Origin of the sequence: Pseudomonas sp. P9_31, from assembly GCF_034008235.1 — a bacterium.
GTDB lineage: Bacteria > Pseudomonadota > Gammaproteobacteria > Pseudomonadales > Pseudomonadaceae > Aquipseudomonas.
The window spans coordinates 2,011,049-2,068,719 of the sequence record NZ_CP125375.1; the positions used below are offsets into that span (position 1 = coordinate 2,011,049).

General features: G+C 60.7%; 49 protein-coding genes (2 of these 49 running past the window's edge). 20 read left to right on the forward strand and 29 right to left on the reverse strand.

Annotated features, from left to right (window positions below; all coding sequences use genetic code 11):
- The 5 genes from QMK51_RS09160 to QMK51_RS09180 form a co-directional block, all read right to left on the reverse strand.
- Nucleotides 1–309 carry the 5' portion of a deoxyguanosinetriphosphate triphosphohydrolase gene (locus tag QMK51_RS09160; RefSeq protein WP_258699824.1) on the reverse strand. The gene continues 1,023 nt to the left of window position 1, outside the view, so only the first 309 of its 1,332 coding nucleotides appear in the window; the start codon lies at nucleotides 307–309; the stop codon falls past the left edge of the window.
- Between the two features lie 113 nt (nucleotides 310–422).
- Nucleotides 423–1,586, reverse strand: a complete 1,164-nt coding sequence (locus QMK51_RS09165) for an EAL domain-containing protein (RefSeq protein WP_320393810.1) — start codon at nucleotides 1,584–1,586, stop codon at nucleotides 423–425.
- A 124-nt stretch (nucleotides 1,587–1,710) separates the two neighbouring features.
- Nucleotides 1,711–2,052: a hypothetical protein gene (locus QMK51_RS09170; protein WP_258699826.1), complete on the reverse strand. Its 342-nt coding sequence runs from the start codon at nucleotides 2,050–2,052 to the stop codon at nucleotides 1,711–1,713.
- Nucleotides 2,049–2,438, reverse strand: a complete 390-nt coding sequence (locus tag QMK51_RS09175) for a phage holin family protein (RefSeq protein WP_258699827.1) — start codon at nucleotides 2,436–2,438, stop codon at nucleotides 2,049–2,051. Before QMK51_RS09175 ends, QMK51_RS09170 begins: the two co-directional genes overlap by 4 nt.
- 1 nt (nucleotide 2,439) lies before the next feature.
- Nucleotides 2,440–2,754, reverse strand: a complete 315-nt coding sequence (locus tag QMK51_RS09180) for a DUF883 family protein (protein WP_258699828.1) — start codon at nucleotides 2,752–2,754, stop codon at nucleotides 2,440–2,442.
- A gap of 305 nt (nucleotides 2,755–3,059) precedes the next feature.
- On the opposite strand from QMK51_RS09180, the gene QMK51_RS09185 reads away from it, so the two are divergent.
- Complete coding sequence (locus QMK51_RS09185) at nucleotides 3,060–4,268, forward strand: ammonium transporter (RefSeq protein WP_320393811.1); 1,209 nt, start codon at nucleotides 3,060–3,062, stop codon at nucleotides 4,266–4,268.
- A 1-nt stretch (nucleotide 4,269) separates the two neighbouring features.
- On the opposite strand, the gene QMK51_RS09190 is transcribed toward QMK51_RS09185, so the two are convergent.
- On the reverse strand, nucleotides 4,270–5,982 hold the full coding sequence (locus QMK51_RS09190; RefSeq protein WP_320393812.1) for a monovalent cation:proton antiporter-2 (CPA2) family protein: 1,713 nt from the start codon (nucleotides 5,980–5,982) through the stop codon (nucleotides 4,270–4,272).
- Between the two features lie 209 nt (nucleotides 5,983–6,191).
- Between QMK51_RS09190 and QMK51_RS09195 the strand changes: the two genes are divergently transcribed.
- The 3 genes from QMK51_RS09195 to QMK51_RS09205 all read left to right on the forward strand — a co-directional run bounded on the left by QMK51_RS09195 (nucleotide 6,192) and on the right by QMK51_RS09205 (nucleotide 7,877).
- On the forward strand, nucleotides 6,192–6,428 hold the full coding sequence (locus QMK51_RS09195) for a glutaredoxin family protein (protein WP_320393813.1): 237 nt from the start codon (nucleotides 6,192–6,194) through the stop codon (nucleotides 6,426–6,428).
- Nucleotides 6,429–6,593: 165 nt separating this feature from the next.
- Nucleotides 6,594–6,914 carry a hypothetical protein gene (locus QMK51_RS09200; protein WP_007895054.1) on the forward strand — a complete coding sequence of 107 codons (321 nt, stop codon included), beginning with the start codon at nucleotides 6,594–6,596 and terminating at the stop codon, nucleotides 6,912–6,914.
- Nucleotides 6,915–6,986: 72 nt separating this feature from the next.
- Nucleotides 6,987–7,877 (forward strand): pseudouridine synthase, encoded by an 891-nt coding sequence (locus QMK51_RS09205; RefSeq protein ID WP_258699832.1) that lies wholly within the window; start codon nucleotides 6,987–6,989, stop codon nucleotides 7,875–7,877.
- Nucleotides 7,878–7,975: 98 nt separating this feature from the next.
- Here the strand turns inward: QMK51_RS09205 and QMK51_RS09210 are convergent, their stop codons facing one another.
- Together QMK51_RS09210 and mobA are read right to left on the reverse strand one after the other, a co-directional pair.
- Complete coding sequence (locus tag QMK51_RS09210) at nucleotides 7,976–8,197, reverse strand: YgdI/YgdR family lipoprotein (protein ID WP_258699833.1); 222 nt, start codon at nucleotides 8,195–8,197, stop codon at nucleotides 7,976–7,978.
- Between the two features lie 76 nt (nucleotides 8,198–8,273).
- Entirely contained in the window at nucleotides 8,274–8,876 is a 603-nt protein-coding gene (mobA, locus tag QMK51_RS09215) for a molybdenum cofactor guanylyltransferase MobA (protein ID WP_320393814.1), read from the reverse strand.
- A gap of 81 nt (nucleotides 8,877–8,957) precedes the next feature.
- Here mobA and moaB point away from each other — a divergent pair, with 81 nt between their 5' ends.
- A complete protein-coding gene (gene moaB, locus QMK51_RS09220) occupies nucleotides 8,958–9,497 on the forward strand; it encodes a molybdenum cofactor biosynthesis protein B (RefSeq protein WP_258699835.1) in 540 nt (179 codons plus the stop codon).
- Entirely contained in the window at nucleotides 9,481–10,707 is a 1,227-nt protein-coding gene (gene glp, locus QMK51_RS09225; protein WP_320393815.1) for a gephyrin-like molybdotransferase Glp, read from the forward strand. Before moaB ends, glp begins: the two co-directional genes overlap by 17 nt.
- A gap of 65 nt (nucleotides 10,708–10,772) precedes the next feature.
- Here glp and QMK51_RS09230 read toward each other — a convergent pair whose 3' ends face one another.
- Nucleotides 10,773–11,081, reverse strand: a complete 309-nt coding sequence (locus QMK51_RS09230) for a hypothetical protein (protein WP_258699837.1) — start codon at nucleotides 11,079–11,081, stop codon at nucleotides 10,773–10,775.
- Between the two features lie 325 nt (nucleotides 11,082–11,406).
- On the opposite strand from QMK51_RS09230, the gene yegS reads away from it, so the two are divergent.
- Nucleotides 11,407–12,324, forward strand: a complete 918-nt coding sequence (gene yegS / locus QMK51_RS09235) for a lipid kinase YegS (protein WP_320393816.1) — start codon at nucleotides 11,407–11,409, stop codon at nucleotides 12,322–12,324.
- Here the strand turns inward: yegS and QMK51_RS09240 are convergent.
- The 3 genes from QMK51_RS09240 to QMK51_RS09250 form a co-directional block, all read right to left on the reverse strand.
- Complete coding sequence (locus QMK51_RS09240; protein ID WP_258699839.1) at nucleotides 12,308–12,967, reverse strand: response regulator transcription factor; 660 nt, start codon at nucleotides 12,965–12,967, stop codon at nucleotides 12,308–12,310. The two genes, yegS and QMK51_RS09240, sit on opposite strands and share 17 nt — an antisense overlap.
- The gene (locus QMK51_RS09245; protein ID WP_320394494.1) at nucleotides 12,964–13,857 is read right to left on the reverse strand and encodes a sensor histidine kinase; all 894 of its coding nucleotides are present in this window, start codon (nucleotides 13,855–13,857) and stop codon (nucleotides 12,964–12,966) included. Before QMK51_RS09245 ends, QMK51_RS09240 begins: the two co-directional genes overlap by 4 nt.
- 486 nt (nucleotides 13,858–14,343) lie before the next feature.
- Entirely contained in the window at nucleotides 14,344–14,814 is a 471-nt protein-coding gene (locus tag QMK51_RS09250) for a hypothetical protein (RefSeq protein ID WP_320393817.1), read from the reverse strand.
- Between the two features lie 461 nt (nucleotides 14,815–15,275).
- Between QMK51_RS09250 and QMK51_RS09255 the strand changes: the two genes are divergently transcribed.
- The gene (locus QMK51_RS09255) at nucleotides 15,276–16,211 is read left to right on the forward strand and encodes a chemotaxis protein CheV (protein WP_018929995.1); all 936 of its coding nucleotides are present in this window, start codon (nucleotides 15,276–15,278) and stop codon (nucleotides 16,209–16,211) included.
- Nucleotides 16,212–16,348: 137 nt separating this feature from the next.
- A complete protein-coding gene (locus QMK51_RS09260) occupies nucleotides 16,349–17,152 on the forward strand; it encodes an MOSC domain-containing protein (RefSeq protein ID WP_258699841.1) in 804 nt (267 codons plus the stop codon).
- A 73-nt stretch (nucleotides 17,153–17,225) separates the two neighbouring features.
- On the opposite strand, the gene QMK51_RS09265 is transcribed toward QMK51_RS09260, so the two are convergent.
- From QMK51_RS09265 to QMK51_RS09300, 8 genes are all read right to left on the reverse strand, one after another.
- Nucleotides 17,226–17,510 (reverse strand): pyrimidine/purine nucleoside phosphorylase, encoded by a 285-nt coding sequence (locus QMK51_RS09265; protein WP_258699842.1) that lies wholly within the window; start codon nucleotides 17,508–17,510, stop codon nucleotides 17,226–17,228.
- 84 nt (nucleotides 17,511–17,594) lie between these two features.
- Nucleotides 17,595–18,143, reverse strand: coding sequence for an exonuclease domain-containing protein (locus QMK51_RS09270; RefSeq protein ID WP_258699843.1), 549 nt, complete (start codon nucleotides 18,141–18,143; stop codon nucleotides 17,595–17,597).
- Between the two features lie 71 nt (nucleotides 18,144–18,214).
- Nucleotides 18,215–20,176 (reverse strand): acetyl/propionyl/methylcrotonyl-CoA carboxylase subunit alpha, encoded by a 1,962-nt coding sequence (locus QMK51_RS09275; RefSeq protein ID WP_320393818.1) that lies wholly within the window; start codon nucleotides 20,174–20,176, stop codon nucleotides 18,215–18,217.
- A gap of 108 nt (nucleotides 20,177–20,284) precedes the next feature.
- The gene (locus QMK51_RS09280; RefSeq protein ID WP_320393819.1) at nucleotides 20,285–21,082 is read right to left on the reverse strand and encodes an enoyl-CoA hydratase/isomerase family protein; all 798 of its coding nucleotides are present in this window, start codon (nucleotides 21,080–21,082) and stop codon (nucleotides 20,285–20,287) included.
- A complete protein-coding gene (atuD, locus tag QMK51_RS09285) occupies nucleotides 21,079–22,236 on the reverse strand; it encodes a citronellyl-CoA dehydrogenase (protein ID WP_320393820.1) in 1,158 nt (385 codons plus the stop codon). Before atuD ends, QMK51_RS09280 begins: the two co-directional genes overlap by 4 nt.
- Before the next feature lie 23 nt (nucleotides 22,237–22,259).
- The gene (gene atuC / locus QMK51_RS09290; protein WP_320393821.1) at nucleotides 22,260–23,876 is read right to left on the reverse strand and encodes a geranyl-CoA carboxylase subunit beta; all 1,617 of its coding nucleotides are present in this window, start codon (nucleotides 23,874–23,876) and stop codon (nucleotides 22,260–22,262) included.
- A 3-nt stretch (nucleotides 23,877–23,879) separates the two neighbouring features.
- Nucleotides 23,880–24,794, reverse strand: a complete 915-nt coding sequence (locus QMK51_RS09295; RefSeq protein ID WP_320393822.1) for an SDR family oxidoreductase — start codon at nucleotides 24,792–24,794, stop codon at nucleotides 23,880–23,882.
- Nucleotides 24,784–26,592, reverse strand: a complete 1,809-nt coding sequence (locus tag QMK51_RS09300) for an acyclic terpene utilization AtuA family protein (protein ID WP_320393823.1) — start codon at nucleotides 26,590–26,592, stop codon at nucleotides 24,784–24,786. The genes QMK51_RS09295 and QMK51_RS09300 overlap by 11 nt, the downstream gene beginning before the upstream one ends.
- A 189-nt stretch (nucleotides 26,593–26,781) precedes the next feature.
- On the opposite strand from QMK51_RS09300, the gene QMK51_RS09305 reads away from it, so the two are divergent.
- The 4 genes from QMK51_RS09305 (at nucleotide 26,782) to QMK51_RS09320 (ending at nucleotide 30,466) form a co-directional block, all read left to right on the forward strand.
- The gene (locus QMK51_RS09305; RefSeq protein WP_320393824.1) at nucleotides 26,782–27,408 is read left to right on the forward strand and encodes a TetR/AcrR family transcriptional regulator; all 627 of its coding nucleotides are present in this window, start codon (nucleotides 26,782–26,784) and stop codon (nucleotides 27,406–27,408) included.
- Between the two features lie 91 nt (nucleotides 27,409–27,499).
- Nucleotides 27,500–28,294: a transporter substrate-binding domain-containing protein gene (locus tag QMK51_RS09310; protein ID WP_320393825.1), complete on the forward strand. Its 795-nt coding sequence runs from the start codon at nucleotides 27,500–27,502 to the stop codon at nucleotides 28,292–28,294.
- Between the two features lie 169 nt (nucleotides 28,295–28,463).
- Nucleotides 28,464–29,303 carry a sugar-binding protein gene (locus QMK51_RS09315; protein ID WP_320393826.1) on the forward strand — a complete coding sequence of 280 codons (840 nt, stop codon included), beginning with the start codon at nucleotides 28,464–28,466 and terminating at the stop codon, nucleotides 29,301–29,303.
- Between the two features lie 149 nt (nucleotides 29,304–29,452).
- The gene (locus QMK51_RS09320; protein WP_320393827.1) at nucleotides 29,453–30,466 is read left to right on the forward strand and encodes a GNAT family N-acetyltransferase; all 1,014 of its coding nucleotides are present in this window, start codon (nucleotides 29,453–29,455) and stop codon (nucleotides 30,464–30,466) included.
- A 154-nt stretch (nucleotides 30,467–30,620) separates the two neighbouring features.
- Here QMK51_RS09320 and QMK51_RS09325 read toward each other — a convergent pair whose 3' ends face one another.
- Nucleotides 30,621–31,169 (reverse strand): RNA polymerase factor sigma-70, encoded by a 549-nt coding sequence (locus QMK51_RS09325; RefSeq protein ID WP_320393828.1) that lies wholly within the window; start codon nucleotides 31,167–31,169, stop codon nucleotides 30,621–30,623.
- Nucleotides 31,170–31,551: 382 nt separating this feature from the next.
- Between QMK51_RS09325 and QMK51_RS09330 the strand changes: the two genes are divergently transcribed.
- Nucleotides 31,552–44,535, forward strand: coding sequence for a non-ribosomal peptide synthetase (locus tag QMK51_RS09330; RefSeq protein ID WP_320393829.1), 12,984 nt, complete (start codon nucleotides 31,552–31,554; stop codon nucleotides 44,533–44,535).
- Nucleotides 44,536–44,720: 185 nt separating this feature from the next.
- Nucleotides 44,721–45,533 carry an alpha/beta fold hydrolase gene (locus tag QMK51_RS09335; RefSeq protein WP_320393830.1) on the forward strand — a complete coding sequence of 271 codons (813 nt, stop codon included), beginning with the start codon at nucleotides 44,721–44,723 and terminating at the stop codon, nucleotides 45,531–45,533.
- A gap of 95 nt (nucleotides 45,534–45,628) precedes the next feature.
- Here the strand turns inward: QMK51_RS09335 and dsbG are convergent, their stop codons facing one another.
- From dsbG to dsbD, 3 genes are read right to left on the reverse strand one after another with little or no spacing between them, the layout of a single operon-like run.
- The gene (dsbG, locus tag QMK51_RS09340) at nucleotides 45,629–46,396 is read right to left on the reverse strand and encodes a thiol:disulfide interchange protein DsbG (protein ID WP_320393831.1); all 768 of its coding nucleotides are present in this window, start codon (nucleotides 46,394–46,396) and stop codon (nucleotides 45,629–45,631) included.
- A complete protein-coding gene (locus QMK51_RS09345) occupies nucleotides 46,372–47,238 on the reverse strand; it encodes a TlpA disulfide reductase family protein (RefSeq protein ID WP_320393832.1) in 867 nt (288 codons plus the stop codon). Before QMK51_RS09345 ends, dsbG begins: the two co-directional genes overlap by 25 nt.
- Nucleotides 47,238–48,974: a protein-disulfide reductase DsbD gene (gene dsbD / locus QMK51_RS09350; protein ID WP_320393833.1), complete on the reverse strand. Its 1,737-nt coding sequence runs from the start codon at nucleotides 48,972–48,974 to the stop codon at nucleotides 47,238–47,240. The genes QMK51_RS09345 and dsbD overlap by 1 nt, the downstream gene beginning before the upstream one ends.
- Nucleotides 48,975–49,127: 153 nt before the next feature.
- Here dsbD and QMK51_RS09355 point away from each other — a divergent pair, with 153 nt between their 5' ends.
- From QMK51_RS09355 to QMK51_RS09375, 5 genes are all read left to right on the forward strand, one after another.
- Entirely contained in the window at nucleotides 49,128–49,808 is a 681-nt protein-coding gene (locus QMK51_RS09355) for a response regulator (RefSeq protein ID WP_038982275.1), read from the forward strand.
- The gene (locus QMK51_RS09360; RefSeq protein WP_320393834.1) at nucleotides 49,805–51,130 is read left to right on the forward strand and encodes an ATP-binding protein; all 1,326 of its coding nucleotides are present in this window, start codon (nucleotides 49,805–49,807) and stop codon (nucleotides 51,128–51,130) included. Before QMK51_RS09355 ends, QMK51_RS09360 begins: the two co-directional genes overlap by 4 nt.
- 298 nt (nucleotides 51,131–51,428) lie before the next feature.
- Complete coding sequence (locus tag QMK51_RS09365; RefSeq protein WP_320393835.1) at nucleotides 51,429–51,914, forward strand: GNAT family N-acetyltransferase; 486 nt, start codon at nucleotides 51,429–51,431, stop codon at nucleotides 51,912–51,914.
- A 143-nt stretch (nucleotides 51,915–52,057) separates the two neighbouring features.
- Entirely contained in the window at nucleotides 52,058–53,470 is a 1,413-nt protein-coding gene (locus QMK51_RS09370; RefSeq protein WP_320393836.1) for an aspartate aminotransferase family protein, read from the forward strand.
- Between the two features lie 82 nt (nucleotides 53,471–53,552).
- The gene (locus QMK51_RS09375) at nucleotides 53,553–53,780 is read left to right on the forward strand and encodes an MbtH family protein (RefSeq protein WP_007934245.1); all 228 of its coding nucleotides are present in this window, start codon (nucleotides 53,553–53,555) and stop codon (nucleotides 53,778–53,780) included.
- 249 nt (nucleotides 53,781–54,029) lie between these two features.
- Here QMK51_RS09375 and QMK51_RS09380 read toward each other — a convergent pair whose 3' ends face one another.
- The 5 genes in view from QMK51_RS09380 to QMK51_RS09400 are tightly spaced (at most 35 nt apart) and all read right to left on the reverse strand, a layout consistent with a single transcriptional unit that may run on beyond the window.
- Nucleotides 54,030–54,944 (reverse strand): metal ABC transporter substrate-binding protein, encoded by a 915-nt coding sequence (locus QMK51_RS09380; protein WP_320393837.1) that lies wholly within the window; start codon nucleotides 54,942–54,944, stop codon nucleotides 54,030–54,032.
- Nucleotides 54,945–55,844, reverse strand: coding sequence for a metal ABC transporter permease (locus QMK51_RS09385; RefSeq protein ID WP_320393838.1), 900 nt, complete (start codon nucleotides 55,842–55,844; stop codon nucleotides 54,945–54,947).
- On the reverse strand, nucleotides 55,844–56,680 hold the full coding sequence (locus tag QMK51_RS09390) for a metal ABC transporter ATP-binding protein (RefSeq protein ID WP_320393839.1): 837 nt from the start codon (nucleotides 56,678–56,680) through the stop codon (nucleotides 55,844–55,846). The genes QMK51_RS09385 and QMK51_RS09390 overlap by 1 nt, the downstream gene beginning before the upstream one ends.
- A complete protein-coding gene (locus QMK51_RS09395) occupies nucleotides 56,677–57,603 on the reverse strand; it encodes a metal ABC transporter substrate-binding protein (RefSeq protein WP_320393840.1) in 927 nt (308 codons plus the stop codon). The genes QMK51_RS09390 and QMK51_RS09395 overlap by 4 nt, the downstream gene beginning before the upstream one ends.
- A 35-nt stretch (nucleotides 57,604–57,638) precedes the next feature.
- Nucleotides 57,639–57,671, reverse strand: partial view of a DUF6162 family protein gene (locus QMK51_RS09400; protein WP_320393841.1) — the end only. The gene runs 540 nt beyond the window's last position; the window shows 33 of its 573 coding nt (coding positions 541–573); its start codon lies off the right edge, out of view; it ends in the stop codon at nucleotides 57,639–57,641.

The following is a 57,671-nucleotide window of genomic DNA, read 5'->3' on the forward strand; positions in this document are numbered from 1 at the left end:
AGCCGATTGCACCACCATCCCCAGGTCGCTCGGCTCGCACCAGTCGGGCAGGGCGCCGCGGATGGTTTCACCGACGCGCATGCCCAGCGAACGACCGACGCAGCTGACTTCCAGCGAGTGGGTCAGGCGCGTGTGGATGTGATCGTTGCTGGAGACCGGATGGACCTGGGTCTTGCGCCCGAGACGGCGAAACGCGCCCGAGAAAATGATCCGGTCGTGGTCTTTATGGAAAGGACTGCGGCCGAGCTCTTGCGGGCTGTGCACAGGTTTTCCGAGGCGTTCGCGGGTAAGCAGGGTGTGCCAATCCAAGGCTGGTTTCTCCGTCAGGTGACTGATCTCCTAGCTTCCCGGTTCGCGCCAGTACCTGCAAGGAGAACCAGGGGGGCGTTCTCAATTAGTTTCCACACCGAGGCAGCGCCCCCCTAGAGCCCTGCGGCGTCGATATCGATGAGCAGCAGCCGTTCGCCGTTATCGAAAAACTGCCCTGCAGTGAGGCAGTACTGATTGCTGGTGGCGTCGCGGTAGGTGTTGGAAAGCGTCAGACGACGCTCATCCCAACCCTCGGCCAGCAAGTGATAAAAATACGGGCGCCACGACCAGTTATGGCCCAGGTAGCGGCTATCGGCTTCCCAGCCGTTGTTGCGCCATTCCAGGTTGGGGGTCAACTGCGTGCCGTGGCGGTCGCATTGATAAAATCGCAACACCCAGGGAAACGCCTCCAGTTGCGGCAAGGCACTGAGGGGCGCGCTGGCCTGAGCCCAGGCTTGCAGGATGGCCATCAGTTCACTGAGTTGCTGGCGCATGATCATCAGGCGAGCGCGCTCAGCCAGTTTTTGCTGAACATAACGTTGGCGCAGTTGCGCGAAGCGCTCGACAAAGGCGTCTGTGGCGAAGAAGTCCGCTTGCGCCCGGGCGAACAGAAAACCCTGTACGTAGCGTGAACCACACTCCAGGGCAAAATTCAGTTGAGCTTCGGTTTCCACGCCTTCGGCGATGATCCAGCAACCGGTTTTTTCCGCCATTTGCGCCAGCGCCTTCACCACCTCGCTGCTGGGACCGCCCAACGCGGCGGCCTGGAACAGCCGCATGTCGAGCTTGAGGATGTCCGGTTGCAGAGCCAGTACGCGATCGAGCTGAGAGTAACCTGCGCCGAAATCATCAATGGCGATCCGCGCCCCGGCTTGGCGATAGCGGGCCACGACTTCGGCCAGACGCTGGCTGTCGCCGCCCAGTTCGGTGATCTCGAAGACGATTCGCTGCACGTCGACGCCATGCCTGCTCAGTTGCTTGAGGCTCGGCAGTGCCTGGTCCCGGCGCAAGCGGCTGATCCAGCGCGGGGAGATGTTCAGGCTCAGAAACCAGTCCGAGGGCGCTTCATGCAGACGGCTCAGGGCGTTATCGCGTATCTGGCGATCGAGACGACGCAGGGCGATGGCGGGAGTTCGCGGGTCAGCGAACAGCGGCCCCACCGAGGTCAGTTGACCGTCGGCCTGACGCAGTCGACCCAACGCTTCGACGCCAGCGATTCGGCCTGTGGCGGTATCGATGAACGGCTGAAAGCAGGCGAGCGGTTGCCCGTCGATCACGAGGCCTCCTTAGTAAGGTCTTGTTCTGGATAAACCTGGTCACCCGGTAGGCACGCAGGATCAACCTCTCGATAAAGAGGTTAATCCCGGTGGTATTGCAAGAATGCAGCCAGACAGGGCTGATTTAGTCTTTGCGCGAAGAACTCTGCATGATCAGCTTGATCAGAGGCCCCAACGTGGCGCCCAGGCGAACCAGCCGAGTCAGGCTGCCGATACCGCCGCCCTTGGCACCCTTGCCGGTCAGAAAGCCCAACCCGATTACGGCCGCGATGCCCCAGAGCGGAGCGTGTTTGATGCCGAAGCCGTCTTGCAGGTTCTGCGTCATGTCACGCACCCGTTGCAGGGGCTGCAACAGTTGTTGGGATTCGTGGCGAATTTCCTGGCGATGCATTTCCATGCGCAGGCGGATCAGCGCCTTGCGCATTTCCGTGCGTGAACTGTTGCGGGGGAGTTCTGGCAGGCTCATGGCAACAGGCGCTCCCGATCATTGGCCAACTCTTCCAGGGTGCCATGGAAGGGCGAGGACTCATCGAAAATCGCTGCTCTCAAACGCATCGCACAGAACAACGCTGCGAGGGTATAGAACACACAGAGCCCGATAATTGCTGCCAGGCGATAGGTGTCCCAAAACAGGATCAACACCAGCGTTGACAAGCCCACCAGCAACAACAAGGTAAAGACCAGCGTCAGGCCTGCAAACAGCAACAGGCTTACGGTGCGTGCTTTCTGCTCCTGCAGTTCGATGCCGAACAGTTCGACATGGCTGTGCAGCAATCCAAGAAACGCGGCACCCAGACGCCGCGATGAAGAGCGGGTGCCCGTCGCGGACGAGCCGGATTCATCGATCGCCATATCAGCGCCGAGTGGCCAGCAGACCAATCAGGAAACCCACGCCGGCCGCGATTCCGACCGATTGCCATGGGTTGGCCTGGACATAATCTTCCGTGGCGGTGACAGCCGCTTTGCCGCGCTCGCGCAGGGAGTCTTCGGTCAGCTTCAGGGTTTCCCTGGCACGCAACAGGCTGTCGCGGATCTGCTCACGCAGTTCATCGGCCTGATCACCGGCCAGTGAGGCGGTGTGTTCCAGCAACCGCTCGGTGTCGTTGACCAGTGTCTGAAAATCTTCCATCAGAATTTCTTGAGCAGTCTTTGCCTTGATGCGTGCCATTGGTGATCTCCGTAAGTGGCTTCTGAAGCGTTCGAGTATGAGCCTTGCGCGAAGGTTCAGTACAAATGACTGGTACATCTTTTGCTACGTCGTGGTGCGTCAGCCGGCGCCGTTGCGCTGTTGCCGGGCATGATTTCAGGAAAACCCTAACTCAAACAATCAAAACTCGCGCAGAGGCGGCGGTCTTGTGCGCCAAAGCGGTTCAATCGGATCAGCACTGCGATCCGGTTGAGCTGCAACTTGGTGCGCCGGCCATTTGTGCGAACTGCTTTGGTGCTTTTTTCAGCCTTCAGGTCTGCCAATCCATGGAAAATCTGCAAAGTGCTGTGGACAGTCTGGTCCATAGCTCCAACACGTTGTTCGTCCTTATCGGCGCGGTCATGGTTCTGGCCATGCACGCCGGTTTCGCTTTTCTCGAGGTCGGTACGGTTCGACAAAAGAACCAGGTCAACGCCTTGTCGAAGATCCTCAGCGACTTCGCCATTTCGACCCTTGCCTACTTCTTTATAGGCTATTGGATTTCCTACGGGGTCAGTTTCATGCAACCGGCGGCGGTGATCACTGCCGACCATGGCTATGGGCTGGTGAAGTTCTTCTTTCTGCTGACTTTTGCGGCGGCGATACCGGCGATCATTTCCGGAGGCATCGCCGAGCGCGCCCGGTTTGTCCCGCAGTTGTGTGCGACGGCGCTGATCGTGGCGTTCATCTATCCCTTCTTCGAAGGCGTGGTCTGGAACGGCAACTTCGGTCTGCAAGCCTGGTTGCTGGAACGCTTCGGCGCCAGTTTCCATGACTTCGCCGGCTCCGTGGTGGTTCACGCCATGGGTGGCTGGCTGGCACTCGCGGCGGTGCTGTTGCTCGGGCCGAGGCAAGGTCGTTATCGCGACGGACGACTGGTGGCATTCGCACCGTCGAGCATTCCCTTTCTGGCGTTGGGGTCGTGGATCCTGATCGTCGGCTGGTTCGGCTTCAACGTAATGAGCGCCCAGACCCTGCAAGGGGTCAGCGGGCTGGTGGCGGTGAATTCGTTGATGGCCATGGTCGGCGGCACGGTGGCGGCTCTCATCGTCGGGCGTAATGACCCGGGCTTCCTGCATAACGGCCCGTTGGCCGGGTTGGTGGCGATCTGCGCCGGCTCCGATCTGATGCACCCGGTGGGCGCGTTGGTGACCGGTGCCATCGCCGGGGCACTGTTTGTCTGGTGTTTTACCGCGGCTCAAGGCAAATGGCATATCGACGATGTGCTGGGTGTCTGGCCTTTGCATGGTCTGTGTGGCGTCTGGGGCGGGATCGCTTGCGGCATTTTCGGTCAAACCGCTTTGGGTGGTTTGGGGGGCGTGAGCCTGACCAGCCAGTTGATCGGCACCTCTTTGGGGGTCGTCGTGGCGCTGGCCGGCGGCTTCGCGGTATACGGCGTGATCAAGGCGCTCCATGGTCTGCGCCTGAGCCAGGAAGAGGAGTACTACGGCGCGGACTTGTCGGTGCACAAGATCGGTGCCGTGAGTCAGGATTGAGTCACCGTTCTTCATCGTCGGCGCCGGGGTAAAAACCGTGCAGCAGGCGATAGCGGTCATGCCGTACCTGATCGACCCGGTCTTGCACCTGCTGGCCGGGTATGCCCAGCATGATCAGCGCATGGGAGGCGAGCATCAGGCTCGACTCCAGCAACTCGGGCACGACTTCGCTGGCGCCGGCCGCCTTCAACTCGGCCAACTGACTGTCGTCCCGGGTGCGCACCAGGATCGGCACGGTCGGGTTGAACCGGCGTGCTTCCTTGAGTATCAGCAGGGCAATGTCCGTCTTGTCCACGGCGACCACCAGCAATCTGGCGCGCTCCAGCCCTATTGCGATCAGCAACTCGCCACGGCGTGAGTCGCCGTAATGAACACCGCTTTCATTGACGGCAGCTTCCTGAACCCGCACCGGGTCGGTGTCCAGCGCAATGTAAGGTTGATGGACATGACGCAGGAAGCGCCCGATGGACTGACCTACGCGACCGTAACCACAGATCACTACGTGATTGTGCAAGCCGGCGTTGAGCGCGCTGACTTCTTCGAGTTCGGCTTCTTCGTTGGGCTTGCGGTGCAGGCGGGCGGCGACGTAGGGAGCGGCGCGCAGCAGTAAAGGCGTTATCAGCATCGAGCAGAAAGTGGCGGCCAGTAGCAGGCCGCCGAGGTCGGCGGGCATCAGTTTGTTCTGCTGCATCTGCGCCATCAGGGCAAAGCAGAATTCGCCGCCCTGAGCCAATGCCAGGCCGCTGCGCCAGGCGGTTTCGCCATCGCTGCCGCGCCATTTGACCAGCAGCGCGACCAGGGTGCCTTTGATCAGCAGCAACCCCAGCGTCAGACCGAGAATCAGCAGGCCGTGGCTGGCAAACAACTGCAAGTCGATCAGCATGCCGATACTGACGAAGAATACCCCGAGCAGGATGTCGCGGAACGGACGGATGTCCGCCTCGATCTGATGCCGATAGTGGCTTTCCCCCAGCAGCATGCCGGCGAGAAAGGCGCCCAAGGCAGGGGAGAGGCCGAGCAGGTGAGTCAGCCAGGCTGTCAGCAGAACGATCACCAGCGCCAACAGCACGAACAATTCCGCGGACCGGGCCGCGGCGACTTCATGGAACAGCCGTGGCAGGCACCAGCGACTGACCAGCAGCAGACCGGCGAATAGCACTATCGTCTTGCCCAGCGTCAATGGCAGAGCCCAATACCAGGACTGGTCGCTGCTGCCGGCGAACACCGGAACCAGGGTCAACAGCAGCACCGCGACCACGTCCTGGAACAACAGCACGGCAATGGCATTCTGGCCGTGACGGCTGAAAATCTCGCCCAGGCTGCTCAACTCCTTGCTGACAATGGCGGTAGACGACAGCGCCAGACCGGCACCGAGTAACAGGGCCGGTGTGGTGGGCATGCCGAACAGCATCAGCAAAGCCCCCAGCACGATCCCGGAACCCAGCACTTGCAGGCTGCCCAGGCCAAATACCACCTGGCGCAGTGCGAGCATTTTCGACAGGGAAAACTCAAGCCCCAGGGAGAACAGCAAAAACACCACGCCCAATTCGGCCAGGTCGGGCAACTCTTCGCTTTCATTTACCCAGTTGAAGGCTGTCGGCCCGATCATCAGCCCCACGCACAGATAGCCCAGCACCGGTGGCAATCGCAGACGCTGGAACAGTGCAATCACTACCAGGGAGGAGGCGAGGATGATCAACAGGTTGGCAAACACAAAAAGCTCCGGTGAGGGTTCTGGCTACCCAAGCGTAGAGGCAAAAAAGAGGCGAGCATCGCGCAAATGACAGTCGAGGCGAATGATGTGCGTCAGGAGTTTGCCGAAATCTCTTGAAATCAGCCATTGCTCAGACACTTGGGCCATCGACTCGACGGCTTTTGATCGCGGGCCTAGAATGAGCGCTTACTTCGTTTGGTCTTGTCGTCATGCTTCCTGAATGTCGTCTGTTCGGCACCCTTGGTTGCCATCTTTGTGAAGTCGCCGAAGCACTTCTGATGCCCTTTGTCGAAAACGGTTTGCTGGTGGAGCTGGTGGATATCGCTGACGACGAAACGTGGTTCGAAGCTTACAGTCTGCGTATTCCGGTGTTACGGCGGGTCGATACCGGCGCTGAGTTGGGCTGGCCGTTCGATGCCGACCAGGTGGTGGCGTTCCTGCGCTAACCCTGACGCTGCTGGCGATGCCCCACCCGTCGCGGTCTTGTTTCATCCATTGGCGAAAGGTTGGTTATTCGGTTACTGTATGTTCATACAGTAACTCGGATTGCCTGCCATGCTTTTCTCTGTTTCGGGTTTGGCAGCCGATCCCGGAAGTCAGAGGGATGAACCTTGGTAAATGTCGAACAATTGAAGAACAGCGTGAACCGGATGTCGGCGGACGTGGTACGCGAGGCTGTCCTCGAATTACGTCTGGATGGTCTGGTCACGGAAGGAAAAACGCCCTTCAACAAACTGCATTTCAATACCTGTTTCGCCGAAATCGAAGCCTTGTTCCAGCGTGCGGGTTATCACCGACAACTGGATGTTGTGGGCTATCAGGGGTTGCTGTATGCGCTTTATGATCCGGGGCGCTGGGAAGCGGTCGATGTGCTGCGCTGGCTCAAGGAGTTCACCGAAGCGGCTGCCCGGACGCAGTCGATACCGGCCTGAAGATTCTCTTCTAGGTTCGTTCCGGCCACTGTTGGATAATGCCGCCCTGCATTGAGGGTTAGAGCTTTTCGTATGTCCACTTCATCTTTTTCGGCTGCGCACAACCAGGCCAGTACGCTCTATCTGCCACCCGGTCCGTGGCAGACCGTATTCGATTGCCTGTGCGAACATTTCAGCGCCATCGGTCGTGAACAATGGCTGGACAGAATCGCTCGCGGCCGCGTCCTCGATGGGCAAGGTTTGCCGATCGGTCTGGACCTGGCTTACAAGGAAGGTCTGCGGATTCATTATTTCCGTGAGGTACCGGACGAAAAACCGATCCCGGTGGTGGAGTCGATTCTCTACGCCGATGAGCATCTGGTGGTGGCGGACAAGCCGCACTTTCTGCCGGTGACTCCGGCAGGGGAATACGTGGAGCAGACATTGCTGCGACGGCTGATCCGTCGTCTGGATAACCCGCATCTGGTGCCTTTGCATCGCATTGACCGGCATACGGCGGGGCTGGTGCTGTTTTCAGCCAACCCCCAGAGTCGTTCGGCGTATCAGTCATTGTTCCCTACACGGCAGATTGAAAAACGCTACGAAGCAATTGCCCGGGCGTTGCCTGAACTTTCCTTTCCATTGGTCCATAAAAGTCGACTCATCGATGGCGAGCCGTTCTTTCGCATGCAGGAAGGTCCGGGAGCGAGCAATACCGAGACTGCCGTCGAGGTCAGGGAAAAAAACGGTGAGCTCTGGCGTTATGCGCTTTACCCGGTGACGGGCAAGAAACATCAGTTGCGAGTGCACATGGCTGCCCTGGGTGCCGGCATCTGCAATGACCCGTTCTATCCGCAAGTGCTCAAGGATGTAGCAGACGACTATGCCAACCCCTTGAAGCTGCTGGCTCAGGGATTGCGATTTGTCGATCCGGTCACTGGGCAGGAAAGAGAATTCGAGAGCACCATCACCTTGCAGTGGTGATCACAGGTGCTGGCGATCCTGCTTTTCTTCAGCCATGAAAAAGCCCGCTTTTATAAGCGGGCTTTTCTGTATCCGGTATCCGGTTGTCGTCGCAAAGATTACAACTCTTTAACGGTACGAACCTGATCCTTATTGACGCGGGTGTGTTTGCCATCCAGCTGTTCGAACTCGTAAAAGCCCGACTCTTTATCGTACTTCGGCGCGTCGACGGCCTGGATTTCTCGACCGTCATTCAAGGTGATCACTGCAGGCGATGCGCAACCGGCGAGGGTTGCAAGGCCCAGTGCAAGCATGAAAGTGGCGAGGGTCCGTTGGGTCATGGGTGTGTCTCCGAATGGAAATTCTTTTGGTTACCGAGCTTGAGACGTATACAACGCGCGCAAGTTCCTTCGAGTGTCAGTCTGACACAGTGCGGTGTGTGCTTAACAGTTCCGGCGTGTTGAGGTTGGCCAGGCGTGGGTCATTGTCGGGGCACAGCAGGGCTGTGGCGCCCAATTTGCGCATAAGGCGGCCCGGGCTGCGCTCGCCTTCGCTCCAGGCGGTCTCGAAAGACGCTGAAAGAGCGACGGGTATTATGCACAGCAAGGGTTCCCAGTGTTCGCCATGGCGCAGCATCAGTGGTTTGTCCGGATGCTGCGCGGCGGCTTCACGCATGCTCTGGAGCAGTGCGGCATCGATGCGTGGCACATCGCAGGGCAGTACCAGCAGGTGAGTGTGGCGGGCAGCCTTCAGACCTGCGCGAATACCCGCCAATGGCCCGGGAAAATCGCCTTCGTCGTCATGGACCAACTGATCCGCATAAAGCGCATATTTCTCCAGGTTTCTGTTGCAGGAGATGATCAGGTCATCACTCAGCGAGCGCGTCTTGAGGTGCAAATGTGCAATCAGCGGCTCGCCGTGCCATTCCAGCAAACCCTTGTCCTGACCGCCCATGCGTTGGCCTCGCCCGCCGGCCAGGAGCAAAATGGAACAAGGCGGCAGAGGTGTATTCGAGGTCATCGCACTTCTCCATGAGGGCGGCGAAAAAATGAGGTGCTGTGATATAACACCGGGCTGTTTCTCCTACAACTGGACGAGCCTATGAAAGCCAAGGCTGATGTACCTTTCGCACCGCTCAACATTGCGGTGCTGACGGTCAGCGATACCCGTACCCTGGAAACCGATACCTCAGGCCAGGTCTTCGTCGACCGCTTGAGCGCTGCCGGTCATTACCTGGCGGCCCGGGTACTGCTCAAAGATGACCTCTACAAAATTCGCGCGCAAGTCGCCAACTGGATTGCCGATGAGGTCGTGCAAGTGGTGTTGATCACCGGTGGTACCGGGTTCACCGGTCGCGACAGCACGCCCGAAGCCGTGAGTTGCCTGCTGGATAAGCAGGTCGATGGTTTTGGTGAGTTGTTTCGGCAGATATCAGTGGCGGATATCGGCACCTCGACGGTTCAGTCCCGGGCTTTGGCCGGTCTGGCCAATGGCACGCTGGTTTGCTGCTTGCCGGGCTCGACCAATGCTGTGCGCACCGGCTGGGATGGCATTCTCGCCGAGCAACTGGACTCCCGGCACCGTCCGTGCAATTTCGTGGCCCATCTGAAACAGGCGGCACCCTGTGAATCCCGCGGGTAAGCCAGGCAAGACGGGCAGTCTGATGGCTGTCGAGGTGGCACTGGCGCGTTTGCTGGAGTTGGCCGATGCATCGAGGGTGCGCGAGCACGAACGCTTGCCGTTGGCGCGGATTCAGGGGCGCGTACTGGCCGCTGATCTGGTCTCGACACTTGATTTACCACCCTGGCCCAACAGTGCCATGGACGGTTATGCCTTGCGCCTGGCTGACTGGACAGGAGAGCCGTTGGTGGTCAGTCAGAAGATTTTTGCAGGCCAGGCTCCGGAGCCCTTGAAGCCGGGTACCTGTGCGCGGATTTTCACCGGCGCGCCTGTGCCCGCGGGTGCCGACTGTGTCGAGATGCAGGAGAACGCCGAGGTTCAGGCGGATGAGCGGGTACGTTTCACCGAAACCATGACCTCAGGACAGAATATCCGCCCACAAGGTCAGGAAACTACCGTCGGTGAGCTGATCTTGCCCGCAGGAACGCGCCTGGGGCCCATCGAGCAGGGGCTGGCGGCATCACTGGGGTGCGCTGAACTGGACGTGGTTCGCAAGGTTCGTGTTGCGGTCCTGTCTACCGGGGATGAATTGGTTGAGCCGGGTCAGGCCCTTGGGCCAGGACAGATCTACAACAGCAATCGAGTGTTGCTCTGCAACTGGTTGCAGTGCTTGGGCTGTGAGGTGATCGATGCCGGCATTCTTCCCGATGATTTGGCGACCACTCGTGCCCGCCTTGGTGAGCTGAAGGAAGTCGACCTGATTCTCTCGACAGGGGGGGTATCGGTGGGAGAAGCCGACTTTCTGGGCATTGCATTGCGGGAAGAGGGCGAGCTGACCCTGTGGAAGCTGGCCATCAAACCAGGCAAACCGCTGACGTTCGGGCATTTTCGCGGCGTGCCTGTGATTGGCTTGCCCGGCAATCCGGCGTCGACCCTGGTGACTTTTGCTCTGTTGGCAAGGCCCTACCTCTTGCGTCGCCAAGGCGTAAAAGAGGTTGACCCCCTGAAGTTTCAGGTGCCTGCGGGTTTTGTCTGGCCAAAGGCTGGTAACCGACGTGAGTACTTGCGCGGACGTCTGGAGAATGGCCGGGCAATCATCTACAAGAATCAGAGCTCTGGCGTACTGCGTAGTGCTGCCTGGGCTGACGGTCTGGTTGAAGTGCTGGAGGGCCGTACGCTGATCGAGGGCGATTGGGTGAGCTTCATCCCGCTGAGCGAAGTCTTGAGCTGATACCTGCCTTGGTTTTGCCACGCAAGTCCGGTTGATCGAGTGGGGCTTGCGTGCATCGCTACTTCTTAATGAGCCAGAAGTGTCACCACCTGGTCGAAGCGACTGTTGGCGACCCAGGCCAAAAGTCCCAGGACAACGGCTGTTCCGCCAGCTGAATAGGCGAGCCTGTGTTTGATGGCTTTGACGTCTCCGCGGACTTCATCCATGTCTCTTCGGATGTATTTGAGGTGTGTCTCCAGTTCAATGATGCGAGGTTCCATATCGACTTCTCCGGTGGGCTTTGCGCTGTTTTTGAGTTCAGCCTGATGATTGGCGCGATTGTCTGTGAACGGCGCGACCGGAGTGACCGGTAGTCTGATGTCATGGCTTTGCATGGAGTGAATGGCTCCTTGCGTTAAAACCATTCAAGTGGCCGATGCCGTTGTTACTTGCGCTTTCCGAGGCCCTTAAGGGTTTTCCATTCATTGTTTGCACGTCCTTGTGTAATTCCTTGGTGATGACTGATAACCGCTGACACAACGGTGTACCAATCGCCTTGGTGGGTCAATTGAGCCGATTCCTCATGTTTTGTAAGAAAAAATACCGCCCTGTAGGACTCAAGTTTCCTTCCCCCGGAAATAATTGAAATCCTTGCGACTTTTATGAAGGGCTGTGAGGTCAACATATCGCATACGGATTCCAGATAGGGGAGTGGCAAAAATGAGCGAGCGCAAGGCGCTGTTGATTCTGCATGGCAAGCAGGCACTCAATGAGCAGGTCCGTGCAGCCGTTGAAGGCAAGCGTCAGCAGGGCTGGGAACTGGCTGTTCGACTGACCTGGGAGGCAGGTGACGCACAGCGGCTGGTGGAAGAAGCGCTGACGGCAGGCTATACGCAGCTGATTGCCGGTGGCGGTGACGGAACCTTGCGTGATATCGCCGAAGCCATGGCGGCGCATCCGACGCAGGCCAGTCTGGTGCTTCTACCCTTGGGCACCGCCAACGATTTTGCTCGCGCCGCCGGTGTGCCGCTGGAGCCCGCTCAGGCGCTGGAACTGTTGGAGACTGCCCCGCAACTCATTGATCTGGGGGAGGTCGGTGGGCAGGTTTTCCTGAACATGGCCACGGGCGGCTTTGGCAGTCAGGTCACGGCCAACACTTCCGAGGATCTGAAAAAAATCCTTGGGGGTGCGGCTTATCTATTCACGGGTTTGTCGCGTTTCAGTGAGTTGCATGCTGCCTGGGGCGAGCTGCAGGGACCGGATTTTCACTGGCGCGGCGAGCTGTTGGCATTGGGCATCGGTAACGGTCGACAGGCTGGCGGTGGTCATGTGTTGTGCCCGCAGGCACTGGCTGACGATGGTCTGCTGGATATCAGTATTTTGCCCGCCCCCCAGGAAGTGGTCGGTACCTTGAAAGATCTGCTGACCGATGGCTTCGGAATCGACAACATGTTTGTGAGAGCCCGTTTGCCATGGGTCGAGATCAAAGTCTCGGAGGGCCTCTATATCAACCTTGATGGCGAGCCCCTGGAGGGCGATAGCCTGCGCTTCTCTGCGCGTGCGGCGGCATTGCGTGTGCATTTGCCAGAGAACTCGCCACTGCTGAGCACTTCGCAAACGGCTAGTCGTCGAGACTGATGATCTGCTCACGCACGGCGAACAACACCAGGCCGGCCACATCGTAGATCTGCAAGCGCTTCATGATCTGCGAACGGTGGGTTTCAACAGTCTTGATGCTCAGGCCCAGGCCATTGGCGATTTCCCGGGTGGATTTTCCGCGAACAATCAGTCGCAGGATTTCCAGCTGACGTGCCGTCAGGTTGTGCGAGTCCTGGGTTGGCACCTGATTTTTCTGGGTTCGGGTCAGCGCCTGGTTGATGACAGTGTGGGCGATGGCCGGGCTCAGGTAGCGTTCGTTGTTGCGCAAGGCTTCCAGGGCATGTTCGAGCTCGGTGGCCGTGGTGTCTTTGAGCAGGTAGCCATGAGCCCCTGATTCCAATGCCTGCATGATCAGCGCAGGGTCGGTGTGCATCGACAGGATGAGCACTTTGCACTGCGGGCGTACTCGTTTGAGCCGCTGCAAGGCTTCAAGGCCGCCAGTTTCCTTCATGGAAATATCCAGCAGGATGATGTCTGGGGACAGTTGCTCGACCATCTCGACTAACTGCGAGCCGTCATTGGCCTCGCCGATGACCGCATAGCCGGGAATATCCAGCACCAGAGCGCGTACGCCAGCCCTGATAAGTGAGTGGTCGTCCACCAGAAGTAAGTTACAAGTCAACGCATAACCTTATTGGTACTGGCCCGTTCAAGCGAACGGGGCGCCCAGGGGAAGAGTGCTTCGATTTGAGTGCCTTTGCCCAGCTCGCTGGTCACGGTCAGTGTGCCGCCTAACTGATCGATCCGTTCTGACATCCCGGCCATTCCGCGTTGCCCCTCACGACCGGGGTCAGCCGCTGGCGCGAAACCCAGGCCATCGTCGCTGATCAACAGTGCCAGGCCCTGGGGCAGGCGTTGCAGGCGGACCAACAGATTTCTGGCTTCGGCATGGCGCAGTATATTGGTAACCGCTTCTTGAGTGATTCGAAAGGCTGCCACCGCCATTTCCTCTGGTATGCCTGTCAAGCGTTGATGGCATTCCAGGCTCCAGTGCAATGACGTATTGGCCAGGGTCCTGAGTAAATGCGCGCGCAGACTGGCTTCCAGCCCGAGACTGGTCAGCTGCCGTGGATTCAGGATGGCCGACACATCACGAACCTTGGTCAGGGTTTCATCCAGCGTATCGCAGAGTACCGAACACTGATCCTGTAGTTCTTCGGGCAATCGACGTTTGAGCCATTCGCTTTGAAGTTTTGCGGCGGTCAGCAACTGGCCGATGTCATCATGCAGTTCCCGACTGAGCCGGTGGCGTTCGTTTTCCTGAACTTCCAGCAGACGGTCAGCGAGTTCTTGAGGCTGAAACTTTATCGATTTGCGCGAGAGGCGATGCCTTACCCAGACGCAGGCCAGTGCCGCACAATTGAGCACCAGCAGACTCACCGGTAGAGGCATGGACAAGCTGTAGACCAGCAGGCTGCCAAGCGCCGAGCAGGTACACACTAAAAGCGTGAACCGGCGCGCGTTTTTCCGGGAGGGTGGCCACAGTGTGATTGACTTGAGGCTGGCGTACATAGCGGATGGAGCCAATGGATGTTCGCTGCGGGCAGACCGGCCATAAGGGCTGACGGGTCTCTGAGTGGAAATCTGTTGTATGAGTCGCCTTCAATGGCCGCGAAGCAGTGCTCGAAATACAGCCTTCAACGTTATCGGGCTGTTTTCGTCTGGAGCCAGTCTGCCATTAATTGACGTCAATGAATGGGCGGCATAATACCACTTAAGATACCGTTGGTCGCGTTCGGTATATAGGTCTGCACAGTCGGGAAATAACGTTTTTGGACGGTGGTTCCATAATGGAAAGACTTTTGTTTCTTACCATCGAAAGATATCGAGTGTGCCAGGTGTTTTGTTTTTATTGACAGGCACTATCTGAAGTCGAGGCTGGGGTAACTATTTGTTTCGAGCAGCCGTCGACAGGGATGAAATATTCAATGGCGGCCTGAACACCCTCAAGTTAAAGGGCGGCATTATGGTAATAAAAATACCCACGGGCTGGTGAGTTTAAGCTTGCCGTTCCGAGAACGAAACGAGCCTGAACGGCTTGAAGTGGCAGAGCGGCTGAAACTGGCTTTGTCCCACTTGAAATGCAAACGCTTCAATCAGGGAGGTCTGTTCACTGTCATCAAGGCTGAGTTGGCCGGTAGTTTGGTCGATGAGTTCGAGTTGCCAGGCCATTAATGTGAGGCAATCCTTGAGCGCATCCAGGGCCTCATCGTGCAGGTCCATCTGGTTCTGGGCGTGGCTCAGCAATCCATGAATATGCAGCGAGAATTCCGAAACCGCTGCCAGTGCCAGTGCCTCGGCCTTGCTGGCCAGTTTGAGAAGGCTGCTGAGCATGCAATCGATAGCGTCCTTGTCATTGCTGATCAACTGCAAATGACTCAGGCATTCCTCGGATTTGGCCAGGAGTGTTTCAGCCTCGACGAGAAACTCTGGAAATTGCTCAGCCCACTCTTTAGGGTCAATCGGCATGCTTATCTCCACAACGTCATGTCAGATGAGGGAATGTCGTGTGTGTCGACGAAAACGTTACGTGTCCGGTGCTGCAAAGCCTTCGTGAGATCACGCTCCGGCAGGCTTGGGCATCGGCTGGGGAACTTGAGAGGGTGGATGGCCACTGACCTTCGATCGCACACAAAAGCCTGACTCCGTTCATGCAATGAGAATGGCGTCACATTAATGGCTATTGGATATTGCGAATATCAGGTTGGGCCTGATTGTGCATAGGGGAATCCCTTACGCAGGGGAACCTAACGTGCAGACCTAGGTCGCGTCGCCGGGGATGAAGCTGATGTAATCACGAAGCCAGTAAAGCATGATGTTAATGTGACATCAACGCTTGATCGTGGCATTTTGTCTGGGGGTCAAGATCCGGCAAGAACAGCCGATAACTCCCTTTAGTGAATTCATCAGAACAAGCCCAGGAGTCATTAATGGCCGGCATTCTCGACACGGTAGACCAACGCACGCAACTGGTGGGTGAGAATCGCCTGGAAATTCTCATGTTCCGGCTGGCCGGACGGCAATTGTTCGCGATCAACGTCTTCAAGGTCCAGGAAGTACTGCAGCTGCCGAAGCTGACCCTGATGCCGCAGCGCCATCCCTTTGTCTGCGGTGTGGTCAACCTGCGTGGCCAGACGCTGCCAGTGATCGACCTGTCCCAGGCCATCGGCATGCGTCCGCTGGTGCCAAGCCCTACCAGTACGATCATCGTCACCGAGTACAATCGCTCGGTGCAGGCGTTCCTGGTCGGTGGCGTGGACCGCATCGTCAACATGAACTGGGAAGCCATTCTGCCGCCGCCGACCAGCGCCGGCCGCCAGCATTACCTGACCGCCATCAGCAAGGTCGACGATCAGTTGGTGGAAATCATCGATGTCGAAAAAGTCCTGGCCGAAATCGTTCCGTACAACGCCAAGGTATCGCGCGACAAACTCGACGATCCGGTTCTGGAGCGCGCTCGTGGTCGTGAAGTGCTGTTGGTGGATGACTCGAACGTCGCCCTGTCGCAATTGCGCGACACCCTGGGGCAGTTGGGCGTGAAGATGCACATCGCCAGCGATGGCTTGAAGGCTCTGAACATGCTCAAGGCCTGGGCTGATACCGGCGTGAACATGACCGACAAGCTGCTGATGATTTTCACCGATGCGGAAATGCCGGAGATGGACGGCTACCGCCTGACCACCGAAATCCGTAACGACCCCCGTTTGCGCGGCCTTTATGTGGTCCTGCACACCTCGCTGTCGGGTAGCTTCAACGACTCGATGGTCAAGAAGGTCGGCTGCGACAACTTCCTTTCCAAGTTCCAGCCCGACAAACTCGTCGACGTGGTGCGTCAGCGCCTGATGCTCGACGAAGTGCCTGCCTGATAGCGATTTGGAAGAGCGCGGTGGCAGGGTTTGGGGCTGCTGCGCAGCCCAACGGGGGCAAGCCATCGCCACGGGCCCTTTGATTCGGTAATCAAGCTCGTATAGGGTGGCGTTCTTTACACATCAGGGAGCTGGCCATGCGTCTGAGCGCGCTTTATCGTTTTCCGTTGAAATCCGGCAAGGGCGAGACCCTCAATCAGGTCAGCCTGGACAAACTGGGGCTGGACGGCGATCGACGCTGGATGTTGGTGGACGAGGCCAGCGGGCGCTTTCTGACCCAGCGCGCGGTCGCGAAAATGAGTCAGCTGTCGGCGTTATGGAATGCCGATGGTGGCTTGACCCTCAGTGCCCCGGGCCATTCACCGATCGATATTGCGTTGCCTGCTGGCGACGCAGAGCTGCGCGGTGTGACCATCTGGCGCGACACCTTGCGCGTTCCTGATGCCGGCTTTGCTGCCGCTGCCTGGGTCAGTGAGTTCGTCGGCAAGCCGACGCGTCTGGTGCAAGTGCCGATTGATCGCGCTCGGACTACTCAGGCCGGCTATGGCAAGGACGATGATCAGGTGGCTTTTGCCGACGGCTTTCCGTTGTTGCTGATTGGTCAGGCGTCGCTGGAAGACTTGTCGAGCAAGGTCGGGCGGCCGCTGGAGATGTTGCGTTTTCGGCCCAATCTGGTGATCGAGGGCAGCGAGGCATATGCCGAAGATAGCTGGAAGCGCATCCGTATTGGTGAAGTCGAGTTTCGCGTGGTCAAGTCCTGCTCACGCTGCATTCTGACCACTATCGACCCGCAGACCGGTGAACGCAGTGACGACCGTGAACCGCTGGCGACCTTACAGAAATACCGGGCCCAGGAAGACGGCGCGATGTTTGGTCAGAATCTGGTCAATGATGGCAATGGCCGGCTCGAAGTCGGCATGCCGGTGACGATCCTCGAATAAAAGCCCTTCAAAATGAAAAATGCCCGTGTCCAAGGACACGGGCATTTTTTTGTCGCTGTGAAAACCCAGGATTTTAGCCGCGGTATTCGCACAGGTAAGCGGTGTCGACGGCTACTTTCAGCTGGAACTTGCTGTTGGCGGGCACGTTGAACTGGCTGCCGGCGGCGAAAGTTTCCCAGTCGCTGCTCTCAGGCAGTTTGACAGTCAGGGCGCCGGACACCACGTGCATGATTTCACGCTGGCTGGTGCCGAATTCGTATTCGCCCGGTGCCATGACGCCGATGGTCGCCGGACCTTCAGCGGTACCAAAGGCGATCGACTTGACGGTGCCGTCGAAGTACTCGTTGACTTTAAACATGGGCGATTCCTCGAAAAGGGCTAAAAATGGTTAAAAAGGGCCGGCCAGTATGCACAAGGTGTCGATAGGCGTCACCTCCTGCACTCAAGGAATAGCCGGGAAAATCAGCGGTAACAAGCGCGCCGTATTGCGCGCGTCCTCAAGAGCCCGATGCTGTTGACCATTGAATTGCAGGCCCGCCAGTTGCAGGGCTCCATTAAGCCCCAGCGGGCGCTCCAGGCGACGGGCCTTGGCGAAGCGTTGCTTGAGGTTCATGTGCGGCACCCGGCTCAGGGCGCTGTCGAGTTGCAGGCGCTGCCAGTCCTGAAGCAGTTGTTTGCGGTCGTAATCGCCCCAACTGGCCCAGCCTTCCAGGCGCGCGTGATGTTGGCCGAGCCAGCATTCGAACAACGGCCAGACGTCGGTGAGCGGCTGTGCGGCATCGACATTGGCCTGGGTGATGTGGGTCAGTTCCCGGCAAAACGGCGTCAGCAACGGACGACGCAACGGGCGCACGAAGCACTGGAAGTGATCGAGTTCCCGGCCCTTGCGGTCCACGAGGGTGGCGCCGATTTCGATGATTTCCATTTCCGTTACTGGCCAGCCGCCCTCATCGGTGGTGGCTTCCAGATCAATGACCAACCAGTGAGGCATCGCAGGGTTCCTGGTATCCGCGTCCTGATAGGGCTTGAGGGTAGCCAAACCCGGCGGATCCGCCTAGCGGCTTATTCGACCTCCAACAAAATCTGACGATTTTTCACCTGATCGCCGACCCTGACCTGCAAGCGTTTGAGCACCCCGTCGATACCCGATTTGAGCGGATGCTCCATTTTCATCGCTTCGAGCACCACCAACAGCTGACCTTTGCTGACCAGGCTGCCCTCAGTGACCAGTACATCGACGATCGCCCCGTCCATCGGCGCCTTGAGCGTGCCGGAACTGACACGGACCTGGCCGCTGACCAGCGCCTGGGTCCGATCGACCAGCCGCAGGCTGCCGGGGCGCGTGAGCAACCAGAGTTGCCCGGCTTCGAGGCGGTAGGCATGGCGTTGGCGGATGCCGTCGATTTCCAGGGTGGCCCAGCGTCCGTCGCAGCCGATGATCTTCAGCTCAAGGGCACGGGCGCCAACCTGGACACGGAAGGGCTCGCCAGGTTCCGCGTGCAGTTCTACCGGCCAATCCTGATCCTCCAGGCCGATTCGGTAGTGCAAAGGTACGCTGGCGTTATTGCGCCAACCGGCCAGCGGGGCACGGTGAGCCTGGGCTGAAGCTTGATAAAACAGCGTCGCCGCGATGGCTAGTTCCTCGGCGCTTGGCACATGGGGGTGCAGGCAGGGATGGTCGGCGAAGTACGTGGGGATGAACCCGGTGCTGAACTCGCCGCTGATGAACTGCGGATGCTCCAGCAGACTGGCGAGCAAGCGCTGATTGCTCTGCACGCCCAGCAGTACGCTGTCCTGCACCGCCCGCAGTAATTTGCGCCGGGCTTCTTCACGGGTGGCGCCGTGGGCGATGAGCTTGCCCAGCATCGGGTCATAGAACGGGCTGACAGACTGACCCTCGATCAGGCCATGATCGATCCGCGTGCCGGACTGCAACGCAGGTTCCCAGGCCACGATTCGCCCGGTTTGCGGCACAAATCCCTGGACCGGATCTTCGGCATACAGGCGCACCTCCATGGCGTGCCCGTTGAGCTGCACCTGTTCCTGTCGCAGCGGCAGCGGTTGCCCTTCGGCGATGTGTAACTGCCAGGCCACCAGATCGAGGCCGGTGATCAGCTCGGTCACCGGGTGCTCCACTTGCAACCGAGTGTTCATCTCCAGGAAGTAGAACTGCCCGCGAGCGTCCAGCAGGAACTCCACAGTGCCAGCCCCCACGTAATTCACCGCACGACCCGCCTTGAGCGCCGCTTCGCCCATGGCCTGGCGCAACTCGGTGGTCATTACCGGGCAAGGCGCTTCTTCGATGATCTTCTGGTGGCGGCGCTGGATCGAACAATCGCGCTCGCCGAGGTAGATCAGGTTGCCGTGCTGGTCGCCGAACACCTGAATTTCAACGTGACGCGGATCGATCAAGGCTTGTTCGAGGATCAGTTCGTCGCTGCCAAACCCGTGCAGGGCTTCGGAGCGCGCGGTACGGATCTGCTCCAGCAACTCGGCAGCGCTTTGCACCTGGCGCATGCCGCGACCGCCACCGCCGGCGCTGGCCTTGATCATCAGCGGGTAGCCGATGCGTTCGGCTTCGCGGCTCAGGGTCGAGTCGTCCTGTTTGCTGCCCTGATAGCCTTTTATGCAGGGCACGTCCGCTTTGATCATGGCGAGTTTCGACAGGCGCTTGCTGCCCATCAGCTCAATGGCTTCGGGGCTGGGACCGATGAAGATGATGCCGGCCTGTTGGCAGGCGAGGGCGAAGCCGGCGTTTTCCGAGAGGAAGCCATAACCGGGGTGGATCGCATCGGCACCGGTGCGCCGGGCGGCGTCGATGATGGCCGGGATGTTCAGATAAGACTGCTGCACCGGCGCCGGGCCGATGTTCACGGCTTCGTCGGCCATCTGCACGTGCAGCGCATCGGCGTCGGCATCGCTGAACACCGCGACGGTGCGGTAGCCCAGGTTTTGCGCGGTGCGCTGGACGCGACAGGCGATTTCACCGCGGTTGGCGATCAGGATTTTGCTGAAGGCGGGCATGGGATATTCCCTTTGTATTGCTATGAATGTGATGGCCCCATCGCGAGCAGGCTCGCTCCCACATTTGAAATGCATTCCCCTGTGGGAGCGAGCCTGCTCGCGATGCTTTTAAGGCGCCCAACCCGGTTTACGCTTTTGCACAAAGGCCATGGTCCCCTCGATGCCTTCGGCCCCGGTCACCGCTTCACCGAACCACTGCGCCGCCTGATCCAGCAGGCCGTCGGAGGGTTGTCCGGCACTTGCCAGCAAGAGTTTTTTGGTCGCCGCATTCGCCCCCGGGGCGCAACACAACACATGGGCCAGCACTTCATCGAGGCGCTCGGCCAAGGCTTGCGGGTCATGCTCGACAAAATGCACCAGCCCCATGCGCCGCGCCTGGGTGCCATCGAAACGCGCCGCTGTCAGGGCCAGTCGACGGGCCTGGGTCAGACCGATGCGCTGCACCACGAACGGCGCAATCTGCGCGGGCAACAGGCCGAGGCTGGTTTCCGGCAGGCCGAATTGCGCCTGATGATCGGCCATCGCGATATCGCTGACGCAGGCCAGACCGAAGCCGCCGCCAAGCACCGCGCCTTGCAGCACGGTGATGACCACTTGCGGCGCGTGCTGGGTTTCTTCCAGCAAGGCGCCAAACACGCGATTCAATTCTCGGTAGGCCGTCTTGCCTTGAGCGCGGGCGTTGGCCATGTCCTTGATGTCGGCACCGGCACAAAAATGCCCGCCAGCACCGCCGATCACCAGCGCGCGAACCTGCCGGTCATCCCGCACCGCCGCCAGCACCGCCCGCAGTTCAGCGACCATCTGCAAGCTCATGGCATTACGGCTGTCGGGACGATTGAGGGTGATGTGCAGAACGCCGTTATGCCGTTCGAGCAACAGGGTCTGACAAGCGGGGAGGGTGCTCATTTCTTTTTCCCCGGCAGGATGCCCATGAGTTTGCAGATGATCCCCAGCATGATTTCGTCGGCACCGCCGCCGATCGATACCAACCGCACGTCGCGGTAAGCCCGGGCCACCGGGTTGTCCCACATGAAGCCCATGCCGCCCCAATATTGCAGGCAACTGTCGCTGACCTCCCGGCCCAGTCGCCCGGCCTTGAGTTTGGCCATGGACGCCAGGCGGGTAACGTCCTGGCCCGTGATGTATCGCTCGGTGGCCTGATAGACCAGTGCCCGCAGGCATTCGATTTCGGTTTGCAGTTCGGCCAGGCGAAAGTGGATGACCTGGTTGTCGATCAGCGCATTGCCGAAGGTTTTGCGCTCCTTGCAGTACTCGATGGTGCTGTCGACGCAGTACTCCAGGCCTTTGATCATGTTCGCCGCGCCGAACAGCCGTTCTTCCTGGAACTGCAGCATCTGCATCATGAACCCCGCGCCTTCATGGCCGATGCGGTTGCGTTGCGGCACGCGCACGTTGTCGAAAAACACCTGGGCGGTTTCCGAACTGCGCATGCCGAGCTTGTCCAGGTGTGAACTGAGGCTGATGCCGGGGCTGTTCATCGGCACCATGATCAGCGACTTGTTGATGTGCGGCTTGTCGTCCGAGGTGTTGGCCAGCAGACAGATGAAATCGGCGCTCGGCGAATTGGTGATCCACATCTTGCTGCCGTTGATCACGTAGTCATTGCCGTCCTTGCGGGCGGTGGTTTTCAAACCTGCTACGTCGGAACCTGCGCCGACTTCGGAAACACCGATGCAGCCAACCTGCTCGCCGGTGATTGCCGGACGGAGGAATTCTTCGCGCAGTTCATCGGAGCCAAAACGTGCCAGGGCCGGGGTGCACATGTCGGTCTGCACGCCGATGGACATCGGAATACCGCCACAATGAATGGTGCCGAACTCCTCGGCCGCCACAATCGAATAGCTGTAATCGAGCCCCATGCCGCCAAATCTTTCCGGTTTGGAAATTCCCAGCAGACCGAGCTCACCGGCCTTGCGGAAGATCTCATGGATCGGAAAACGCCCGGCCTTTTCCCATTCATCGACGTGAGGATTGATCTCGTGATCGACGAATTGGCGGACGGTGCGGCGCAGTGCTTCGTGTTCCTGGGTGAAGATCATTTTTATTGTTCTCCTGATCGCCCTTAGAAGCGGGCTACACCAAAACTGTTGGGTTGCAGTCCACGAACCTCGGCCTCGTGGCAGATGTCCAGCAAGTACCCGAGCAGCGTGCGGGTATCCCGCGGATCAATCAGCCCGTCGTCCCACAGATTGGCGCTGCCATACAGCGCGGTGGATTGGCTGTCGAGTTTCTGCGCGGTGACCTGTTCCAGCGTGTCGAGCATTTTCGGGTCGGGCACCAACCCGTCCTTGAGCTGTTTGGCTTCGGTGACGATCCGCAGCACTTTGCCGGCCTGGGCACCGCCCATCACCGCGGTGCGGCTGTTGGGCCAGGCGAAGATGAAGCGTGGGTCGAGGCCGCGGCCGCACATCGCGTAGTTGCCGGCACCGTAGGAACCGCCGACGACGATCGTCAGTTTGGGCACTCGGGCATTGGCCACCGCTTGAATCATTTTCGCGCCGTGCTTGATCACGCCTTGCTGTTCCGACTCGGTGCCAACCATGAAGCCGGTGGTGTTGTGGAAAAACAGCAGCGGCGTCTGGCTCTGGTCGCAGAGCTGAATGAACTGCGCGGCCTTGCTCGCACCCTTGGGGGTAATCGGGCCGTTATTGCCGATGAAACCGCAGGCTCGCCCCTGGATGTGCAAATGCCCGCAAACCGTCTGCTGATCGAACTCGCCCTTGAATTCGAGGAAGTTCGAAGCGTCGGCAATCCGGGCGACGATTTCACGCACGTCGTAAGGCTTTTTCGCATCGTCGGGGATCAGTCCGAGCAACTCGTCGATCGGGTACAGCGGTTCATCCCAATGCCGCGCAGGGGCTAAAGGCAACCGCGCATTCCACGGCAACAGGCTCATGATCTCGCGCACCTGGCGCACGCCATCGGCATCGTTCTCGGCCAGGTATTCGGCGGTGCCGGCGGTTTGCGCGTGCATCTCGGCGCCGCCCAGCGCTTCATCGGTGGCGACTTCACCGGTTGCCGCCTTGAGCAGTGGCGGTCCGGCCAGAAACAGCTTGGCCTTGCCGCGCACCACCACCACGTAATCCGACAACCCCGGCTGATAAGCGCCGCCCGCCGTGGCCGAGCCATGGACCACGGTAATTTGCGGCAAGCCCATGGCCGACATCCGCGCCTGATTGGCAAAGCTGCGCGCGCCTTCGACGAAAATCTCCGCCGCGTAATTGAGATTGGCGCCCCCGCTCTCGGCGAGGGTGATCACCGGCAGTTTGTTTTCCATGGCGATCTGTTGCAGGCGCAGCGTTTTTTTCAAACCGCTGGGGGAAATGGTTCCACCCTTGATCGCGCTATTGTTCGCCACCACCAGCACCCGCACGCCCGACACGTAACCGATCCCGGCGATCAAGCCGCCGCCGGCCGCGCTGCCGTCCTTGTCGTCGTGCAACTTATAGCCGGCCAGGCTCGCCAGTTCGAGGAACGGTGCGCCGGGGTCGAGCAGCAGGTTCAGTCGCTCCCGGGGCAGCAGTTGTCCACGCTTGTCGAACCTGGCCTTGGCTTCGGCGGCTTTGCTCAGCAGGTTCTGCTCGAGCTGGCGAACCTGTTCGATGCCGGCCAGCATGGCCGCTCGGTTGCGGGCGAACGGTTCGCTGAACGGGTCGACTTGGGACTGGATCACCGGCATGGGTTATTCCTTGTCCTTGAGCTCGTCTGGTTTGGAGACGTCTGGTTTGAGCACGTCAGGTCGGAGTACCTCGGGTAGATAGGCGCGGTGAAAGCCGTTGTACGAGTGACTGTTCTGCGCCTTGTGCATCGGCCAGGCCCGCCCGCCGAGGCTGGCGGCACCGTCGATGCGCAATGTACTGCCGCTGACAAACCCCGCTGCCGGGCTGAGCAGGAAAACAATCGCCGCGCTGATTTCCGATTCGGTGCCGATGCGTTTGAGCGGTACGTGTTCGCACAAGGTCGGGATCACGGCCCGGAACGCGCCTTCGTAGGTGTCCATGCCGCTGGAGGCGACCCAGCCCGGCGCGACGGCGTTGACCCGCACGCCGGCATAGCCCCATTCGAACGCGGCAGTCTTGGTGAAGTTGTCCATGCCCGAGCGCGCCGCGCCCGAGTGGCCCATGCCGGGCATGCCGCCCCACATGTCGGCGAGCATGTTGACGATGGCACCACCGTGCTTGCTCATGGACTGATTGAACACCTCCCTGGCCATCAGAAAACCGCCCACCAAGTTGGTGCGCAATATGGTTTCGAAACCTTTCTGATTGATCGACGCCAGCGGCGAGGGGTACTGCCCGCCGGCATTGTTGACCAGCCCATGTATCGACCCGTGTTTGCGGATCAGCTCGCTGACCAGTCGCGTGACGGCGTCTTCATCGCGGATATCGCAGACCTGCCAACTGGCTTTACCGCCGTCTTCGGTGATTTCAGCAGCGACCTTTTTCAGTTTCTCGGCATTGCGCCCCACCAGCAGCACGTGTGCGCCGAGGGCCGCTAGCTCATGGGCGGTGCAACGACCGATGCCGCTGCCGCCACCGGTAACGATGATGTTTTGGCCGGCGAACAGGTCGGGTTTGAAAATCGAGTCATAAGCCATGGCGACGGTCCTCTAGTTGATCGGCGATGCGCTGCGGCACCGGAATCTGGATCTCCAGCAGTTGTTGGGCGAATGCCTTGCCTTGCGGATCGATCCGCAGGCTGGCCACGCCACCGCCGCCGAGTGCGTTCTCCAGAAGAAAATTAAAGCTCTGAGTGCCGGGTAAATACCAGCGTTCGACACGCCCGTGGATCGGGTCGAGGACATGGCTCATCCAGTCGACCATCACCTCGGGTGTCAGCGCTTCGGCGATCCACGGCAGGTAGTCGGGGTGGCGGGCCATGACGCCGATATTGCTGTGATTACCCTTGTCGCCGGAGCGCGCCACGGCGAGTTTGATCAGGGCCACGCTGGCGTCGGCGCGTTCTGTGGTTTTGGGCGGATCGAAGGGTAGGGGCAGGTCAGCGCTATTGAGCGCATCAAGGGCGGGCAGGGGGCACGGATGGCGCTTACCGGCGAGGTCGATTTCCAGGGTGCAGGCGGTTTTATCGATCAGGAACGAAAACAGCCGGATCAACGGGTACACCGTCGGCCGTCCGCCGACGATTCCGGTCAGCCCCGGTGCCATGCCGGTGGCAGCCTGGGCGATTTCCCGGGAGAACAGAATCAAGGCCTGTTTGCTCGCATGGCGCACGGCGAGTTTGATCACCACTTCACGGCTGTCCTGGCGCTGGCCGTGGGGGCCGTAAGTGGCCTCGCTGCCCAGCAGTTCGATATTCACTTCGCTGTAGGGCGCCCAGCCGCGGTGGCTGAAGATTTCCGAGGTCTTGTTGATGATCGCCTGGCTGACTCGTCGGGCCTTCGCCACCGCATCGATCCCGGCGATCAGGCAACTGGCGGTGCAGCGGAAACCGTCCGGATACGTGGCGCTGACCTTGTACTGGGCGGTCGGCGGCAAGCCTGTTGCGCCATGCACCTGCACCGCGTTCTTGCCTTGTTGCACGAGTTTGACCTGACTGAAGTCGCATACCACGTCGGGCAGCAGATAGGCCTGCGGGTCGCCGATTTCATAGAGCATCTGCTCGCCCACCGTCAGGGGCGTGACCAGGCCGCCGGAGCCGTCGGGTTTGCTGACGATAAACTGGCCGTCGGCACCGACTTCGACGATGGGAAAGCCGATGTGTTCATAGTCGGGCACCTCGCGCCAATCGGTGAAATTGCCGCCGGTGCACTGGGCGCCACATTCAATAAGGTGCCCGGCCAATGCAGCCTGGGCGAGTTTGTCGTAGTCGTGCCACGACCAGCCGAACTCATGCACCAGCGCGGCGCTGACCACGGCGCTGTCGACCACGCGCCCGGTAATCACGATGTCGGCACCCAGGCGCAGGGCTTCGACGATGCCCGGCGCGCCGAGGTAGGCGTTGGTCGACACGCACATCGGCGGCAGGGGCGCGCCACTGAACATCTCATGCAGGCCAAGGCTGCTCAGGTGTTTGAACCGGGGTTGAAGGTCGTCACCCGACAGCACGGCGATCTTCAGCGCTACCCCGGCTTTATTGCAGGCCGCTTGCAAAGCAGCGGCGCAAGCCTGTGGATTGACGCCGCCGGCGTTGCTGATGACGCGGATCTTCTGTTCCGCGAGCTGATTGAGGAGGGGGCTGAGGACTTCGATGAAGTCGCTGGCGTAGCCGGTTGCGGGATCTTTCATCCGCGCCCCGGCCATGATCGACAGGGTGATTTCGGCCAGATAATCGAACACCAGATAGTCCAGCCGCCCGCCTTCCACCAGTTGCGCGGCGGCGGTCGAGGTGTCGCCCCAGAATGCGCTGGCGCAACCGATGCGGATTGTTTTAGACACAGTCAACTCCATGGCACCTGCGACAGAAGTGCTTCGAGGCTACCAAGCAAGCGCTTGGTTTGTAAACGACTGAGCTATCTTCTGCCCAAGCGCTTGCTTGGTCGCCCTCGCCAGCTTAAATTGCCCGCGCAACCCCACTGTTTTAGCGGGCAGCGGCGCAATTGATTGATCGACTGTAGGAGAGAACGGGTGGACGAGCAAAAAGCCCTGAGGGTGATGCGCGAATTGGTCGACAGCGGCCAATTGACCGACCCGGACAGCGCTCGCGGCAAACTGCTGCAAGTGGCCGCTCACCTGTTTCGCAACAAAGGTTATGAACGTACCACCGTGCGTGATCTGGCCAGTGCGGTGGGCATTCAGTCAGGCAGTATTTTTCATCACTTCAAAAGCAAGGACGAGATCCTGCGGGCAGTGATGGAGGAGACCATTCGCTACAACACCGCGTTGATGCGCGCAGCCCTGGCCGAGGCCGGCAGCGTGCGCGAGCAGGTGCTGGCGCTGATTCGTTGCGAATTGCAGTCGATCATGGGCGGCAGTGGCGAGGCGATGGCGGTGCTGGTGTATGAGTGGCGTTCGCTGTCCGAGGAAGGCCAGGCGCAGGTTCTGGCGCTGCGCGATATTTATGAAGCCATCTGGCTGCAGGTGCTGGGTGAAGCCAGGGACGTCGGTTTTATCCGTGGCGATGTGTTCATCACCCGCCGTTTCCTGACGGGCGCGTTGTCCTGGACCACTACCTGGTTTCGTCCCGATGGCAGCATGAGCCTTGATCAATTGGCCGATGAGGCGTTGATTCTGGTACTTGAAGAACGGCAGTGAACCGTCTATCTGGGTAAGAAACTGGCTAAGTCGGCGAAACCGCCTAGCTTGAATGCATTGATGAGCTTTTTTTTCGGGGAGTGGCTGTTTGATGTCTTCGCCAATTCGAGTGGCGTCGCGGCTTTTGCTGGCGGCGCTTGCGGTGTGCTGGGTGTTACCGTCTCAGGCCGCGCAACTGGTGCGGGTCGGTGCCGCCCATTTTCCACCCTATACCGTGCGCCCGGAGTCCGGTGCCGACACCGGTCTGCTGCCACAGCTGGTGGAAGCGCTGAATCAGTTGCAAACCGATTATCAGTTTGTGCTGGTGCCCACCTCCATTCCCAGGCGTTTCAACGACTTCAAGGAAGGCCGGGTCGATATGGCGATTTTCGAGAACCCGGACTGGGGCTGGAAGGACATTGCGCATACCGACGTCGATATGGGCCTGGAAGATGCAGAAATCTTTGTCGCGCAGAAGAAACCCGACCGCGATGAGAATTACTTCAAGGACCTGACGGGCAAGCGCCTGGCGCTGTACAGCGGCTATCACTACGAGTTTGCCAATTTCAACGCCGATCCCAAGTATCTGGCCGACACCTACAACGCCACGCTGACCTATTCCCACGACAGCAACCTGCTGATGGTGTTACGCGCACGAGCGGACATTGCCTTGGTAACGCGCTCCTACCTGAGCGATTACCTGCTGCGCAACGAGAAAGTCGGCGAGCAGTTGCTGGTGTCGCAACGCATCGATCAGGTCTATCACCATTACGCGCTGATTCGCCCGCAGGCGCCGATTACAGGCGAAGCATTCGGCAAGTTGCTGCAAGGCCTGCGAAACAACGGTCAGATGCTGAAGATTTTCGATCCTTATAAAATTGCCCTGGTGCCGGTGGGCAAGCACTGACAGATGCAGTTTCCGGGTTCAGGGGGGGCGGACGACCATTCATCTGGTATTTGTGTTCTGCTGTTCGAATGGTCGAATTGACAGTAGACGCTTCGCCTGACGTGGTCTTAGCTCCTTTCCTGTGTCCGACCCCATGGAGGGGTTGGCTCATCCAGAAAGGATTTCTGCCATGTCAAACCCCTCGTTGGTTTCTCTCTCCTGTGTGCCCTCTCCTGTGGTGCCACAAGCCGTCAACGATGTACTCGTTCTTAAAAAACCTGATGATTCGGCCGGTGTCACGGTCGAGGTGGCGCGTTGGCCATTCATGGTGGTCAATCAAAAGGCGACGTTGCATGTCTGCGGTCAACAGGCCGACGGCTCGCCCGTGATGCTGCGAGTGGCCGACGCCGAGCCCGTCACGCAACAAGAGTTCCAGGAGGGCTGGCGTCGCAATATTGCCTGGGCGTCTTTGCAAAATCTGAAAGACGGGAGCCATCTCGCGTTCGTTTTTCAGGCGGCACTGGATGGAGGCAGCTGTGCTGACCCGGTATTGTTCCCGCCATTGTGTCTTGAGGTTCAGGCGCCTTTTGACAATACAACGACCTTCTCGGAAAAAGACGGTACCAATAACTGGAATGGCTGGATGAGGGGGGAGGCTGCGGCTGATCCACGGGATCTCACCATCACCAAAGATGGGGATATCTACGTATTACTCGACTACACCTACACCAATAACTCTGCTGGCACAGTGTTGAAAAAGACCTTTCAGGGGCTGGAAGTGGGTCGGTCCTATGAGTTCGGGCTGACCGTGCGCAGGTGGAATGACAAATATTCAGTTCCGGTGCTGTCGCTCACCAGCGCAGCGCAAGTCATTGCCCCCGCGACGGAAATTCCATCAATGGCCTGGGTGCCGCTCAAAGGCACTTTTACTGCGAGTGCATCACAGATGGAGTTGCAGATCGTTAACCATGTCGCCACCGGAAACGGGAACGACTATGCCTTCCGCGAAATCTGGGTCAGGTCGATCTAGCACCTGCGTAACGTCAATGGTCTGGAACTGATCCAGGCTGTGCATGCCACCGCGAACGCTGATTAAGGTTCGCGGTGTTTTTCGTTAAATTTCCATGCCTGGTTCACGTCACCTCAGTTAACTGCCGACGATTACCGTGAGCCCGACCCATGTCCAATCTGAATGACCTGACTGCCCTGGCCTTGCCATCAGGCAACCGTCTTGTAGCCGATGAAACCGCAAGCCGCCTGAGCCTCAGCCTGGAAGGGCAACCGTTGATCGAACTGCGGCTGACTCGCGAGCCCGAGTTGCATCTGCGTCTGGAAGAGCGCTTCGGCCGTCCTGTCGGTCAGGCGTTCTGGGCGGCCTGCTATTGGCTGTTTGCCCGGGACGCGGCTTGTCAGCGGCTGACCTGGCATCTGGACGAGGTGCCCACCGAGGCCTTGCTCAGCGGGTTGCTGATCCCCGCCGACGTCACCGGTCAATATCACTGCGAGCGCACGCTGTTCTGGCAACTGCCTCAGCCTTGGCTGGGTGAGTCGCGGACCGGCAGTTATCCACAGCAAATGGTCATCAGTGGCGGCAAGCGCCATCCATTGCGTGCGGTGAAACCCCGTGGTGAGGTCTATCGACGCTTCGATGCGCGGCTCGGTGCTTGGGTCTCCCTGCGCACGGTAGAAATCGAGCATGACCTGGCTCGTTTCAACCGCTGGCAGAACAGCCCGCGGGTTGCGAGTTTCTGGCAGGAGGAGGGCAGTCTCGAGCAGCATCGGGAATACCTGAGCAAGCTTGAAGCCGACCCGCATACCTTGACGCTGATCGGTTGCTTCGATGATCAGCCATTTGCTTACTTTGAAGCCTATTGGGCCAAGGAAGATCGCATTGCGCCGTTCTATGACGCCGGCGATTACGACCGCGGCATTCACATGCTCGTGGGCGAAGAGCATCACCGCGGCCCGCACAAGGTGGCCAGCTGGTTATCGGCGTTGGTGCATTACCTGTTTCTGGATGATCCACGCACACAGCGGGTGGTTGCCGAGCCTCGCGCCGACAACGCGAAGATGATCGGGCATATGCACAATCAGTGTTTTCACTGCGAAAAAGAGTTCGACTTCCCGCACAAACGCGCGGCGCTGATGATGCTGGGGCGTGAGCGGTTTTTTGATCGGTGTTCGTTGGCTTGATGCGTAAGGCTCAAGGCTTGCTTTGGTCTTGAGTCAGCCATCGCGAGCAGGCTCGCTCCCACGTTGAATCTCCTGTGAACACATAATTTGTGAACACCAAAAATAGAATGTGGGAGCGAGCCTGCTCGCGATGGGGGCACCGAGATTTCAGATATTAACGGCGCGCAAAGGTATCCGCACGATTGCCCGACACCTTGCGGCAATGCACCAGCGCATCACGAATCATGAAGTTCACCAGGGTTGGCGAGACGCCGAGTTCCTTGGCGATGTCTTTTTGCGGCACGCCGTGCAGGCGGTACATCTCGAAGGCGTAACGGGTGCGGCGGGGCAGCTCCGTCAGTGCATCGGCAATGTTTTCCAAAGTCGAGAAATTGATATGTGAGGTTTCCGGTGAAGCGCCCTGAATCACCACGTTCAGACCTTCCTCTTCCGGGCCGGAATACTTCTGTTCCAGCGCCTGCTTACGGTAGTGGTCGATGGCCAGGTTGCGCACGATCTGGAACAGGTAGCTGAGCTGTGCCTTGATGGATGACGTGATCTGCGGCGCCGATTGCAGCCGGAAGAACGCATCTTGCACCACGTCTTCGGCACGGGATCGGCAGCCGGTAATACGGGCAGCAATCTTGACCAGAATCAGTCGGTTGTCGACGAAGGCCTGAAGTAGCGGTGAATCGCACCTGCTTGTGGATACTTGTTCCGTCATTGGAAATCACCTTGCTGCAAATAGGTTAGTGGGACGACAGGGGAGTCGGGGGCCGTCCTACATATCGAGCGACAAATTATTCTTAATGATAATGATTGTCAATTGAGAAAGAGAATTAATGCTCCGCCAAGGTGTGGAGTGAAAACCGTGACACGTTGACTCATCCGCTAACCGCAAGCCTGCTGGCGCTCAAGCCCGGCGACTAATTATTTCAAGACCTCATCCGTTCTCATTGGTGACTGGCTGCGGGCGCAAGCCCCGGCCAAAACAGCATTCCCAATGCCTTGCGCGGTCGGCGAAGACCGCGTCCTGCATGCCCGTGAACGGGCGTGACGTACGAAAACCGATTCCACTTGCAAGCCGAATTCAGGCAGGAAACCTCATGACCGACGCGTTCGAACTCCCTAGCACACTGGTCCAAGCCCTTCAGCGCCGCGCGGCCCTGACGCCGGACCGGGTGGCCTTGCGTTTTCTCGCCGAAACCCAGGATCAGGCTGTGGTGCTCAGTTATCGTGAGCTGGATCAACGGGCGCGAACCATTGCCGGCGCGTTGCAGGCTGAGGTGTCATTCGGCGATCGCGCGGTGCTGCTGTTTCCCAGCGGCCCGGATTACGTCGCGGCGTTTTTCGGTTGCCTGTACGCCGGGGTGATCGCGGTGCCGGCCTATCCGCCGGAGTCGACCCGTCGTCATCACCAGGAACGTCTGTTGTCGATCATTAGCGATGCCGAGCCGCGCTTGCTGTTGACCCGCGCGGATCTGCGCGACGCCCTGCCGCAAATCAACGGGGCGCCGCCGCTGCTGTGTGTCGACACCCTCGACAACGCCCTGGCCGAACGCTGGGTTGCGCCGGACCTGCAAGGCGAGCACATCGCTTTCCTGCAATACACCTCCGGGTCCACCGCGTTACCCAAAGGTGTGCAAGTCAGTCACGGCAACCTGGTGGCCAACGAACTATTGATTCGTCACGGCTTTGGCATCGACCTCAACCCTGACGATGTGATCGTCAGCTGGCTGCCGCTGTACCACGACATGGGGCTGATCGGCGGCCTGTTGCAGCCGATTTTCAGCGGTGTGCCGTGTGTGTTGATGTCGCCGGCGTACTTCCTCGGTCGCCCGTTGCGCTGGCTGGAAGCGATCAGCGAATACGGCGGCACCATCAGCGGCGGGCCGGACTTCGCCTATCGGTTGTGCAGCGAACGGGTCAGCGAATCAGCCCTGGAACGCCTCGACCTGAGTGGCTGGCGCGTGGCGTATTCCGGTTCCGAACCGATTCGCCTCGACAGCCTGGAGCGTTTTGCCGAGAAGTTCGCGACCTGCGGCTTTACGCCGGACAGCTTCATGGCCTCGTACGGCTTGGCGGAAGCCACGCTGTTCGTTGCCGGTAGCCCGCGTGGCCAAGGCATTCCAGTGTTGCGCGTGGATGATCAGGCCTTGGCGCAAAACCGTGCCGAACCGGGTGATGGCAGCTCGATCATGAGTTGCGGCATCAGCCAGCCGGATCACGCGGTGTTGATTGTCGATTCCGTGTCGCTCGAAGAACTCGCCGACAATGCGGTCGGTGAAGTCTGGGCCGCCGGGCCGAGCATCGCCCATGGCTACTGGCGCAACCCCGAAGCCACGGCCAGGACCTTCGTCCAGCACGCCGGCCGTACCTGGCTGCGCACCGGCGACCTGGGCTTCTTGCGCGACGGTGAATTGTTCATCACCGGGCGCCTGAAAGACATGCTGATCGTGCGCGGTCACAACCTCTATCCGCAGGACATCGAGCAGACCATCGAGCGTGAAGTGGAGGTGGTGCGCAAAGGTCGCGTGGCGGCGTTCGCGGTCAACATCGAGGGGCAGGAAGGCATCGGTATCGCTGCGGAAATCAGCCGCAGCGTGCAGAAAATCCTCCCGCCTGAGGCGCTGATCAAAGCCATCCGCCAGGCGGTGGCCGAGGCGTATCAGGAGGCGCCGAGCGTGGTGGTGTTGCTCAATCCGGGGGCGCTGCCCAAGACGTCCAGCGGCAAGGTGCAACGCTCGGCCTGCCGCCATCGTCTGACCGAAGGCAGCCTCGACAGCTATGCACTATTTCCGCCCGCAGAGATCGCCAGCACGTCTGAAACTGAGTCGGGCTCTGAGCTGCAAGCCTTGATCGGTAAAATCTGGTGCGAACAGCTCAGCATCAAACAGGTCAGTGCCGATGACCATTTCTTCCTGCTCGGCGGCAACTCCATCGCCGCCACTCAAGTGGTCGCGCGTCTGCGTGAAGAATTGGCTCTGGAGCTGAATCTGCGCCTGTTGTTCGAAGCGCCGACCCTTGGCGCATTCGCCGCCGCGGTCGCCCGGCAACAACAGGATGGCGGCCTGGCCCAAGGCGCGATCACCACGCTGTCGCGCAGCGAAGCCATGCCGCAATCCCTGGCGCAAAACCGTCTGTGGATCACCTGGCAACTCGACCCGCAGAGCAGTGCCTACACCATTCCCGGTGCCCTGCGCCTGCGCGGCGAACTGGACGAAGACGCCTTGCGCGCCAGTTTCCAGCAACTGATCGGACGTCACGAATCCCTGCGCACACGGTTTTTCGAACGGGACGGTGTGGCCCTGCAACAGGTCATTGCTGCCGGCGAATTCAACCTGCAAGTGATCGACGTCAGCGACCTGCCAGCCATCGAGCGTGAAGCCCGCGCGCAGCACATCCGCGAGGACGAAGCCCGCACCCGGTTCGATCTGGAGAAAGGTCCGCTGCTGTGGGTGACCCTGGTACGCCTCGACGATGACGACCATCAACTGCTGGTGACCATGCACCACATCATCGCCGACGGCTGGTCGCTGAACGTGCTGATCGACGAATTCTCACGGTTGTATGCGGCCGCCTCTCAAGGCCAGACCGCCAGCCTTCCCGCCTTGCCGACGCAATACGCCGACTACGGCAGTTGGCAGCGCCAGTGGCTGGCGCAAGGGGAGGGCGAGCGTCAACTCGCTTACTGGAAACAGCAGCTGGGCGTTGATCATCCGACCCTGAGCCTGGCCACCGACCATCCGCGCTCGGCACAACACACGCACAGCGCCGCCCGCCACACGTTGCGTTTGGACGCGAGCCTGAGCGATGCCATTCGCCACACCGCCCAGGCTCATGAGTCGACGCCGTTCATGCTGCTGCTCGCGGCATTCCAGAGCTTGCTATATCGCTACAGCGGCCAACGGGACATTCGCATCGGCGTGCCGAATTCCAACCGTCCGCGCCTGGAAACCCAGGGGCTGATCGGCTTCTTCATCAACACCCAGGTGCTGCGTGCCGAGGTGGATTCACGACTGCCGTTCATGGCGTTGCTGGCGCAAACCCGTCAAGCCGCCTTGGGGGCGCAAGCGCATCAGGACCTGCCGTTCGAGCAACTGCTCGAAGCCTTCCCGCAGGCCCGCGAACAAGGCTTGTTCCAAGTCATGTTCAACCATCAGCAACGGGATCTCGGCGCCCTGCGTCGTTTGCCGGGGCTGCTCGCCGAAGAGCTGCCGTGGCACAGCCGCGAAGCCAAGTTCGACTTGCAACTGCACAGCGAAGAAGACCGTAATGGTCGTCTGAGCCTGTCTTTCGACTACGCCAGCGAGTTGTTTGACGCGGCGACTATAGGGCGTCTGGCCGGGCATTTCGCCAACCTGCTGCGAGCTGTCTGCGAACGTCCGCAACAAGCGATCGGCGACCTGCAACTGCTGACCACCGCCGAACACGATCAGCAAAATGACTGGAGTGTTGCTCCCTGCAACCCGGCGCAGCAGTGGTTGCCGGAGTTGCTCAACGAACAAGTACGCCAAACCCCGGAGCGCACCGCGCTGCTGTGGGACGGCGGTAGCCTGGACTTCGCCGAATTGCACGCCCAGGCCAACCGCCTGGCGCATTACCTGCGCGACAAAGGCGTCGGCCCGGACGTGTGCGTGGCCATCGCCGCCGAGCGTTCGCCGCAGTTGTTGATTGGCTTGCTGGCGATCATCAAGGCTGGCGGCGCTTATGTGCCCCTGGACCCGGATTACCCGGCCGAGCGCCTGGCCTACATGCTCAGCGACAGTGGCGTCGAGTTGCTGCTGACTCAAACCGAATTGCTCGAGCGCTTGCCGGCCACCGATGGCGTCAGCGTGATCGCCATGGATGCCCTGCATCTGGAGAACTGGCCAAGCCATGCACCAGGCCTGCATCTGCATGGCGACAACCTGGCCTACGTGATTTACACCTCCGGTTCCACCGGTCAGCCGAAGGGCGTGGGCAACACTCACACGGCGCTCGCTGAACGTCTGCAATGGATGCAGAACACCTATCGCCTGAACGAAACCGATGTGCTGATGCAAAAGGCGCCGATCAGTTTCGACGTGTCGGTGTGGGAGTGTTTCTGGCCGTTGATCACCGGTGCCCGCTTGCTGATCGCCGGTCCTGGTGAGCACCGCGATCCGCATCGCATTGCACAACTGGTTCAGCAGTACGGCGTGACCACGCTGCACTTTGTGCCGCCGCTGCTTGCATTGTTCATCGACGAACCGCTGACCGCCGAATGCACCAGCCTGCGCCGGGTGTTCTGTGGCGGCGAAGCCTTGCCCGCCGAACTGCGCAACCGCGTGCTGGCGCAACTGCCGGCGGTGCAATTGCACAACCGCTACGGCCCGACCGAAACCGCGATTAACGTCACCCATTGGCATTGCACAACGGCTGATGGCGAACGCTCGCCGATTGGCCGGCCATTGGGCAACGTGCTGTGCCGCGTGCTCGACAGTGACCTCAATCCTGTACCGGCCGGTGTGCCGGGTGAACTGTGCATCAGCGGTGTCGGTCTGGCTCGGGGCTATCTGGGCCGTCCGGGGCTGACCGCCGAACGTTTTGTGGTCGATCCGCTGGGCGAGCAGGGCGCGCGTCTGTACCGCACCGGCGACCGTGCGCGCTGGGCCGCCGATGGCGTGATCGAATACCTCGGTCGTCTCGATCAGCAGGTCAAATTGCGTGGTTTTCGTGTCGAGCCGGAAGAAATCGAAGCGCGGTTGTTGGCGCAGCCCGGCGTCGCCCAAACGGTGGTGCTGGTGCGCGAAACGGCGGCCGGCGGTCAGCTGATCGGTTACTACACCGCCACTGACTCCACTGAAGACGTCGACACCCAAAGCGTACGTCTGAAAGCAGCGCTGGCCGCCGAGTTGCCGGAATACATGGTCCCGGCGCAACTCATGCGTCTGGACGAAATGCCCCTGAGCCCGAGCGGCAAACTCGACCGTCGCGCCTTGCCGGAACCCCAGTGGCAAGTCCGCGAACACGTCGAACCGGTCACTGCCCTGGAGCAACAAATCGCCGGCATCTGGGGTGAAGTGCTGGGCCAAACACAGGTCGGTTTGCGCGACGACTTCTTCGCCCTCGGCGGCCACTCGCTGTTGGCCACTCAAATCATCTCCCGCACCCGCCAGGCCTGCGACGTCGAGTTGCCGTTGCGGGCGCTATTCGAAAACAGCGAACTGGGTGCATTCGCCGAACAGGTTCGCTTGATCCAGGCCAGCGGCAAAACCAATAAGCAGCCACCGATCGAGAAAGTCGACCGCAGCCAACCGGTGCCGTTGTCCTATTCCCAGCAACGCATGTGGTTCCTCTGGCAGATGGAACCGGACAGCCCGGCCTACAACGTCGGCGGCATGGCGCGGTTGCGCGGCGTATTGGATGTCGGGCGTTTCGAAGCGGCGCTGCAAGCGCTGATCATGCGTCACGAAACCCTGCGTACGACGTTCCCGAGCGTCGACGGCGTGGCCCGGCAACAGGTTCACCCGGACACCGGCCTGCGCATGGACTGGAAGGATTTTTCCGCGTTGGCGGTCGGCACCGGCGAACAACGGGTTCAGCAACTGGCCGACAGCGAGGCGCACACGCCTTTTAACCTGGAAACCGGACCGTTGCTGCGCGCCTGCCTGGTCAAGACCGCCGAGCAGGAGCATTACCTGGTGCTGACCTTGCACCACATCGTCACCGAAGGCTGGGCGATGGACATCTTCGCCCGGGAGTTGAGCGCGCTCTACGAAGCGTTCGTCGATGACCGCGAATCACCGCTGCAACCGCTGCCGGTGCAGTACCTGGATTACAGCGTGTGGCAGCGCCAGTGGCTGGAATCCGGCGAACGTCAGCGCCAGCTCGATTACTGGACCACGCAACTGGGCCGCGAACATCCGCTGCTGGAATTGCCGGCCGATCGTCCGCGCCCGCCGGTGCAAAGCCATCAGGGCGAGCTGTTCCGCTTCGATCTGAGCGATGACCTTGCGGCGCGAGTTCGTGCCTTTAACGCAGACAACGGTCTGACCCTGTTCATGACCATGACCGCCGCGCTGGCGGTGCTGCTTTACCGCTACAGTGGCCAGACTGATCTGCGCATCGGCGCGCCGGTGGCCAATCGTATTCGCCCGGAAAGCGAAGGGCTGATCGGCGCATTCCTCAACACTCAAGTGCTGCGTTGCCAGCTCGACGGGCAGATGTCCGTCGGCGAGTTGTTCGAGCAGGTTCGCCACACCGTGATCGAAGGCCAGTCCCATCAGGACCTGCCGTTCGATCATCTGGTGGAAGCCTTGCAGCCGCCGCGCAGTGCGGCGTACAACCCGCTGTTCCAGGTGATGTGCAACGTGCAGCGCTGGGAATTCCAGCAGAGCCGCACCCTGGCCGGGATGACCGTCGAGTACCTGGCCAACGATGCGCGAGCGACCAAGTTCGACCTCAATCTGGAAGTCACCGACCTCGACCATCGCCTGGGTTGCTGCCTGACTTACAGCACCGATTTGTTCGACGAGCCGCGCATTGCGCGCATGGCCGGGCACTGGCGCAATCTGCTGGAAGCGTTGCTGGCCGATCCGCAACAACGCCTCAGTGAACTGCCGTTGCTGGAAGCCACTGAACAGCAAAACCTGCTCGACAGCCTCGGCATTGAGCCGGGCGAGCATCGCCTCGATCAATGCATCCATCATCTGTTCGCCGAACAGGCGCTGGTGCGCAAGGATGCGCCGGCCTTGACGTTCGCCGGGCAAACCTTGAGCTACGCCGAGCTCGACAGCCGCGCCAATCGTCTGGCCTGGATGCTCCGCGAGCGGGGTGTCGGGCCGCAGGTACGGGTCGGCCTGGCACTGGAGCGTTCGCTGGAAATGGTCATCGGCTTGCTGGCGATCCTCAAGGCGGGTGGCGCCTATGTACCGCTGGACCCGGAATACCCGCTGGATCGTCTGCACTACATGATCGAAGACAGCGGCATCGGTTTGCTGCTCAGCGATGCGGCGATGTTCGCGGCGCTCGGTGAATTGCCGGCCACTGTTGGCCGCTGGTGCCTGGAAGACGACGCCGCGGACCTGGCCAATTACCCGGCCAGCGAACTGCCGTTTATCAGCCTGCCGCAGCATCAGGCGTACCTGATTTACACCTCGGGCTCCACCGGCAAACCGAAAGGCGTGGTGGTGTCCCACGGGGAAATCGCCATGCATTGCCGCGCCGTGATCGAGCGCTTCGGTATGCGCCCGGATGACTGTGAGCTGCACTTCTATTCGATCAACTTCGATGCTGCGACCGAGCGTCTGCTGGTGCCGTTGCTGAGTGGTGCGCAGGTTGTCCTGCGTGCGCAAGGCCAGTGGGATGCGCAAGAAATCTGCGGGCTGATTCGTCGCCACCACATCAACATTCTTGGTTTCACCCCAAGCTACGGCAGCCAGTTGGCGCAATGGCTGGCGACCCAGGGCGAAACCCTGCCGGTACGCATGTGCATCACCGGTGGCGAGGCCCTGACCGGCGAACACTTGCAGCGGATTCGCGCAGCGTTCAAGCCGAGCCTGTTTTTCAACGCTTACGGCCCGACCGAAACCGTGGTCATGCCGCTCGCCAGCCTGGCACCCGAGCAATTGGAAGAAGGGCTGGGCAGCGTGCCGATCGGCAGCGTGATTGGCGCTCGCGTTGCGTACATTCTCGACGCCGATCTGGCATTGGTGCCGCAAGGCGCGACGGGAGAGTTGTACGTCGGCGGCGCTGGTCTGGCGCAGGGTTATCACCAGCGTCCGGGCATGACCGCCGAACGGTTTGTCGCTGATCCGTTCGCCGCCAATGGCGGACGTTTGTACCGCACCGGCGACCTTGTCCGTCAACGCTCCGATGGTCTGGTCGAGTACCTCGGCCGGATCGACCATCAAGTGAAGATCCGTGGTTTCCGTATCGAGCTGGGCGAAATCGAAACCCGTCTGCTGGAACATGAATCGATCCGTGAAGCTGTCGTTCTGGCGCTCGATGCACCGAGCGGCAAACAACTGGTTGGCTATCTGGTCACTGACGTGGCCGAGCAGGACAAGGCGCAACAAACCGCACTGCGTGAGGCGCTCAAGACGCACTTGAAGGCCCAGCTGCCGGACTACATGGTGCCCACCCACCTGATCCTGCTGGCCAGCATGCCGCTGACCGCCAACGGCAAACTCGACCGCCGCGCGCTGCCGGCCCCGGACCCGGAATTGAACCGTCAGCAGTACGTGGCGCCGAGCAACGAACTTGAGTTGACCCTGGCCGGCATCTGGTGCGAAGTGCTGAACGTCCAGCAGGTCGGCCTCAATGACAACTTCTTCGAACTGGGTGGCGATTCGATCCTGTCGATCCAGGTGGTCAGCCGTGCGCGGCAGCAGGGCATCCACTTCAGCCCGCGTGATCTGTTCCAGCACCAGACTGTACAAACCCTCGCCGCCGTCGCGACCCGTACCGGGCAGGTCACCGCCGAGCAAGGTCTGCTGAGCGGTGAGTCGCGTTTGACGCCGATTCAGCACTGGTTCTTCGATACCGATATTCCACAGCGTCAACACTGGAACCAGGCATTACTGCTGGAACCGACCGAGGCGCTGGACCCGCATCGTCTGGAGCAAGCGCTGCTGGCGGTGATCGAACAGCACGACGCCTTGCGTCTGCGCTTTACCGAAGTCGCCGGCCATTGGCAGGCCGAGCACCAAGGGGGTTGCGACGCTGCCGTGCTGTGGCAGGTGCACGTGCCGACCCTGGACAAAGGCGCGGCACTGTTCGCCGATACCCAGCGCGGCCTCGACCTTGAGCAAGGGCCGCTGATGCGGGCGCTGCTGGTCGATGATCCCGAGGGGCAACAACGGCTGTTGATTGCTATTCACCACCTGGTGGTGGACGGAGTGTCGTGGCGGGTGCTGCTGGACGATCTGCAAACGGTTTATCGTCAACTGGACGCAGAGCAGTCAGTAAAACTGCCGGCGAAAACCAGTGCCTTCAAGGACTGGGCCGCACGGTTGCAGGCTTACGCCGGCAGCGAATCGCTGCGGGAAGAATTGAGCTGGTGGCAGATGCAACTGGCCGGCCCAAGTGCTGAATTGCCGTGTGATCGTCCTCAGGGCGGCCAGCAGAATCGCCACGCACAAACCGTCAGCGTGCGCCTCGACAGCGAGCGCACTCGCCAACTGCTGCAACAGGCGCCAACGGCCTATCGCACCCAGGTCAACGATTTGCTGCTGACAGCGTTGGCCCGCGTGTTGTGCCGCTGGAACGGTCGTGAATCGGCGTTGATTCAACTCGAAGGCCACGGTCGCGAAACCCTGTTCGACGAGATCGACCTGACCCGCACCGTCGGCTGGTTCACCAGCGCTTATCCGCTACGCCTCACACCTATGAATGAACAGGGCGCGTCGATCAAGGCGATCAAGGAGCAACTGCGGGCGGTGCCGCATAAAGGCCTGGGGTATGGCGTACTGCGTTACCTGGCCGACGGTGTGTGCCGGCAGACCATGGCCGCGCTGCCGGTGGCGCCGATCACCTTCAACTACCTTGGCCAGTTCGACCAGACCTTGGGCAGCGATGCGTTGTTCCGTCCGCTCGATGAGCCGGTCGGCGCGGCTCATGATCCGCATGCGCCGCTGCCCAACGAACTGAGCGTCGACAGTCAGGTATACGGCGGTGAGTTGGTGCTGCGCTGGACCTTCAGCACCGAACGCCACGATCTGCAAACCATCACCGACCTGGCGGAGGCGTACCTGGGCGAATTGCAAAGCCTGATCCAGCACTGCCTGAGCGACAACGCGGGCGGCCTGACGCCGTCGGACTTCCCGCTGGCCAGACTGACTCAACCGCAACTCGACGCACTGCCAGTGCCGGCGGCAATGATCGAAGACGTCTACCCGCTGACCCCGATGCAGGAAGGCATGCTGCTGCACACCTTGCTCGAACCGGGCACCGGCCTCTACTACATGCAGGACCGCTACCGCATCAACAGCGAGCTCGACCCGCAACGTTTCGCCCAGGCCTGGCAAGCGGTGATCGCCCGACACGAAGCCTTGCGCGCCTCGTTCTGCTGGAACGTCGGCGAAGACATGCTGCAAGTGATCCACAAGCCGGGCAGCACGCCGATCGAGTACCTGGACTGGAGCGCGGTTGCCGAAACCGAGCAAGAGCCGAAACTGCAATCGCTGCTGAAAAGCGAACGTGAGGCCGGGTTCGATCTGCTCAATCAGGCACCGTTCCATCTGCGCTTGATCCGCGTGGGCGCGGCGCGTTACTGGTTCATGATGAGCAACCACCATATCCTCATCGATGCCTGGTGCCGTTCGCTGCTGATGAACGACTTCTTCGAAATTTACACCGCCCTCGGCGAAGGCCGGGAAGCGCAGCTGGCGGTGCCGCCACGCTATCGCGATTACATCGGCTGGTTGCAACGTCAGAGCCTGGCCGAAGCGCGGCAGTGGTGGCGGCAGAACCTGCAAGGTTTCGAGCGCACCACGCCGATTCCGAGCGACCGGCCGTTCCTGCGTGAACATGCCGGCGACAGCGGCGGCATGATCGTCGGCGACCGCTACGCAAGGCTCGATGCCCGGGATGGCGCGCAATTGCGTGAGCTGGCGCAGGCCCATCAGCTGACCATCAACACCTTCGCCCAGGCGGCGTGGGCGCTGGTGCTACGCCGCTTGAGCGGTGATCGCGACGTGCTGTTCGGCGTCACGGTGGCCGGGCGTCCGGTGGAGATGCCGCAGATGCAGCGCACCGTCGGGCTGTTCATCAACAGCATCGCCCTGCGGGTGAAAATGCCCGAGGACGATCAGCGTTGCAGCGTTCGTCAGTGGCTCAGCGGTTTGCTCGACAGCAACATGCAGCTGCGCGAGTACGAATACTTGCCGTTGGTGAGCATCCAGGAAAACAGCGAGTTGCCAAAAGGCCAGCCGCTGTTCGACAGCCTGTTCGTGTTCGAGAACGCCCCGGTGGAAGTCTCGGTGCTGGACCGTGCGCAAAGTCTCAACGCCACCTCGGATTCGGGCCGCACTCACACCAACTTCCCGTTGACGGCGGTCTGCTATCCGGGGGATGACCTGGGTTTGCACCTGTCCTACGACCAACGCTATTTCGACGAATCCACGGTCGAGCGCATGCTCGGTGAGTTCAAGCGACTGTTGCTGGCACTGGTCGAAGGCTTCCATGGCGACATGGCCGACCTGCCGCTGCTGGGCACCGAGGAACAGGACTTCCTGATCCATGGCTGCAACCAGAGTGAACACGAGTACCCGCTGGAGCAGAGCTACGTCGAACTGTTCGAAGCGCAAGTCGCCGAGCATCCACAGCGGATTGCCGCCAGTTGCCTGGATCAGCAACACAGTTATGTTGAGCTGAACCAGCGCAGCAACCGCCTAGGCCATGCGCTGATTGCCACCGGAGTCGGACTGGATCAACCGGTGGCGCTGCTCGCCGAGCGTAACCTCGATCTGCTGGGCATGATCATTGGCAGCTTCAAGGCCGGTGCCGGTTACTTGCCGCTGGATCCGGGCCTGCCGAGTCAGCGTCTGAGCCGCATCATCGACCTGAGCCGCACACCGTTGCTGGTCTGCACTCAGGCGTGTCGTGAACAAGCCGTCGCACTGCTGGAAGAGATCGGTTGTGCCCACCGACCTCGATTGCTGGTCTGGGAGGACGTGCAGGCGAGCGATGTTTCGGTGGCCAACCCGGGCATTTACAGCGGCCCTGATAATCTTGCCTACGTGATTTACACCTCGGGTTCCACCGGCTTGCCGAAGGGCGTGATGGTCGAGCAGCGTGGCATGCTCAATAACCAGTTGAGCAAGGTGCCGTACCTGAAATTGAGCGGCGCCGATGTGATCGCCCAGACCGCTTCGCAAAGCTTCGACATTTCGGTCTGGCAGTTCCTCGCGGCGCCGTTGTTCGGTGCTCGGGTGGACATTGTGCCGAACAGCATCGCCCACGATCCGCAAGGCTTGCTGGCTCACGTCCAGAGCCAGGGCATCACGGTGCTGGAAAGCGTGCCGTCGCTGATTCAGGGCATGCTCGCCCAGGACCGCATGAGCCTCGATGGCTTGCGCTGGATGCTGCCGACCGGTGAAGCGATGCCGCCGGAACTGGCGCATCAATGGTTGCTGCGTTACCCGGACATCGGCTTGGTGAACGCTTATGGCCCGGCGGAATGCTCGGACGATGTGGCGTTCTTCCGTATCGACCTGGCTTCGACCCGTGGCAGTTATCTGCCGATTGGCACGCCGACCGACAACAACCGTTTGTACCTGCTCGATGGCGCGCTGGAGCTGGTGCCGTTGGGGGCGGTGGGTGAGTTGTGCGTGGCCGGTACCGGCGTGGGTCGCGGCTATGTGAGCGATCCGTTGCGCACTGCGCAGGTGTTTGTGCCGAACCCGTTCGGCGCGCCAGGGGATCGCCTGTATCGCACCGGCGACCTGGCGCGTCGTCGCAGTGATGGTGTGCTGGAGTACGTCGGACGCATCGACCATCAGGTGAAGATTCGCGGTTACCGCGTCGAACTGGGTGAAATCGAGGCGCGTTTGCACGAGCAGCCGGAGGTTCGCGATGCAGCGGTCGGTGTGCAAGAAGGCATCAACGGCAAGCATTTGGTCGGCTATCTGGTCGCGGCGGATTCGCCGCTGAACCCGAATGAACGACTGGAGCGCATCAAGCAGCGCCTGCGCGCCGAGCTGCCGGAGTACATGGTGCCGCTGCACTGGTTGTGGCTCGACAAAATGCCGCTCAACGCCAACGGCAAACTCGATCGAAAAACCCTGCCAGCACTGGAGATCGGCCAGTTGCAGAGCCAGGACTATCAGGCGCCGCGCAATGAGCTGGAACAGACCCTGGCGGATATCTGGGCTGAAGTGTTGAAGGTCGAGAAGGTCGGCGTTCGCGATAACTTCTTCGAGCTCGGCGGGCATTCGCTGCTGGCCACCCAGATCGCCTCGCGGGTGCAAAAAGCCCTGCAACGCAACGTGCCGCTGCGGGCGATGTTCGAGTGCAGCACGGTCGCGGAGTTGGCCGAGTACATCGACGGGTTGGCGGCGAGCGACATTACCGGGGAGAAGGTGGATCGGTTGAATGACCTAATGGCGGAGCTGGAGGGGCTGTGATTCTTTAACGTTTGTGAAGGCCCCTTCGCGAGCAAGCCCGCTCCCACATTAGTCCTGCGCAAGACACAAGCGGGCTTGCTCGCGAAAGGGTCAGTGCAGACACCACAAAGGTTGACTGCCAGTCCCCACCGGCTCAGTCTTCCCGTGCTTCTTTAATGGATCTTATTTCACCAAGGAGACAGTCGATGCCCTTCGTAACGGTTGATGGACAAGCGCTTCACTACGTAGATCAAGGCACAGGCCCGGCGGTTCTGCTGGCCGGCAGCTACCTGTGGGACCAGGCCATGTGGGCGCCGCAAATCAAGGCCCTATCGCGGCACTATCGGGTCATCGCCCTGGACCTGTGGGGCCATGGCGAATCCGGGCGGATGCCCGAATGCACAGAGTCACTGGATGACGTAGCACGCCAGGCTCTGGCATTGCTCGATCATCTGGACATCCACAAGGTCACGCTGGTCGGTCTTTCGGTCGGTGCCATGTGGGGTGTTCGACTGGCGCTGTCGGCGCCGAAGCGGCTCAACGGTCTGGTGCTGATGGACACCTACGTCGGTGTCGAACCGGAACCGACCCGCCAATACTATTTCTCGCTGTTCAAGCAGATCGAAGACAGCGGTGTGATCTCGCCGCAGCTGCTCGATATTGTGGTGCCGATCTTCTTCCGTCCGGGCATTGATCCGCAATCGGCGCTGTATCGGGATTTCCGCGCCAGACTGGCTGCGCTGCCGGCTGATCGTCTGCGTGAAAGCATCGTGCCGATGGGGCGGATTACCTTTGGTCGTGATGATCTGTTGCCGCGCCTGGGTGAACTGAACCCTGAAACCACGCTGTTGATGTGCGGCGATCAGGACAAACCGCGGCCGCCGTCGGAAACCAAAGAGATGGCCGAGTTGATCGGTTGTCCGTATGTGCTGGTGCCGGAGGCGGGGCATATCTCTAATCTGGAGAATCCGCAGTTTGTCACGGATGCGCTGTTGAAGTTTCTAGGCGTGAGGAATTAGCCGATTTTAATGGCCTCATCGCGAGCAGGCTCGCTCCCACAGGTGACCGCATATCCCTGTGGGAGCGAGCCTGCTCGCGATGGGGACGGTGGGGATTACTTAGGCCCCAGAATCTTCACCAACTTGTCCGGCGACGGCGCGCCTTGCTGCTGTTGCAGCTGGCCCTTGTCGTCCATGTAGAAAATCGCCGGGGTGGCGGCCAGTTCCAGGTCTTCCATCAACTTCATGTTCGCCGCCAGTTTCGCCTGAATCGCCGGCGGCACGTCTTTCAGGGCCTTGAGCGAGCTGTCCTTGCCGGATTTCTCGTGGTCTTCCAGGGCTTTCTGCGGGTCTTTGGCGGCCAGCAGCGCGGCGGATTTACCCGGGCTGTCTTCGCGAATAATGCCGACCATGATGTGCCGCAACTGCACCTTGCCGGCCTTGACCCACGGCCGCGCCTGTTCCCAGAACATGTTGCAGTAGGGGCAATTCGGGTCGCTGAACAGGTAGACGACCCGCGGTGCGTCCTTGTTGCCGTCACCGATCCAGTTGCTGGCTTCCATTTTGCCCCAGACTTCCTTGGCCATCGGTGCGTACACCAGTTTCTGCAGAGGCGCGCTGCTCAGGTCATTGCCATCGGCGTCGTACAGATTGCCGAGCAGCACATGTTTGCCGTCCGGGGTCAGGTACAGCGTCATGCCACGGTTCTGGTACTGCGCCGCATAACCGCGCAGGCCATCGGGCGCGTCGAAGGTGCCGACGATTTTCGCGCCCTTGGCTTCGATCTTCTTGATTGCTTCAGGCAGTTCTTCGGCCTGTACCGACGGCAGGTGCAGCAGGGCAGCACCCAAGGTAAGTGTCAGCAGGTGGCGGAGGCGGAGCATGGCAATTTCCTTGAAGGCGTGGCCGAGGTGGCCGGGTTCGGGGTGTCGAAGTGTTCCAGGGCGCGGGCCAGGCTCGCTTCAGAGAGTTCGCCCAGATGGCTGCCCAGCAGGTACCCGTCAGGGTTATAGAACAGCGTAGTCGGCAATGCCATGGAACCCACGGCCTGACTCAATCGACCGCTGCCATCGAACAGCACGTTAGTCAGGCTCAGACCCTGGGTTTCGAGGAAGGTGGCGACGCTCTGCATGCTTTCGCTCTGGTTGACGAACAGGAAGGTCAGGTCCGGGCGTTGTTGCTGGGCGTTTTCCAGCACTGGCATTTCCCGGCGGCACGGCGGGCACCAGGTGGCCCAAAGGTTGATGACCAGCGGACCGCCCTGGTAGTCGCTGAGCTGCACGGTTTGGCCGGCGGCATTACGCAGGGTGATCTGCGGCAGGCGCGTGCCTTGTTCGTAAATGCTCAGGGAGAAGGTCGCCAGCAGCCAGAATGCCAGACCGCTGCCCACGCCAAAGCCCAACGGCCGACGCAGGCCCGGGCGACGCCAGCCTCGATACAACGCGGCGAGCAACAGCACGACCACCCCCGGCCAGGCAAGGACCCCCCCGTCGCGCACGTCGATGATCTGCCACGGATCGTTGCGATAGTGCGCCCAGTAGGCGATCACGAAACCGACCCGAGCCGCCAGCATCCCCAGCAGGAACAGGCTGAACAGCACCGATTCCGGGTTCTCGCCGCCACGCTTGGCCACCCGCCAGCCGACAAAGGTCGCCAGCGCCAGGGCACTGATCAGCAGCAGGTGATTAAGCGCGATGGCAAAGGTGCCGAGGGTAAAGGTCAGCATTAACGAGCGTCTCGGGTGGTGGTCCAGCGTTGCAGGAAAGTGTCGGCATCGACCTCACCGGTGATGCGCTGGCTGCGGCGCTCGATGCCGTCGGTGCCGATCCACAACAGGCTTGGCGGCCCCGGCACTTTATAACGGCCGAGCAGTTCACGGCTGGCGGCATTGTCGGCGGTGACGTCCAGCCGTAGCAAGCGCACATCGCTGAGCGCTTCCAGCACTTGGGGTTTGCCGAAGACCTGTTTTTCCATGACTTTGCACGACACACACCAGTCGGCGTAGTAATCGAGCAGCACCCATTGGCCCTGGGCGCGGGCCGTGTCGAGTTCGCGTTGCAGGGCGACGGGATCCTTGACCGTGGTGAATGCATCATGGGCATTCGGTGCGGCGCCGCTGGTACGGCCGGCGCTGTACACCTGCAACGGCTGATAGGGATTGTCACTGCCCCCCGCCGCACCGATCACCAACAGGCTGCCCCACAGACCCAACAGCAGCGAACTGGCGCCGAACAGGTGGGCAACTCGGCCAAAACCTTGCGACTGCTTCCAGGCACTGCAGGCGGCGATCAGCAGCAAGGCACCGCATAAACCGAGCCAGAGCGATTCATCCAGAACCGGGCGCAGCATCAGCAACGCGGTGGCGAGGAACAGGAAACCGAACACGCCCTTGAGCAGGTTCATCCACGCGCCAGGTTTGGGCAGGAAGCGATTACCGACGGTGACCAGCAACAACAGCGGTACACCGATGCCGATACCCATGGCAAACAGAATCAGCGCGCCGTGCAGTGCACTGCCGCTCTGGGCGATATAGAGCAGGGCGCCCGCCAACGGAGCGGTCATGCACGGTCCCACCAACAGGCCGGACAAGGCTCCCAGCACACCGGCGCCGATCAGGTTGCCACCGCGCTGGTTGCGCGAAACGTGTTCCAGCCGATCTCGCACGGCCACCGGCAATTGAAGCTCGAAGAACCCGAACATCGGCAAGGCCAGCAGCACGAACACCGCCGCAAAACTGCCCAACAGCCATGGATTCTGCAGCAGTGCCTGAAGGTTTGCGCCAAGCAGGGCAGCCAGCACGCCCATCGCCGCATACACCAGCGCCATGCAGATCACGTAACTGCTGGCCAGGGCAAAGCCGCGTTTGGGCGTGGCGCCACTGCCGACAATCAAACCCGCCAGAATCGGCAACATTGGCAGCGAGCAAGGGGTGAACGCCAGCAGCAGCCCCAGGCCGAAGAACACCAGCAGGCTCCAGCCCGGCGCCCGTTGTTGCAGGTCACTGGCCAGGGACTGATCAGGTGCTTGTTCATTGAACGCGGCCAGGACGTTACTGGCGCCAAGGTCGACCACTTGAGTCTGCGGCGGATAACACAAGCCGGCATCGGCGCAGCCCTGGAAGCCCACTTTGATCTGCCCGGCGGCACCGGCCGGGATCTTCAGCTCCAGGCCTTGGCGATAGACCTGTTGTTCGCCGAAAAACTCATCGCTGTGGGACTCGCCTTCGGGCAATGCAGGTATGTGCTCAGAGGATAAGTCATCGAATTTCAGGCGTCGCTGATACAGGTAATAACCGTCGGCAATCTGCCAATAGAGCTGGGTTTCGCCGGACTCAAGGCGCTCGGAGGTGAAGATGAACGCTTTTTCCACCGGGAGAAAATCGGGTTGGGTCTCGAACGGATTCGTTCCTGCCTGGGCTACACCCGAGATCAACAGAACAAAGAATAAAAACAGTCGACGCATGGGTAAGCCTTATCCCTGTGCAAGTGAGATGCACAATGGGCAGCGGCGATTAACCGATGATTAACCGTGCCTGCCTTGTGGCAATGGCGCTTGCGGCATAATGTCCGCTTAATCGGCTAACGGCTTAATCACCTTTTTTCTACGGGGCTCACCATGCACGTACTGGTTTGCGAAGACGATGAGCTGATCGCCAGTGGCATCGTTGCCGGGCTTACCGCCCAGGGCTTGACCGTGGAGCACGTCGCCACGGCATCGGCAGCCCGCGCAATGCTCAAGGTCGCGGAGTTCGACGTCATGGTGCTGGACCTCGGCCTGCCCGATGAAGATGGCCTCAAGCTGTTGCAGCAGTTGCGCCACCATGGCCTGGAAATCCCGGTGCTGATCCTCACCGCCCGGGATTCGGTCACCGACCGGGTCGACGGCCTGCAAGCCGGCGCCGACGACTACCTGCTCAAACCGTTCGACCTGCGCGAACTTGCCGCGCGCCTGCACACCTTGCTGCGACGAGTGGCGGGGCGCAGTGTCAACCTGATCGAGCACGGTCGTTTGACCTACGATCCGAGCAGCCGCGAAACCCTGCTCGGCGGCCAATCGGTGGATTTGTCGCGCCGTGAGCAATCGTTGTTGCAAGCCTTGCTGCATAACCGTGGCCGGGTACTGTCCACCGAGCAACTGAAAGACAGCGTCTACGGTTTCAACGACGAACTGGAAAGCAACGCCCTTAACGTCCATATCCATCACCTGCGGCGTAAACTCGGCAACGGCATCGTCGAAACCGTACGCGGCCTGGGTTATCGCCTGGGGCCGGCCGATGGCGGAGAGCAATCGAAGTGATGAGCCTGCGTTTGCGCCTGAGCCTGACCCTCGGCGCCGCGTTTGCGCTGATCTGGGCCCTGGCCGCCGCCTGGATGCTCAGTGATCTGCGTAATCAGATGATGTTTTCCCTCGACCAGCGGCTGGTGGCCTCGGCGCGGATGGTCGCTGGCCTGATGGAGCAATTGCCGGCGTTGCCAAGCAAGGGCGAGGGTACCGATTTCAGCGCCGAACAATTGAACATCCCTGGCGGCATGGCCTGTCAGGTCAGCTCGTTGCGCGGCGAGATTCTGGCTCGCAGTCACAGCAATCCCGAGCAAGCGCTGGAAGCCGAGAAAATGGGCTTCCGCGATCAGATGATCGACGGCGCCTCGTGGCGCAGCTTCACCCTGGCGCGGGGCGATGTGCGTATTACCACCGCCGACCGGCAGATCGAGCGCGAAGCGCTGAACATGTCTATCCTGCTGGCGGCTTCGGTGCCGGTCGGCGTGGCGCTGCTCGGTTGCCTGTGCCTGTTGTGGCTCGGCATCGGCCAGGGGCTGGCACCGCTCAATCGTATGCGCGATGCGTTGATGCGCCGCAGCGCCGATTCTCTGGAACCGTTGCAGATCCAGCCGCTGCCCAGCGAATTGCAACCGCTGCTGGAAACCCAGAATCAGCTGTTCCTGCGCATTGGCAAGACCATCGAACGCGAACGGCGCCTGACCGGTGATGCCGCGCACGAGTTGCGCAGCCCGTTGACTGCCATCAAAACCCATCTGCAAGTGGCGCGCATGACCGAAGGCAGCGCTCGGGATCAGTCACTGGCACGGGCCGAAGAGGGCGCCGACCGTCTGCACCGCACCCTTGAACAATTGCTGCTGCTGGCACGCGTCGAGGGCAGTCTGTCGTTCGATGATGGTGTGCAATGCAGCGCCGAACAGGTGGCGAAACTGGCGATTCAGGATGCGGCCAGCGGTGATCGTCAGCGGATCAGGTTTCAGTTGCCGGCCACAGTCTCCGATGCGCCACTGCATATGCCCTCGGTGTTATCGATTGCTGCGTTGCGCAACTTGCTCGACAACGCCCTGCGTCATACCCCAGGCGATGGGGCGGTGGAGCTGAGCCTGGAAACCACCGACAATCGCGTGCGCTTTTTGGTCCGCGACCACGGCCCGGGGATTGCCGAAGACGACTTGCAATACCTGACCCAACGCTTCTGGCGCAACGGCCAGAGCACCGGTTGCGGCCTCGGCCTGGCGATTGTCCAGGCCATCGTCCAGCGCTGCGGCTGCACCCTGCATTTCGACAGCCGGCCGGATGGCTTGCGGGTTGAATTGACGATGCCGTTGCAGCCGGTGTGATGGTTTGGGAGCGGGCTGTCAGTCACATCATTGTTGAATGTGTCGCCACCATCGCGAGCAGGCTCGCTCCCACATTTTGATCGGGGTAGCCATAGGTTCCGTGATCAACACAAAACCACTGTGGGAGCGAGCCTGCTCGCGATAGTGGCGACTCGGTTTCCCAGATAAACCAAGACAGTTGCTCCCACATTTGTTCTGTGTCGCACACCAAATGTAACGGCTCTCCATTAGCCACCCGGCCCCCCACAGCGTTATCGTCCCTGGCAGCTTTGACTCAATGGATTGAGGTAACAGCGCCATGGATGCATCGATACACATCTGCAAGGCAACGTCTGCCGACGCCGGCATCATCAGCCGGATCGTCGAGCGCTCCATTCGCGTCGGCTGCGCGCTCGACCACCGCAACGATCCGCAAACCGTCGCCACCTGGACCCACAACAAAACCATCGAACACATACAGCCCTGGCTGGCTGACCCGCGGTTGTACCTGAACATCGCCCTGTTGCAGGACAAACCGATCGGCGTCGCCATGGCGGCGATCAGCGGCAAGGTCGCGTTTTGTTACGTGCAGCCGGAATGGTTTCGACGAGGCGCCGGGCAAGCGCTGGTGCTCGATCTCGAGGCTTGGTTGATCGCGCGCGGTTTACCTCAGGCGCGGCTCAACAGCACCCGAACCGGTGAGGCGTTTTACCACCGTCTGGGTTATCGGGCTTGTGCTGAAACCTTCACCGTGGCGGGACTCCACGCCATTCCCATGCATAAGGCGCTGTCGTCACCTTCATAGAAAGCGGTGCGAGGGCCTAAATCCCTGCGGTCCTGATGCGTTTCCAGAACAGGAAAACCTGCAAGTGCGCCCCGTGACCGGAACGCGCACCTGCCCGGTGTGCAGTTTTGGTCACTATCAGCAGCGTATTGAGGGGTCGAGAGATGTCAGTCGCTACCAGCCTTATCGAAGATCAGCCGGCCCGGATCGTCCCGACGCCTGCCGAGACGCTTTATCAGTTTATCGAATCGCCATTGCTGGCCCGTCAGAGCCAGCAGGAATCGAACGCCCGCAGCTACCCGAGGCGTATTCCCCTGGCACTCAAGCGCGCCAAGGGCATTTATGTCGAGGACGTCGAAGGCCGCAGTTTCATCGATTGCCTGGCCGGTGCGGGGACTCTGGCCCTGGGGCACAACCATCCAGTGGTGATCGAAGCGATCCAGCAAGTGCTGACCGATGAACTGCCGCTGCACACACTCGACCTGACCACGCCGGTGAAGGATCAGTTTGTTCAGGACCTGTTCGGTCTGTTGCCACAGGCATTGGCCGCTGAAGCGAAGATCCAGTTCTGTGGCCCGACCGGCACCGACGCCGTGGAAGCCGCGCTGAAACTGGTGCGTACCGCCACCGGGCGCAGCACCGTGCTGTCGTTCCAGGGCGGTTATCACGGCATGAGCCAGGGCGCGCTGAGCCTGATGGGCAGTCTGGGGCCGAAAAAGCCGTTGGGTGCCTTGCTCAGCAGTGGCGTGCAATTCATGCCGTATCCCTACGATTATCGTTGCCCGTTCGGGCTCGGCGGCGCGCAGGGGGTGCAGGTCAACCTGAATTACCTGGAAAACCTGCTGAACGATCCAGAGGCCGGCGTGCAACTGCCCGCTGCCGTGATCGTCGAAGCGGTGCAGGGCGAGGGCGGGGTGATTCCTGCCGATCTTCACTGGTTGCGTGGTTTGCGGCGTATCACCGAGAAGGCCGGCGTAGCGCTGATCGTCGATGAAATCCAGAGCGGTTTTGCCCGTACCGGCAAGATGTTCGCCTTCGAGCACGCCGGGATCATTCCGGACGTGTTGGTCATGTCCAAGGCCATCGGCGGCAGCCTGCCACTGGCGGTGGTGGTCTATCGCGACTGGCTCGACACCTGGCTGCCAGGTGCCCATGCCGGGACCTTCCGTGGTAATCAAATGGCCATGGCCGCAGGCTCTGCGGTGATGCGCTACCTGACCGAGCACAAGGTTTGTGAGCACGCTGCTGCCATGGGCGAGCGCTTGGGTGAGCACTTGCGCATCCTGCAACGGGACTTCCCGCAACTGGGCGACATTCGCGGACGCGGCTTGATGCTGGGCGTTGAACTGGTCGACCCGACTGGTGCGCCGGATGCACAAGGCCATCCACCGATATTCGCTCGCCTGGCGCCGCTGGTGCAACGCGAGTGCCTCAAGCGTGGGTTGATCCTCGAACTGGGCGGGCGTCATGGCGGTGTCGTGCGTTTCCTGCCGCCGCTGGTGATCACGGCCGCAGAAATCGATCGCGTGGCCGAGATTTTCGGCAGGGCCATGGCCGCCGCCACTGCCAGCCTCTAAATTTTTCGGCGCCTCGAACGTTCCTTCTACATAACGGCTGCACACGTCGTGCAGCCCACCCCTACTGCGATGGAGAAACAGCATGACGTCAGTATTCGACCGCGAGGACATCCTCTTTCAGGTCGTGGTCAACCACGAAGAGCAATACTCGATCTGGCCCGACTACAAGGCCGTGCCGCAAGGCTGGCGTACCGTAGGCAAGAGCGGCCTGAAAAAGGAATGCCTGGCCTACATCGAAGAAGTCTGGACCGACATGCGTCCGCTGAGCCTGCGCCAGAAAATGGAAGAGCAGGCGGCCGTGGCTCACTGAGCTGTCAAGTGAGACGCGGAGCGTCTCTGGCTGCATTCCCACGCAGAGCGTGGGAACGAAAAGCCCGCTGAACCGGTGACGGTCAGCGGGCTTTTTTCAGGGCTGGAATTTGTGTTGCCTGCCATGCCTCTTTCGCGAGCAGGCTCGCTCCCACAGTGGATTTGTGTCGATCACAGACTCTGTGATCGCCGCCGATCAAATGTGGGAGCGAGCCTGCTCGCGATGAACGATTACACGGTTCAACTGACGTTACACCCCGCTCAACCCCTTGATCACCTGATCCACATTCCCTTCCAATTCGGCCACCGGGTCCGCCGCATCCACACTCAACACCACCAACCGACTGCCAGCCTGCGAGATCACCGCTTTCACCGCATCCGACGGCTGTCGATGATGCAACACCACCGCCACGTCATGGTCCTTGAGCATCGCACCCAATTGCTTCAGGGCTTCGGGTGTCCACTCGGCATCCGGCCGTGCATCAAGGCCGATCAGCTCCAGGTTGAGGCCGCCGATCAGGTAGCCGAAATGATCGCTCAGGCTCATCACACTCAGGTTGTCGGCATTGGCCAGCCGTGACTCACTGTCGGCGCTGAGCTTGAGCAGGCGCTGTTTGAGCGCTGCCAGGTTGGCGTCGATCGTCGGTTTGGCCGCTGGCGCCAGGCGCACCAGGTCCGCCGCCATGACATCCGCCATTCGCCCCATGTTGTTGCTGGAAAGCCACGGCTGGCTGTTCAAACCATCGACCTTGCTGCCGGGCTGCACGGCGATGCCGGGCAGGGCGCCGTCCACCGGACGGGCGGCGTCGACTTCGACGATACGGATATTGCTGCGCCGGGATATCGGGTACAGCGGGTCATCCGCCCACAGCGAGCGCAGGCCAATCACTGCATCGGCGTCGGTCGCCAGTTTGGCCAGCGCCGGAGCGCCACGGCCAGTGAAATAGGCGGTCTGCCGGCTGCCCGGCAGATTGTCCGGCGCGGCCCGTTCCAGTTTGACCTCGGTACCTTTGAGCAACACTTCGCCCAGACCATAGGTGATCGGCAAGGACGCCAGTACGCGCAACGGTTTGGCGCTGTCCGCCGCAAAGCAAGTATTGGCCAGACCGCACAGGGGCAATGTGAAGGTCAGTGCCAGGGTCAGTTGACGCAGAGAAAAAGACATTTATCCGAGGTTCCCTTTCAGACTTGGGACGATGCCGCGAGCAATCGCGGCCAGGGCGAAGGCGATACCGGCCACCAGAATGATCGCGGCGCCGGACGGGATAGGCAGGTCAAAGACAATCGGTGCGAGAATTCCACACAGTGTGCTCACTGTGGCAATCAGCACCGAACACCAGAAGAACCCCTTCAGCGACTGACTGAGCAATCGCGCGGCCGCCGCTGGAATCACCAACAGGGCGCCGACCAGAATCGCGCCGATGACTTTCACCGCCGCCACGGTGATCAGGGTCACCAGGATCACGAACAGGTAATCCAGGGTCTTCACCGCCACACCGCGTACCGCCGCCAGTTGTGGGTTGAAGCTGGCGAGCATGATGCGGTTGTACAGCGGCAGGGCCAATGCCATCACCAGCGAGCCGACGATGGCCAGCACCAGCAGATCATTGCCGTTGACCGTCAGCACCGAACCGAACAGCACGTTTTCCAGAATGTGCACGTTGATCTTGCCCGCCAGAATCAACAACAGGCTGGCGCCCAAGGCCAACGACACAGAAAGGAACACGCCGATCAACGTATCCGGCGCCAGCCCTGTGCGGTTGCGTAAATAGTTGAGCAAGATGCCGAACAGCAGGCAGTAACCGAACAGGCTGCCATAAGGCCCGGTATAGGGTTCGCCGAGCAGAATGCCGATGGCCACGCCGGTCAGTGCCGCGTGCCCCACCGCTTCGGAGAAAAACGCGAAACGCTTGACCACCACCAGCGTGCCCAAACCGCCCAGCACCGGGCCGATCAGCAACCCGGCGAGCAGGGCGTTGACCACAAATCCATAGGCCAGCGCTTCCGGCAGATAACCCGACGAGGCCCAACTCTGGACCATCAAACGAAAGGCTTCGTAACTCATCAGGCAGCACTCCGGGGATGGGTCGAGAACAAGGTCAGCAGGCGCTCCGGGGTCAGCGCCTGTTTCGGCGTGGCATCGAACAGCACCCGGCGATTGAGCCCGGTGACCCGGTCCGCCAGACGCCCGACCGCTTCCAGATCATGCTCGATCCACAGCACGGTGATGCCGCTCTGGCGCCAGTCGTCCAGCAGCCGTTCGAACACTTGAATGCCGGCCTCATCGAGCGCCGACATCGGTTCGTCGAGCACCAGCAACTGTGGCGCCGGAATCAGCCCTTGGGCCAACAAAACCCGCTGGCGCTCACCGCCAGACAACGCGCCCATGCGCCGCTTGCGCTTGTCCTGCATGCCGACCCGTTCCAGCGCCTCGCCGACGGCCGTCGCGTAATGCTTGCTCAACCCGAGGAATGCCGGACGCCGCTGACACATGGCGGCCATGAAATCATCGACGGTCATCGGCAAACCGCGATCGAACTCCAGCGCCTGGGGCACGTAGCCGATGGTCCCCGGTTCACCGGGCCATCGCAGGCTCAGGCGACCCTGATGCGGCATTTGCCCGAGCAGGGTCTTGATCAGCGAACTCTTGCCGCCACCGTTGGGGCCGACCAGGGCATGCACGCTGCCGGGCCGGACCTGAAAGGTCACCTTGTCGAGGATCGTCGTGCGGCCCAGCGTCAGGCTGACCTCGGCGAAATCCAGCGTCGGCCCCGAAACCTGTGGGAGCGAGCCTGCTCGCGAATTCGGTGTGTCATTTAACGATGATGTTGACTGACTGGACGCTTTCGCGAGCAGGCTCGCTCCCACAGGGGATTCAGTAATGGTCTCTTTAGCCGTCATGCGCCTGACTCCTGAATCGCCCGAACCACGGTGTTGAGGTTGCCGGTCATTTCCTTTTCGTACTTGTCGGCGGTGTACTCGCCATAGGAAATGTGCGACAGCGGATACAGCTTCACCCCGGATTCACGCTGGATGGTCTCGACGTAAGTGGACGGGAAATCCATCTCCGAGAAGATCACTTTCACGTCCAGTTCCCGCAGTTGATCGATGGTCTTTTTCAGCTGGCTGGGGCTCGGTTCGATACCGTGGGCCGGCTCGACCACGGCGGTCACTTCCAGGCCGAACTCGCGCAGCAAATAGTCGTAGGCGGCATGGACCGTGGCCACGCGCAGCTCGGCGTTCGGCGCCTGGGTCAGTTTGGCCAGGGCGTCGGCGCGCATCTGCCGCAGGCGTTTGCCATAGGCGCGGGCGTTCTGGGTGTAGGTTTTGGCATTGGCCGGGTCGAGCTTGCCCAGTTCCCGGGCGATGTTGTTGACCTGGGCAATCGAGGCGCTGATCGACAGGAACGTGTGCGGATTGACGACCTTGCCGGCACCCCGGGCAGCGACGCCGGTGGCGGCGAGCAAGGGCACGTTTTCGTTGGCTTCGATGACCTTGATGTTCGGGGTTTCGCTGGCGGCGATCATGCGGTCGGCGAAGTCGTCATGCCCCACGCCATTGAGCACGATCACGTCCAGCCCGCTGATGCGTTTGATGTCCTCGGCTCGCGGCTCGTAGGCATGAGGATTGAAACCGGCCGGAATCAGCGGCACCACCTCGGCCTTGTCGCCGACGATGTTGGCTACGTAGCTGTAATAAGGGTGCAGGGTGATGCCGATGCGCAGGCGCTTGGCTTCATCGGCACTGGCCTGTGGTGTCAGCAAACAGGCAAACAGGCCGACCAGCAGCAGGTGCAAAAAAGGACGTTGAGATGAACTAGGCATGGGGAAGCGGTCTTCTCTCGGGTGAAGGCGGGGGTTCAATGCCGATGCTGGCGGGTAACGCCGGCATC

Bases quoted from the DNA above. Each gene is read 5' to 3' on its own strand.
- QMK51_RS09370 (WP_320393836.1), top strand. From the start codon at position 52,058: ATGTCAGTCGCTACCAGCCTTATCGAAGATCAGCCGGCCCGGATCGTC.
- QMK51_RS09355 (WP_038982275.1), top strand. From the start codon at position 49,128: ATGCACGTACTGGTTTGCGAAGACGATGAGCTGATCGCCAGTGGCATC.
- QMK51_RS09265 (WP_258699842.1), bottom strand. From the start codon at position 17,510: ATGTTTAAAGTCAACGAGTACTTCGACGGCACCGTCAAGTCGATCGCC.
- QMK51_RS09250 (WP_320393817.1), bottom strand. From the start codon at position 14,814: ATGCCGATTGACCCTAAAGAGTGGGCTGAGCAATTTCCAGAGTTTCTC.
- QMK51_RS09390 (WP_320393839.1), bottom strand. From the start codon at position 56,680: ATGACGGCTAAAGAGACCATTACTGAATCCCCTGTGGGAGCGAGCCTG.
- yegS (WP_320393816.1), top strand. From the start codon at position 11,407: ATGAGCGAGCGCAAGGCGCTGTTGATTCTGCATGGCAAGCAGGCACTC.
- QMK51_RS09255 (WP_018929995.1), top strand. From the start codon at position 15,276: ATGGCCGGCATTCTCGACACGGTAGACCAACGCACGCAACTGGTGGGT.
- QMK51_RS09375 (WP_007934245.1), top strand. From the start codon at position 53,553: ATGACGTCAGTATTCGACCGCGAGGACATCCTCTTTCAGGTCGTGGTC.
- QMK51_RS09320 (WP_320393827.1), top strand. From the start codon at position 29,453: ATGTCCAATCTGAATGACCTGACTGCCCTGGCCTTGCCATCAGGCAAC.
- dsbG (WP_320393831.1), bottom strand. From the start codon at position 46,396: ATGCTCCGCCTCCGCCACCTGCTGACACTTACCTTGGGTGCTGCCCTG.
- mobA (WP_320393814.1), bottom strand. From the start codon at position 8,876: ATGACCTCGAATACACCTCTGCCGCCTTGTTCCATTTTGCTCCTGGCC.
- QMK51_RS09230 (WP_258699837.1), bottom strand. From the start codon at position 11,081: ATGCAAAGCCATGACATCAGACTACCGGTCACTCCGGTCGCGCCGTTC.
- QMK51_RS09345 (WP_320393832.1), bottom strand. From the start codon at position 47,238: ATGCTGACCTTTACCCTCGGCACCTTTGCCATCGCGCTTAATCACCTG.
- atuC (WP_320393821.1), bottom strand. From the start codon at position 23,876: ATGCCGGTGATCCAGTCCCAAGTCGACCCGTTCAGCGAACCGTTCGCC.
- QMK51_RS09310 (WP_320393825.1), top strand. From the start codon at position 27,500: ATGTCTTCGCCAATTCGAGTGGCGTCGCGGCTTTTGCTGGCGGCGCTT.
- QMK51_RS09295 (WP_320393822.1), bottom strand. From the start codon at position 24,794: ATGGCTTATGACTCGATTTTCAAACCCGACCTGTTCGCCGGCCAAAAC.
- QMK51_RS09270 (WP_258699843.1), bottom strand. From the start codon at position 18,143: ATGCCTCACTGGTTGGTCATTGATCTGGAAGCCACCACCGATGAGGGC.
- QMK51_RS09330 (WP_320393829.1), top strand. From the start codon at position 31,552: ATGACCGACGCGTTCGAACTCCCTAGCACACTGGTCCAAGCCCTTCAG.
- QMK51_RS09245 (WP_320394494.1), bottom strand. From the start codon at position 13,857: ATGTACGCCAGCCTCAAGTCAATCACACTGTGGCCACCCTCCCGGAAA.
- QMK51_RS09335 (WP_320393830.1), top strand. From the start codon at position 44,721: ATGCCCTTCGTAACGGTTGATGGACAAGCGCTTCACTACGTAGATCAA.
- QMK51_RS09195 (WP_320393813.1), top strand. From the start codon at position 6,192: ATGCTTCCTGAATGTCGTCTGTTCGGCACCCTTGGTTGCCATCTTTGT.
- QMK51_RS09185 (WP_320393811.1), top strand. From the start codon at position 3,060: ATGGAAAATCTGCAAAGTGCTGTGGACAGTCTGGTCCATAGCTCCAAC.
- QMK51_RS09210 (WP_258699833.1), bottom strand. From the start codon at position 8,197: ATGACCCAACGGACCCTCGCCACTTTCATGCTTGCACTGGGCCTTGCA.
- QMK51_RS09280 (WP_320393819.1), bottom strand. From the start codon at position 21,082: ATGAGCACCCTCCCCGCTTGTCAGACCCTGTTGCTCGAACGGCATAAC.
- QMK51_RS09315 (WP_320393826.1), top strand. From the start codon at position 28,464: ATGTCAAACCCCTCGTTGGTTTCTCTCTCCTGTGTGCCCTCTCCTGTG.
- QMK51_RS09180 (WP_258699828.1), bottom strand. From the start codon at position 2,754: ATGGCACGCATCAAGGCAAAGACTGCTCAAGAAATTCTGATGGAAGAT.
- atuD (WP_320393820.1), bottom strand. From the start codon at position 22,236: ATGATCTTCACCCAGGAACACGAAGCACTGCGCCGCACCGTCCGCCAA.
- QMK51_RS09365 (WP_320393835.1), top strand. From the start codon at position 51,429: ATGGATGCATCGATACACATCTGCAAGGCAACGTCTGCCGACGCCGGC.
- QMK51_RS09385 (WP_320393838.1), bottom strand. From the start codon at position 55,844: ATGAGTTACGAAGCCTTTCGTTTGATGGTCCAGAGTTGGGCCTCGTCG.
- QMK51_RS09205 (WP_258699832.1), top strand. From the start codon at position 6,987: ATGTCCACTTCATCTTTTTCGGCTGCGCACAACCAGGCCAGTACGCTC.
- QMK51_RS09395 (WP_320393840.1), bottom strand. From the start codon at position 57,603: ATGCCTAGTTCATCTCAACGTCCTTTTTTGCACCTGCTGCTGGTCGGC.
- QMK51_RS09275 (WP_320393818.1), bottom strand. From the start codon at position 20,176: ATGCCCGCCTTCAGCAAAATCCTGATCGCCAACCGCGGTGAAATCGCC.
- QMK51_RS09325 (WP_320393828.1), bottom strand. From the start codon at position 31,169: ATGACGGAACAAGTATCCACAAGCAGGTGCGATTCACCGCTACTTCAG.
- QMK51_RS09170 (WP_258699826.1), bottom strand. From the start codon at position 2,052: ATGAGCCTGCCAGAACTCCCCCGCAACAGTTCACGCACGGAAATGCGC.
- dsbD (WP_320393833.1), bottom strand. From the start codon at position 48,974: ATGCGTCGACTGTTTTTATTCTTTGTTCTGTTGATCTCGGGTGTAGCC.
- QMK51_RS09175 (WP_258699827.1), bottom strand. From the start codon at position 2,438: ATGGCGATCGATGAATCCGGCTCGTCCGCGACGGGCACCCGCTCTTCA.
- QMK51_RS09380 (WP_320393837.1), bottom strand. From the start codon at position 54,944: ATGTCTTTTTCTCTGCGTCAACTGACCCTGGCACTGACCTTCACATTG.
- QMK51_RS09260 (WP_258699841.1), top strand. From the start codon at position 16,349: ATGCGTCTGAGCGCGCTTTATCGTTTTCCGTTGAAATCCGGCAAGGGC.
- moaB (WP_258699835.1), top strand. From the start codon at position 8,958: ATGAAAGCCAAGGCTGATGTACCTTTCGCACCGCTCAACATTGCGGTG.